We start from the raw sequence: 57,671 nt of genomic DNA, 5'->3' as shown, positions 1-57,671 counted from the left end.
CATAGAAGAGAGCTGCGGACCCAGGTCATGATAATGCAAAAATGCATCTTTTTCATAACCAACGTCTACAAATGCAGCGTTTAGACCAGTAACAGGTTTTCTAACTTTAGCAATAAATATATCGCCAACAGAAAAATTGTTATTGTCCTCTTCTTTGTGAAGTTCTATTAGTTTTCCGTCCTTAGTTAAGGCAAAATCGACAGCGTTAGAACCAGATCTTACGATTAATTCTTTATTCACCTGAATCAATTTTTATCTATCTCAACTTATAAATAAGAGAGATAAATGGATTAAACAATAGTTGTGCGGGTAAAAATTACCCGCTGAAATTCTTTCGTTAAGAATCTCTATGTCAATGAACGTTTTTTAAAACGAAAAAGTAGTTGTTAACAACTACTTTTTCTTGTGTCGGTTAGCTCTTCTACGCTTCTTGCGCTTATGGGTAGCTACCTTATGTCTCTTTCTTTTCTTACCACTAGGCATAAAATCTACTTTTTAATTAATATTAATATTTTATTTTACTTGTACGTTGCTCTTAACGCCTTCTACAAAGACCTTTGCAGGCTTAAATGCAGGGATGTTATGAGCTGGTATTTTTATGGTAGTATTTTTAGAAATATTTCTACCAGTCTTTTCTGCTCTTGTTTTAATAATAAAACTACCAAAACCTCTAAGGTAAACATTATCTCCATTTTCTAATGAAGTTTTAACCTCTTCCATAAAAGTTTCAACAGTAGCCTGTACATCTCCTTTTTCAATCCCCAGTTTATCTGAGATTTTCGATACGATATCTGCTTTCGTCATTGTCAGTATATATTATGTCCTTGTTTTTTCGGGTTGCAAATATATAAATTAAATTTATTCTTTTACGTTAATAGACTTAATTTTAAGTATATAAACCTGTACTTTTGTTTATTATTATTTATTTGATGACTTTTTCCCAAAAAATACTAGATTGGTATGCCTTAAATAAACGCTCTTTGCCGTGGAGAAACACTGTGAATCCCTATAAAATATGGCTTTCAGAAATTATGCTCCAACAAACAAGAGTTGCTCAAGGTACGTCTTATTATTTAAGTTTTGAAAAACATTTTCCTACTATTTTTGATCTAGCTAATGCTTCAGAAGAGAAAGTTTTAAAATTATGGCAAGGTTTAGGGTATTATTCCCGCGCTAGAAATCTTCATTTTACCGCAAAGCATATAGTAACTAATTTAAATGGGGAGTTTCCTAATACATATAAAGAACTTGTTAAATTGAAAGGAGTGGGCGATTATACTGCTAGTGCAATTGCATCTATCTCTTTTAATGAGCAGCAAGCAGTGGTAGATGGTAATGTGTATAGAGTTTTGGCTAGGTATTACGGTGTAGATCTACCTATTAATAGCGCAGAAGGTATAAAGTACTTTAAAACTTTAGCAACAGAAGTAATGCATTCTTCAGATATAAGAGATTATAATCAAGGTATTATGGAGTTTGGTGCTCTGCAATGTGCTCCAAAAAATCCGGATTGTACTATTTGTCCTTTAAATGATAGCTGTGTAGCCTTGCAAAAGAATTTAGTAGGCAAACTGCCTGTTAAATTAAAAAAGATAAAAGTAAAGAAACGTAATTTTAATTACTTGGTTGTTGTAGATGGTAATGGTAATACTTTGTTACAACAAAGAACAGGAAAAGGAATATGGCAAAATTTATATCAGTTTCCTTTGTTAGAGGAGGAGGCAGATGCTAAAACGATTTACGACCTATATAATAAGGTGTTGCCAACCGTAAAAGCAAAAGATATACGCTTATTTAATAAGGATGCTATTGTACATAAATTATCGCATCAGCATTTATTTACTCATTTTTGGATACTTAAAGTTGATGAAGTTCTTGAAGATGGAATAGCTTTTTCTGACTTAGAAAAATATCCTGTGCCTGTTTTAATTGCAGACTTCATAAAAACGTTTTAAATTTTTGTATTTTTGATTTTAAGATAACAAAATTATGAGTGGTACGTTAAACAAGGTAATGCTAATTGGGCATTTAGGAGATGCAGTAAAAATGCACTATTTTGAAGGTGGAAATTGTATTGGGAGGTTTCCTATTGCAACTAATGAAAGCTATACAAACAAGCAAACAGGTGAACGAGTTACTAATACAGATTGGCATAATGTTGTAGTGCGTAATAAGGCAGCAGAAATATGCGAAAAGTATTTAAGTAAAGGCGATAAAATATATGTAGAAGGTAGGTTAAAAAACCGTCAATGGCAGGCAGAAGATGGCACTACGCGTTATGCAACAGAGGTGCATGTTCAAGATTTTACTTTTTTGTCTACAAAACAAGAAAGTATGACAAATGCGCAGAACAATCCTGCTCAACCAGCACAGCAGCAGCAGTCGCCACAACAAAATGCTACTACTCAAAATACAGCTCCTAGTGAGCCAGAACAAGAAGACGATTTACCATTTTAATACAACTAAAATTTAATTATTGGACCCAGACCCCATTATTTTACTGCTAAATACAATTGTTTTTGATGGCGCATTAATTACAAAATTTATTGTGCTTATTGTACTATTGTTCTTATCTGCTTTAATTTCAGGAGCAGAAGTGGCCTTTTTTGGCCTATCTGCAACAGATGTAAACAGTATAGGAGAAGAAAAAACAGCAAAAGGAGAATCTGTTTTAAAGTTATTACAAAAACCTAAAAAATTATTAGCAACTATACTTATTGCAAACAATGCAATTAATATTGGTATTGTGCTATTATTTAGTTCAATTGGGGATGTTGTTTTTTCTGATATTACATATCAAATTTTTGATATAATATCTGTTCGTTTTTTATTAGAAGTAATATTAGCCACTTTTTTAATCTTAATGTTTGGTGAAATTATGCCTAAGATTTATGCAAACAGAAATAATGTTCAGTTTGCTTATTTTATGGCGTATCCATTACGCTTTTTAGATGTTGTTTTTACGCCTTTAAGTGGGCCTATGCGTTCTGTAACATTGTATTTGCACGCTAAATTAGGTAAGCAAAAATCTAGCTTAAGTGTAGATCATTTATCCCAGGCTTTAGAAATGACATCTGAAGATGATACAACTAAAGAGGAGCAAAAAATATTACAGGGTATAGTATCTTTTGGTAATACGGATACAAAACAAGTAATGAGGCCAAGAATAGATATTTTTGCACTGGATGCTGAGTTAAAATTCTTAGAAGTTGTAACGGAGATAAAAGATAAAGGTTATTCTAGGATTCCTGTTTTTGAAGAAAATGTAGACAATGTTAAGGGTGTTCTTTATGTAAAAGATTTATTGCCGTACATAGATCGTAAAACATTTAATTGGGTAAGCTTGTTAAGGGAGCCTTATTTTGTGCCGGAAAATAAGAAGTTAGACGATTTGTTAAAGGAGTTTCAGGAAAAGAAAAACCATTTAGCCGTTGTTGTAGATGAGTATGGTGGTACTTCTGGTATAGTAACCTTAGAAGATATTATAGAAGAAATTGTAGGTGATATAAGTGATGAGTTTGATGATGAAGATTTAGTTTTTTCTAAGATTGATGATTTAACCTATGTTTTTGATGGTAAAACAACATTAAAAGAATTTTACCGTGTAGCTCGTATTACTGAAGACGAAGATGCTTTTGAGGAGCAAAAAGGAGAATCTGAAACTATAGCGGGTTTTGTTTTAGAGATTGCTGGTAGTTTTCCTAAGAGAGGAGAGAAGATTGTTTTTAAAAACTATCAGTTTATTGTAGAGAGTTTAGATAAAAAAAGATTAAAACAAATTAAAGTAATGCTGCCTAATGAAGCGTAAATATATTTTTTTAATATTAATTTTTAGTGCTTTGGTAATTAGTTGTAAAGAAGAAACTTTACCTAAGCCAAATGCTATGCTTAGGCTGGAGTATCCAGATACAACAGCGGTTGAGTTTGCAACGCCTAATTATTCTTTTAGTTATAGTAGTTTGGCTAAAATTGAAAACGAAAAAGGAGCTATTAAGGTTGCGTACCCCAGAATAAATGGATCTATATTTTTAAGTTATAAGCCTGTAGAGGATAATTTAAATCAGTTGTTGTCAGATGCTCAAAAGCTATCTTACGAGCACGCGGCAAAAGCAGATAATATAATAGAGCAGCCTTTTGTTAATGATACAGATAGTGTTTATGGTATGTTTTACGACGTAAAAGGAGATGCGGCTTCGCAATCGCAATTTTATGTTACAGATAGTACTAAGCACTTTTTAACAGGTTCACTTTATTTTGATGTTAAACCAAATTATGATTCTATTTTGCCAGCAGCGGTATATTTGCAAGAAGACATTAGAAAAATAATGGAAACATTACGTTGGAAAGAGTAGTGTTGTTATATAATGGAATAAATAAAAGGCCAATATCTAATAAGATATTGGCCTTTTATTTTTAAAGAAAGTTGTTATTCTCCTGCTTTCATATTTTCAACAGTATAGGTGTCTCCTGCAGCTGCCGATGTTACAGTGTTTGTTAAGTCTTCTGTAGTTACTGAATTTGTATCGTACTCTACAATAGCCAACTCTTTATCAAACGAAACTGTGGCAGATTTTACACCTTCCATTTTTGCTAGTTTCTTTTCTATTGTTGCTGCGCATCCTATTTGGCACGTCATTCCTTTAATTGTAAATTCAGCTTTGCTAAATTGAGCATTATCTGCAAATACTTTTGTTTTTTCTTTGGCAACCGTATTGTTTACAGTCACTACTTCTGGTTCTTGTTTGTTTTCTTTACAAGATGCAAATAATGTTAAGGAAGCAACAAGAAGTAAGCTAATGTTTTTTATAAGTTTCATACTAAATAGATGTTAGGTATGCTGCAAAAATACTAATTTTTAATTTTTTAGTTCTTAAAATTGAAGTAGTTAATCTAAATGAAATCATAAAAAAAAGTTGTCTAAATAACTTTGGACAGCTTTGTGGTTTGTGTTACTGAATATTTTTTGTAATTTTCTTTAGGATTAAAAGTAAATCTTAAAAGAGTATAGCTGTAAAATCTGGCTTAAGTGTAAAAAAAAATACAATGAAAAAATCAAGACCTAAAATATTAGTCTATTTTGAGATTATAGCTATGTTACTATTGTGTTATTTAAGTTATACTAAGATGATAGAGGAGTGGCAATTTTACTTTGTTGTAACAGGTTATATGATTATTGCTTATTTGCATTGGTTTTTAGTAGTATCTAAAAATAAAAAAGAACAAGAGGATTAAATATGCTTCTAGAAAGTGTTGCTATTCTGGGGTACTAAAAATAGTATAGTATTTTTTATTGTAATCTTTAAAAAAAATATAAAAGCTCCCTAAAAATTTAATTTTTAGGGAGCTTTTTTTTGTTCTTACTTTAATTCTAAACTATTTATTTAAAATCGGCATCAGATACACCTTCATTAGTTTTTATTTCTGTAACATTAAAATCGAACTTTTGTGGTCCCATTGTTTGTTTCCAAAGAAAAGGAAATTGTATGCCAGAAACCTCTTTATAGTCACTGTAGTTAATAGTGGCGTTACCTTGTGGGGTTGTAGTAATGTCAACTACTTTTAGTCCAGTTTTTACGTCGTAAGCTGCAGACTTTGTGTCGTTAAACTTAATAACATATGCTTTGGTTCCATCAAAATCTTCAATGCCTTTTAATGTAACTTCGCTATTTATGTAGTTAAGTTCAGGAAAAGGAGCAGATTCAGCTTTAATAGCAGTTATTTGTGCTTCTTGTAAGTCCATTTTGCGACCTTGAATTACCATAAAACCAGCATCGCCATCTAATACTTGTTTGCTCATAGAGTTACCCATCATACTAACATCTTGCATGAACTGATCTTTAGTAGTCTTTTTAATCTCTAAAAGCAATTCTTGGCCTTGTATTTCTGCTTTAGCTTTTATGTAGTAAGATGTAATGCTTTCTAATTTGTCTTTACCGCCAATAGCCTCGATATAGTTAGCTAATACTTTTTTAGCGTCTACACCTTCTGGAATAGCAACATCGTACTTAGGTTTTTCTGCTGGGTTCCCTTGTTTATCAAAATACTTAACAGGGACAGATTGACCTTTAAACGTAACTTTTTCTAGGTTGTCTAAAACATCACTTCCTTTACCTGTTACAACAATACGTGCGTTAGAAGATTTAAAATATTTTTTTGCTGCATTTTCTACATCTGCAACAGTAATAGCATTTATTTTTTCTAAATAAGTTTTGTAGTAGTCTTTAGGTAAGCCTTCAGTCTCTATGTTTAATGCGTAACCGGCCATAGTGCTAGGTTTTTCTAGAGCCATAATAAAGTTTCCAATGTAAGCGGCTTTAGCGTCACTCAATTCTTTCTCAGAAACTGGAGTAGTGGCTATTTTATCAATCTCTGATAATAATTCTACAACCGCACTATCTGTAACTGCATTACGTACACTTGCGTAAGCTCTAAATCTAGATAAAGAGTTTTTGTCGTTTCCAATACTAGAGTAGGCGCCATAGGTGTATGCTTTGTCTTCTCTTAAGTTTAAAAATAAACGAGCAGAACCACCGCCACCTAAAATACGGTTTGCCATTAAAGCAGGTAAGTAATCTGGATCACTTTTTTTAAGAGATACTAAATTTTCTACAGCAACTTCAGATTGTACTGCGTTTGGCATATCTACAAAGTTAATTTGTGTGTATTGTACATCTTTAGGTGTTGGTAAAGAGAAAGACGGTGGTGTTGCTTTTGTCCAGCTAACAAAGTTGTTTTTCACTAATTTTTTCACCTCTTTAAAATCTACATCACCAATAATAACCATATAAGAATTAGCAGGTACAAAGTAGTCACTGTAAAACTGCTGAACGTCTTTTAATGTAATGTTGTTAATTGTTTCTTTTGTAACTAACTCTCCGTAAGGGTGGTTTTTACCGTAAGCTAAAGCGCTTTGTACGTCTCTGGCAATACTAGCTACATTTTTTTCATCAGCTTTTAAGCTAGTCAGAATCTTTTCTTTTTCTTTGTCAAATTCTTCCTGTGTAAAATTAGGGTTAATTGCAGCATCTGCCATTAGCTCCATAATTCTAGGAAAGTATTTAGATAGTGAAGACGCAGAAGCGCTTTCAGATCCAAAAGACATTCTAGCTCCCATAAAATCTAATTCTTCATTAAAGTCGTCTTTAGAAATGGTTTTAGAGCCATTGCCTAAAAGACTAGAAACAAAAGAGCTTACGCCTGCTTTGTTACCTTCTGCAACAGGTGGGTTGTCTATAATTAGTTGTACAGAAACACGTGGTAATTTGTGGTTTTCTACAACTAAAACTTTCAATCCGTTTTTTAATTCAAAACGTTGTGGTTCAGATAAATTAATTTGTGGTAGTGGACCTGCCTCTGGCATTTTACTACGATCTACTTGTGCTTGTAGGTTAAAAGCAAGTAATGCTATAACCAGTAAAGAATATATTTTTTTCATTTTATTAGTTTTCAGGTTTTGCAACAGGTAAGTACTCTAATTCTACGCGTTGGTTAGGCTTAAGGTATTTGTTGGCAATAGCTTTAATATCTTCTCTAGTTATAGATCTGTAGATATTTATTTCTGTGTTTATTAAATCTGTATTACCATATAACATATAGTACCTAGCTAGCGAGTTAGCAATACCTTCTACGCCACTATTTGAGTTAACAAAATTATTCTCAAAATTATTTTGTAGCTTTTGGTAATCTTTTTCAGAAATTAATTCTGTTTGTAATTTTGCAATTTCTTTATCAAATTCAACAATTAAATCGTTTAAAGATGTTTCTCCTAAAGGTAAAGCTCCAATAATATAAGATCCATAATCTTCCTGAGAATTATTAAAAGCAAAAACCTGTAGCGCCATTTTTTTATCGTCTACTAAACTTTTGTATAGCTTAGAACTTTTTCCGCTAGTTAAGTAAGTAGATATCATATCTAAAATGTAAGCATCCTTTTCTGTATTAGCAGGTGTTCTATATGCTGTAAAAATAGCAGGTATTTGTATGTTAGGATCGTTATAACTTGCTTTAATGGTCTGCGTAATAGGCTCTTCTTGATATTTGTTTCTTTTGATTTCTTTTCCTTTAGGAATAGGACCAAAATAATCTTGAATCATTTTTTTAGTACTATTAACTTCAAAATCTCCAGCAACTACTAATACAGCGTTATTTGGTACGTAGTAAATTTTGTTAAATGCCTGAAAATCTTCTAAAGTAGCGTTAGCTAAATGTTCTAAAGATCCAATTGTTTGCCATTTGTAAGGGTGATTCTTAAATAGATTGATGCCTATTTGCTCTTGAAATTTACCGTAAGGTGAGTTATCTACACGCATACGTTTTTCTTCTTGCACCACTTCTTTTTGTGTGTCTACACCTATTTGGTTAATAATAGGGTGCATTAGCCTTTCTGACTCTAACCATAAACCTAATTCTAGTTTGTTAGAAGGGAAAACCTCGTAGTAATACGTGCGGTCTTGTGTTGTGTTTGCGTTGTTGGTACCTCCGTTAGATGCAACAATCTCGAACCATTTGCCTCGCTCTATGTTTTTAGTTCCTTCAAAAAGTAAATGTTCAAAAAAGTGAGCAAATCCTGTTTTGTCTGGGTTTTCATCTTTTGCGCCTACGTGGTACATAACAGATGTTGTAACAATTGGTGCAGTATTGTCTTGATGCAAGATAACGTGCATACCGTTATCAAGATCGTACTCTTCGTAAGCAACCTGCTGTGCTTGCATTGTTAATGCGGCACAAAAAAAGGAAGCCGATAGAAATAAGTTTCTTTTCATTTTTAATAGTGTTTTATTTAGTTAACTTATAAGTGTAAAAATACTTTTTTTGTTACATAATATTTTGATAAATTTTAAAATAGTTAAGAAAAATCCTTCTTTATCGGGTGTTTTGGCTCTCTTTTTTGCATTTATGGTTAGGAATTAAATTGAAAAAAAGGGTCTGTATTATATTGATAAAAAAGACCTTACTTTTTTTTAGAAGAATAGCTTGTATGTTAAGGAATTAGCAGTATATTTGCATCCGCTTATTTAGGTAGGCAAGTTCTTTAAAATTAAACATAATTAATTAATACACAAGCTATGTATGCAATTGTAGAGATAGCAGGGCAGCAATTTAAAGTTGCGAAAGATCAAAAAGTGTATGTTCACCGTTTGCAAACGGAAGAAGGTCAAAAGGTAACTTTTGATAACGTTCTTTTGTTAGAAGATGGTAAGAACATTACTATTGGCGCCCCAGCTATAGACGGAGCCGCTGTTGAGGCGAAAGTCGTGAAGCACCTTAAAGGTGACAAAGTTATTGTCTTTAAAAAGAAAAGACGTAAAGGGTATAAAGTGAAAAATGGTCACCGTCAGTATTTAACGGAGATTGTTATTGAAAACATTTTATCCTCAGGAGCAAAGAAATCTGCTCCAAAAAAAGAAGCTGCTCCTAAAGCAGAAGCTAAGAAAGCTGCACCAAAGAAATCTGCAAAAGCAGATGATTTGAAAAAGGTTGAAGGAATTGGACCTAAAATTGCAGAAACTTTAGCTGCGGCAGGAATATCAACTTTCGCTGAATTAGCAAAAGCTGATGCTTCAAAAATTTCTGAAATCATCGCTGACGTTCGTGGTAACCACGTAACTGATACATGGCCAGCACAAGCTAAATTAGCTGCTGAAGGTAAATGGGATGAGTTAAAGAAATGGCAAGATGAATTAGACGGTGGTAAAGCATAATTGTTAACCATTTAAGTATAACAAAATAAAACCTAAAAATTATGGCACATAAGAAAGGTGTTGGTAGTTCGAAAAACGGTAGAGAGTCAGAATCGAAACGTTTAGGAGTTAAAATTTTTGGTGGACAAGCAGCTATCGCAGGAAACATATTAGTAAGACAGCGTGGTACTAGACATAATCCAGGAGATAATGTTTATGCTGGTAAAGACCATACATTACACGCCAAAGTAGATGGCGTTGTAAAATTCCAGAAGAAAGCAGGAGGGAAATCTTTTGTATCTGTAGAGCCTTTTGAGGCTTAAGAATTTTGCTTAAAATTTATAATTAGCTCTTCCTTTTTAAAGGAAGGGCTTTTTGTGTTTAAAATCTTTACTATAACATAACAACTTCTTAATTACTGAAACAAGTTTAGAAATTATCTTTCAGGTTTGTTTTGGATGTTATGGTGTTAAGGTTTTTATTTCTTTTTCTTGTTTTACTTTATTCTGCGAAAGTAAATTCTCAACTGTTAACGGATGAGTTAGCTAGGTTAAATAATTTAGGAGCTGTTTTTGATGATTTAAATAATGATTTAAAGCAAGCTAAAAAAACAAAGAGCATTAGCCAAACTACAATGGCTCATTACAATCTTGCTATTTTCTGTAGTAATCATAGAGTATATACAGAGGCTCTTCATCAATACAACAATACTATAAATTTATTAGAAGAAAAGAAGAATGATACTTTGTATGCTAAAGTGTTAAATCAAGTTGGTTCTATTCATTTAGAACTAAGAAATTATAATTATGCTAAGGATTACTTTATAAGGTCTGAGAAAGCAGCGGAATTAATTAGAGATTCTGTGTTATTGGCTCTGGCTACTAGTAATTTAGGAAGTTGTTTTGAGAAGCAAAAGAAGTATAAAGAAGCGTTAGAATATCAAAACAAAAGCTTACAGATATTTTACAAATTAAATAATGATAGTGGTTTAGCAATTGTTAACGAAAGCATTGGTAGTATTTATGAGGATTTAGAAAACTATAAGCTTGCAGAGTTGTATTTTAAAAAAGCTTTAAAATATAATAAAAATGAAAAAAATTCTAGACTAGCTAGTATTTATAATAATTTAGGTGATACTTATAGAAAAACGAACAGATTAAATATAGGATTAGACTATACTAACAAAGCTTTAAGTACTGCTGTAGAAATTAAAAACACATTAGAAGTTGCTAGTGCTTATAAGGATATATCTAAGAGCTATAACTTAATAGGAGATTACAAAAATGCTTATACTTTTTTACAATCTTTTTTAAAGGTAGACACAGAAAATAAAAGACTTCAGAGTGCTAACCAGTCTAATGCATTGCAGCATATTTATAATTCAAAAGAAAAAGAATCTCAAATTCAGTATCTACTTCAGTTAAATAAGGCTAATAAATCGCAAAAACTAGTTTTGGTTGTGTTAGTTTTTATGGTAGTTGTTTTTGGTGTTGTGTGGTATTTGTACACTTTAAAAAAACGAAGGCATATTAGTAAAGAGTTAGATTTTAAGCAACGGATATTAAAAATTGAATTAGATAAAAAGCAGGCAGAGGAGAAAAATCTACAGAAACAGTTACATATAAAAACAGCTTCTTTGTCTAGATATAGTTTGCATTTATCTCAAAAGAATAAAATGTTATCTAATTTGTCACTTACATTAAAAAATAGTTTGCAACGCAATAATGTGGATCTAAAAAGAAAGCTTACCGAACTAATAAAAGAGATAGATTTTAATTTGGCGCAAGAAAAAGAATGGGATGAGTTTATGGCTTTTTTTAAAGAGATACACCCAAACTTTATAAATAAAATATCTAATGCAGTCACAAGTAAATTGTCTCCGGCAGAATTAAGATTATGTATTTTACTTAAATTAAATCTTTCATCAAAAGAAATTGCTTCTATTTTAAGACTTACACCAGATAGTGTTAGGGTTGCAAGGTATAGGTTAAGGAAAAAATTACCTATAGATTCTAAAGAAGAATTATCTCTTTATTTAATGTCTTTTTAGTGTTAAAAATGTACTGTTTAATGTTTTTGTTATGTGTATGTAAATTAATCTTTATTGTTGCCTTGTTGTTTCCTTTATAATGTATACTTGTTGCTTATTTGTTTCCTTTAAGAAAATATGTTATGTGGTTGATATCCATATTTTTGACCTCATAAAAATCAACTAAAATGAAAATAACTAAGTATTTAAAATTTAATTTTCTGCTCTTAATTGTTGCTTTGTGTAGCGCAAATGTAACAGCGCAAAAAGGGAATGTAGAGGGTGTAATTTCTGATGAAAACGGAATATATGTTCCTGGTGCAACAGTATTAATTCCTTCTTTAAAAAAAGGTTCTGTATCAGACTTTAATGGTCACTTTTCTTTAGTGGATATTCCAGAGGGATCTTATGTCTTAAAAATTACATATTTGGGTTATGCAGATGTAGAGCAAAATGTAACAGTTGTTAGTGGCAAAACAGCATCTGTATCAATTTATATAGAGCCAAAAAGTTTTGAGTTAGATGGTGTAGAAGTTATAAGTTACGGTTTGGGTAGTCAGGCAAAAGCATTAAATACACAAAAAAATAATATAAATATTACTAGTGTAGTTTCTACGGATCAGATTGGGAAGTTTCCGGATGCTAACATTGGTGATGCGGTAAAGCGTATTCCTGGTATAACAATGCAGGTAGATCAGGGAGAGGCAAGAAATATTATTGTAAGAGGATTGTCTCCGCAACTAAATTCTGTAACATTAAACGGTAGTCGTATACCATCTGCAGAGGGTGATAATAGAAATGTTCAGATGGATTTAATTCCTGCTGATATGATACAGTCTATAGAGGTAAGTAAAGCAATTACTCCAGATATGGATGCAGATGCTTTGGGTGGAGCTGTAAACCTTATAACAAGAACATCTCCACAGGGTTTTAGGTTGTCTTCTACATTGGGTTCTGGGATTAACTTTATCACGGATAAGGGTATTATTAACGGTTCGTTTTTAGTAGGAGATAGATCTAAGAATAAGAAATTTGGATATATGATTTCTGCGTCTTACAATAATAATGACTTTGGCTCTGATAATGTAGAGGCAGAGTGGGCAGACGAGTTTGAGTATTATACGGGTGTAGATGATTTAGATGGTGAGCCTATTTTGGAAAGCGTAGATGTAGAACCGTATGCAAAAGAATTTCAGCAAAGAAAGTATTTAGTGCAGCGTATTAGAAGAAGTTTTTCGGCTAATATGGACTATAAGTTTAATGCTAATAATACAGTATATCTAAAAACAATTTATAACTGGAGAGATGATAGAGAAAATAGATTTAGGTTAAAGAGTGAAATTTTAGATGCAGAAGACATAGAGCAGGGAGATTTTACAGTGTTAAATAGTAGGTTAACTCGTTTTCCGGCAGAACACGCTAGAGAAACAAAAGGCGGTACAAGCGAAGGTAGAAATAAGAATAGAAGACTAGAGGATCAAAGAATGCAAAATTATAGTCTAGGAGGTAAACACTTACTGGGTAGTCTAAAGTTAGATTGGATGGCTTCTTTTGCTAAGGCATCTGAAGAGAGATTAAATGAAAGATATGTTAGTTTTGAAAGTGAATATAGTGTTCTAAACGATAATTCCAATCCAAGATTTCCGTTATATATAGCAGAAGATATTGCAGACGCTGATATAGCTAACTTTGAATATAAAGAAATAACAGAGGAAAATCAGTTTACAAAGGAAGAAGATTTTAATGTGTTTGTAAACTTTGAGGTGCCATCGGATTTTTTCAATAATGGAGATGGTAGCGTAAAGTTTGGAGCAAGAGCAAGAATTAAATCTAAGTTAAGAGATAATAATTTTTTTGAATTTGATTTAGAAGATCAATATGCTACTTTAGATATCTTACCTACAAAAGATTTGTCAAATTCAGATTTCTTAGCAGGTAGTCAATATTTAATTGGGTCTTTTGCTGATGAAAAATGGCTAGCTAATTTAGATTTAGTAGATGGAGAATCTATTCCTGATGAATTTTTAAGAAAAAATTATAATGTAGACGAAAACGTTTTTGCAGGTTATGTAATGACTAATCAGAAATTATCAGAAAAACTAGACCTTCTTTTAGGGTTACGTCTAGAAACTACAAAAGTAACAGCTACCGGAAATCGTATTGCAGATGAAGAAGATTTAAAGGGGGAGATTACCAAAGAAAGCTCATACGCTAATCTTATGCCTGGTTTGCATTTAAAATATTCTGCCTCTGATGCTACAATTTTACGTTTTGCTTGGACAAATACTTTAGCAAGACCAAATTATGCAGACTTGGTACCTTCTGTAGATGTAGTTTCTGGAGATGAAGAAATAATTTTAGGTAACCCAGAATTAGAGGCAACAACTTCTGTGAATTTTGATCTTATGGCGGAGCATTATTTTAATAATGTAGGGCTGCTTTCTGGTGGTGCTTTTTATAAAAAAATAGATAATTTTATATACACGTTTATAGGTGAAACTACAGATGATACATATGGCTTAGGTACTAATGGTTATAATCTTTTTCAGCCTTTAAACGGTGAGGGAGCTAGTATATTTGGAGCAGAATTTGCTTTTCAGCGTCAATTAAACTTTTTACCTGGTTTTGCAAAAAACCTTAGTTTGTATTTAAATTATACTTTTATTACTTCTTCTGCGAGCGGAATTATGAATGAAGATGGTGATGAAAGAGAGAATGTAGACTTGCCAAATACTACTCCTAATACTTTTAATGCGTCTTTAGCTTACAACGATAAGAAATTCTCAGCTAGATTATCTGGTAATTTTAGCGATTCTTATGTTGATGAATTAGGGGGTAATGACTTTGAAGATAGGTATTATGACACGCAGTTTTTCTTAGATTTTAATGCAACATATAAGGTTAATGGTAACCTTAGTTTGTATGCAGATTTAAACAATATTACAGATCAGCCATTGCGTTATTTTCAAGGCGTAAAAAACAGAACACAACAAATAGAGTATTATGGCCAGCGATTAACGTTTGGTTTAAAATACGATTTATTTAAAAAATAATTTTATAAAAAAGTAGAATGAAAAAATATTTAATTTGTGCTCCTATATTGATGGCTTTTTTTTCTTGTAAGGTAGATAAACTGCCTGCAATAGAGCCAGATGTTATTACGGAAAAAACGATTAATGATACGGACGATCCTGCTATTTGGATAAATAAAGAGGATGCATCAAAAAGTATTGTTTTTGGAACAGATAAGGAAACCAATGGTGCTATTTATGCTTTTAATTTAGAAGGGAAAATATTAAAGGATAAAACTATTAGAGACATAAAAAGACCTAATAATGTTGATGTGGCTTATGATTTTGTTTTGAATGACTCTACCACAACAGATGTAATTGTTTTTACAGAACGAGAAAAAAAACAAATTAGATTATTTTCTGTGCCAGATATGAAACCATTAGATAATGGAGGCTTTAAAGTATTTGAAGATGAGGTTAATGAAGAGTTTAAGTTGCCAATGGGTATTGCTTTGTATAGTTCTCCTAATGATAAAAGTTTGTATGCTGTAGTTGGGCGTAAGTTAGGTCCTGAAAATGGATATTTATATCAATATAAAATAATGGCAGACACCTTGGGAGTTGTAAATACTAGTTTGGTGCGCAAATTTGGAGCTTTTAGTGGTAAAAAAGAGATAGAGGCAATTGCAGTAGATTCCGAACTAGGTTTTATTTATTATTCAGATGAACAGCATGGTATACGTAAATACTACGCAGATCCTGCAAAAGGAGATAAAGAGATAAGCTGTTTTGGGGGAGATTTTTTTGAATCTGACATAGAGGGCATAGCGATAGCTTCATACGAAGATGGAAGTGGATATGTTATTGTGTCTGATCAGCAAAAAGGACAGTTCAATATTTTTTCAAGAGAAACTAACGAATTTGTAAAAGCAGTAAATTTATCAACTCAAGAAACAGATGGTTGTGAGGTGGTAACAATACCTCTAAATTCTACCTTTAAGAATGGTTTATTTGTGGCAATGAACGATGCTAAAGATTTTTATTTTTATGATTTGTCTAAATTAGGTTTAGATAAGAAGTAAAATTATTAAGTATAAAAAATGGGGATCACTAATTAAATTAGTGATCCCCATTTTTTATTTTATGTATTTAGATTATTACCATTTCTGGTTTCTAAAGTTTTTAAGTTTGGCAAACTCTACAGTATTGGCTAAGTATTGCTCTAAATCGTACTTAGGTATAGGTAAAATGCTTTCTAGTACAGATGTGTCCCACTCGTATGGTTTAGATGTTAAGTATGGATTTAAATGCACGCCAATAGTCTCGTAGTAGAACTGCTCTAGTTTAGAATCGAACCCAGCTGTTTTTGTAATAATATCTTGGGTAACGTTGTATGTTTTAAAGCCAACAGTGTCTAGTATTTTAGAAATACCCTTTGTAATGTTAGTTGCCTTAGAGTGTACTATGTTAAGTTGTTTTACATCAGTATCAAAAACCTTAACAATAACTTTAGCAACATAATCTGTTGGTATAATGTTTAGACCGCTATCTGCATTTGCGGTAATTCTTATGTGGTCGCTAGATGGTGTGTTGTAGAAGAATTTAGCAAATAGGTAAAACACCATATATTTAGAAATAAAAAAGCTTGGGTTGTCTATTGCGTTTCCTCCTAATACACTTGGCCTTAATATTTGTAGCGGTATATTATTTTCTTTACTAGCTTCAGTTAAGAATTTTTCTGACGCGTGTTTAGATGCTTCATAGAAATTACGGTATGCTCCGCCTTCAATTTCTATATAATCATCACCAATTAGACCTCCTAAATCACCAATAGAAAAAGCAGTGCTTATGTAAACAAACTTTTTTAGGTAGCCCATGTAGGCTTCAAAAATGGATTTTGTAAAATGAAAATTCTCTTCAAAAATCTCATCTTTATTAGCAGGATCTACAGATAGATTAACGTATCCGGCAGAATGTATAAAGTAATACTGCTCGTTAGTATCTAAAAAAGATTCTGGCTCTAAAATATTATCGGCATTTATTACTTTAACCTTAGAGTTTATGGCGTCTAAATTATCTTTTACAAATTGCGGAGCATACTCACTCTCTAGCATATTTAGAACTCTTTCTTTAGGAGTAGATTGTCCTTTTTTACGCACTAAAAGGTAAACATTGCTTATCTCGTTATATTTAGTTTCAAAAAGGGTGTGTAATACTTTAGAACCCAAAGTGCCTGTTGCTCCTGTTAAAATAATATTCATTACTGCAATTGTCTAAGTAAGATTTACGTATAAAAAAAGCTCTTTTCCTGATGGGTTAAAATTAGGAAAAGAGCTAAGTCTTTTAGTTGTGCTATGTATTAATATCTGTAGTGTTCTGGCTTGTATGGGCCTTCAACAGTTACACCAATATAACTAGCTTGGTCCTCACGTAATTCTGTAAGTTCAACACCAATTTTAGCTAAGTGTAATTTAGCAACTTTTTCGTCTAATGCTTTTGGTAACATATATACATCGTTTCCGTATGCTTCTTTGTTTGTCCAAAGTTCAATTTGTGCTAAAGTTTGGTTTGTAAATGAGTTACTCATTACAAAACTAGGGTGACCAGTAGCGCAACCTAAGTTTACTAAACGACCTTCTGCAAGTAGAATTATGTCTTTTCCGTTTATGGTATATTTATCAACCTGTGGCTTAATAGTATTTTTAGTATCGCCAAAATTTCCATTTAACCAAGCAATATCAATCTCATTATCAAAGTGGCCAATATTACAAACTATGGTCTTGTCTTTCATAGCTTCAAAATGCTCTCCTCTAACAATATCTTTGTTTCCTGTGGTAGTGATTACAATATCAGCATTACCAACAACAGTTTCTAGTTTCTTAACTTCAAAACCATCCATTGCAGCTTGTAGTGCACAAATAGGATCTATTTCTGTAACAGTAACAATACTACCGGCACCTTTAAAAGAAGCAGCAGTACCCTTACCTACATCGCCATAACCACAAACAACAACACGTTTACCAGCTAACATAATATCTGTTGCACGACGTATAGCATCTACAGCACTTTCGCGACATCCGTACTTATTATCAAATTTAGATTTAGTAACAGAATCGTTTACGTTTATAGCGGGCATTGGTAAAGTTCCATTTTTTACACGCTCGTATAATCTGTGAACACCAGTTGTAGTTTCTTCAGATAAACCATTAATTCCAGAAGCTAATTCTGGATATTTATCTAAAACCATATTTGTTAAATCTCCACCATCATCCAAAATCATATTTAATGGTTTTCTGTCTTCGCCAAAAAATAAAGTTTGTTCAATACACCAGTCAAATTCTTCTTCTGTCATATCTTTCCAAGCATAGACTGCAGTTCCTGTTGCTGCAATGGCAGCTGCAGCTTGGTCTTGAGTAGAGAAAATATTACAAGAACTCCAAGTAACCTCTGCACCTAAAGCTTGTAAAGTTTCAATTAAAACAGCTGTTTGTATTGTCATATGTAAACAACCTGCAATTCTTGCTCCTTTTAGTGGCTGAGAATCGTTGTACTCTTCTCTTAAAGCCATTAGACCAGGCATTTCTGCCTCAGCAAGTTCAATTTCTTTTCTTCCCCAATCTGCTAGAGAAATATCTTTTACCTTATTTGGTACGTAAGCAACTTTATTTGAGCTCATTTTTTCTTTTTTTCGTATTTTTAATAAAAAGAAACACTTTGGTATAGCGTTTTAAATAGTTAAATTCGCTTACCAATACTATTTCATTTGCCTTAAGCAGTGCAAAGATACTAATATCTTAAATAATGCTATGCCTCTTTACAAAACTATAACAGTTAACAGTGCTACAACGCTCTATATTTGGAAAATAGAAGAGTCTGAAGCCAATTTGGCTGCATCTATAGAATTAACAGATCATTGCCAAAATAGATTTAATGGTATGAAATCTGAAATGCATAGAAAAGGATTTTTAAGCATTAGGCATTTGCTAAAAGAGGCTGGTTATACCGATTTTGATTTAAAGTATGATGAGCTTGGTAAGCCACATTTAAAAGATGGTAATTTTATTTCAATAACACATTCGCATCAATTTACAGGGATTATTGTTAGTAAAACAGATGAGGTTGGGATTGATATTGAAATGCAACGGGATAAAATTTTAAAAATAGCTCATAAATTTACTCCTATAGAAGAGTATAAGACTATTGCAAATGTATCTGCTTTAATGCAAAAGTTAACTATCGTTTGGGGAGCAAAAGAATCGCTTTACAAAATTTATGCTCAAAAAGGATTAAGTTTTCTGCATCATATAAATGTAAAAGATTTTACGTTTGCAGAAGAGCAAACAACAGCCGAAATATTGTATCAAGGGCATTCATCATTATATAGCGTTCAGTTTATAGAGTTTGAAGGATTTACTTGTGTGTACGCAATAAAAAAAGCATCACTTTAAAAGAAATAAACTATAGTTGTTGTAGGCAAAACAATTTGTTTTGTTTGTAATGGCTTTTCTAATAAATAAATAATGAATATTTCTGTAGAACTTACTTTTTCTCCGCTTCAGGATACTTTTGAGGAGCATATCATCATTTTTATAAAAAAATTACGTGCATCTGGATTAACAATTTTGGAAAACCCACTAAGTACACAGGTGTATGGTGATTATGATACTGTAATGGGTGTTTTAAATTCGGAAATTAAAGAAGCATTTGAGCTTATGGACAAAGGGCTGCTTTTTATGAAAATTGTAAAATCTGACAGAAGCGACTATGAGCCACATTTTTGATTGGATTTTTGCGCAATACAATGGAGTCTCTACACATTTAATAGTTTTAGAGTCTGTTGGTGTTTTGTTTGGCTTACTTAGTGTTATTTATTCTAAAAGAGAAAATATACTTGTGTTCCCAACAGGTATAATTAGTACTTCAATTTTTGTATACATTCTTTTAGTATATGGACTTTTAGGAGATATGATGATTAATGTCTACTATTTTTCTATGAGTGTATATGGGTGGTATTTGTGGACAAGAAAAGTAGATGCAACACATTTTATTCCTATAACTAGAACAACAGTAAAAGAGAAAAAATGGTCTATAGTATTGTTTGTTATTACTGTATTGTTTGTTGTGTTGGTATATGGTTTTTTTAATAAGTTTAATAATTGGACGGCTTATATAGATACGTTAACTACAGCTATTTTCTTTGTTGGAATGTGGTTAATGGCTAAAAAAAAGATAGAAAATTGGATATATTGGATTATTGGAGATATAATTTCCGTTCCTTTATATTTGTATAAGGGGCTTGTATTTACTGCTTTACAGTATTTTGTATTTACAGGAATAGCAATATTAGGTTATATAGCATGGAAAAAAAGTATAGGCAAGAGTCCACAGACATTATTAAAGTAGTTTTATTTGGACCAGAATCTACAGGAAAAACTACACTGTCTGAGCAATTAGCAAGGCATTACCATTCTGTTTGGGTGCCAGAGTATGCTAGAGAATATTTGCAAGATAAATGGAATAACGAGCGTAAAACTTGTGAGCCTAAAGATCTTTTGCCAATAGCAGAAGGTCAAATGAAAATAGAAAATGCATTGACTAAAAAGGCAACAGATGTTCTTATTTGTGATACAGATTTGTTAGAGACAAAAGTATACTCAGAGGCGTATTATATAGGTAGTTGCGATCCTGTTTTAGAAAAATATGCATTAGAAAACACATACGATTTATACTTTTTAACCTATATAGACGTTCCTTGGGAGGCAGATGATTTAAGAGATAAGCCCGGAGAGCGAGAAGAAATGTTTAAATTTTTTGAACAAACACTAGTAAAGTATAAAAGGAATTTTATTACTTTAAAGGGCGGTAAGGCAGAAAGGCTGGCAACAGCTATTGCAGCAATAGATAAAATTTTAAAAAAATAGATGAATTTTACAAGTCAAGATAAAGAGCAATTTATAGCAAAAGGAGTTACTAACGAAAAGGTTTTAGAACAAATAGAAACCTTTAAAGAAGGTATACCTTTTGTAAACTTGTCTAAGGCTGCTGTTGTAGGAGACGGCATACTTAAATTTTCTGATAAAGAAGAACAAGAACTTGTGTCTTATTTTGAAAAATACCGACTACAGAAAGACCTTTTAAAATTTACACCGGCTTCTGGTGCGGCAACACGTATGTTTAAGGCTTTATTTACTTTTTTAGAAGTGTATAACGCTAAAGAGCAATCTTTGGATGTGTATATTGAAAAAAATAACGATAAGGCTGTAGAGGCTTTTGTTAGGGAAATAAAAGATTTTCCTTTTTATAAAGATGTAAAGACGCGTATAGGAGATAATTTTTCTTCTGAAGGAGAAGAAGTTTATGCTTTTGTGCAAGAATTACTGTCTGAGGATAAATTAAATTATGGTTTTTTTCCAAAAGGGTTATTGCCCTTTCATAAATACAAAGACCAGATTGTAACGCCTTTTTACGAGCATTTAAGAGAGGCTGCTTTATATGCAAAAACAAATGATGTAGCAAAACTTCATTTTACAATTTCTGAGCAACACCAAGAAATGTTTTTAGAAAAAGAGAAACAGGTTGCAGAGAAAGTCAATAAAGAAACAGCAACTAGCTTTGTTGTAGATTATTCTTTTCAGAAAAAGGAAACAGACACCATTGCTGTAGATTTAGAAAACAAACCGTTTAGATTAAAAGATGGTAGTTTGTTATTTAGACCAGGAGGGCACGGTGCTTTAATAGAAAATTTAAATGATAAAAGTGCAGATATTATTTTTATTAAAAATATTGATAATGTTGTAGTGCAAGAGCATTTACAAGCTGTAGCGGATAGTAAAAAAATATTAGCTGGCTTTTTGTTAAAAGTGCAAAAGAAAGCTTTTGAATATGCATCAATTTTAGATAATGATAAGGTTGATGATGAACAAATGAATGAAATTAGATTGTTTTTAAAAGAAGAACTTAATGTTAGATTTAGAAACGGATTTATTCATTTGGGAAAAGAAGAACAACTTAGCTTGTTAAAAGAAAAAATAAACAGACCAATTAGAGTTTGTGGTATGGTTAAGAATCTTGGAGATCCAGGAGGAGGACCTTTTTGGATTAAAGATTATCAAGAGAATGTATCGCTTCAGATTGTAGAATCTGCACAGATAGATACATCTAATTTTAATCAGGCTAAAATATTACAAAATGCAACTCATTTTAACCCTGTAGATTTAGTTTGCGGAGTTAAAAATTATAAAGGAGAAAAATATAATTTATTAGACTTTGTTAATGATAAACAAGGTTTTATTACGGAGAAAACTAAAGAAGGTAGACAAGTAAAAGCATTAGAGCTTCCTGGTTTATGGAATGGTGCAATGGCTTTTTGGAATACTATTTTTGTAGAAGTTCCTACAATTACATTTAATCCTGTTAAAACTGTAAACGACTTATTAAAAACAGCTCATCAGCCAAAATAGTTATATGTGGTAGTCTAAGAGTATTGGGTTGTCATCGGGATCTATAATTATTATACTTGCGGGTCCTGTAGAGTTTTCGTATGCTTTTGTACTAGGTTCTAATCCAGAGATAATTAATTGTTTTTGTATGACTCTAATATCATAGTAATTTTCTAGTTTATTCGCATTTTGGTCCCAAGCAGAGTTAAATATTAGCATATTTTTGTCAAATATACCTTCAAACAAACGGCTACGGTACTTTCATTTTTTAGTATCAGGTACTTTTTATCAATATCACCAGCAAAAACAGTAAACCCTAGTTTTTCATAAAATTCTTTAGATGTTTTTATGTCTTTTACGTTTAAACTGATTAAAAATGCTCCTAATTTCATAATGTAGATTTAGTTGCCTGTGTTAATAAAGTTAGCTTTTTTTTATGAATAGTAGAAAGTGAGCACTACATTTGCCCTCATCTCAAAGGGGTGCTTATTAAAATAGGCTGAGATTATACCCAACGAACCTGGGCAGGTAATGCTGCCAAGGGAAGTATTAGTTAGTGTTTGCTAACTAGGTAATTAGGCTATGACATAAGAGTTTGCCACTCATAAATCTATATAATTTAACAAAAATAACGACCCCTTTTATTTGTAATACAATTACGAATGAAAACAAACTGTTTTAAATTTTATGTTACAGCACGTAAAAGTTGTAGTAACAATAGGCAATTTTACTTAAAAACATTAGGTACTACTTTTGCTGTTTTTGGTTTAGCTTTTTCTGGTATTGCGCAAGAAAAAGAAATAGACACTTTAGAGGGTAAAAAGGTAGTTTTAGACGAGGTCTTGGTGTCTGGTATACGTGTTACCAAAGAGTCTCCGGTTACATTTTCTAACTTAACTAAAGAGCAATTTAAGTCTCGTAACTTAGGTCAGGATATACCTATTTTAATGAACTTTTTGCCCTCTGTAGTAACAACGTCAGATGCTGGCGCAGGAGTTGGTTATACAGGTATAAGAGTGCGTGGTACAGATGCTACGCGTGTAAATGTTACCATAAATGGTATACCTTATAACGACTCTGAGTCCCACGGTACTTTTTGGGTAAATATGCCAGATTTTGCTTCTTCTACAGAAAACTTACAACTCCAAAGAGGTGTGGGTACATCTACAAACGGTTCTGGTGCCTTTGGTGCTAGTTTAAACATTTTAACAGATGCTGTTTCTACAGATGCATATGGGCAAGTTTCTACATCTATTGGTAGTTTTAATACACTAAAAAATAATATAAAATTTAGTACTGGTTTATTAAATAATCATATAGAAATTTCTGGTAGATTATCTAGAATAGCTTCAGATGGTTATGTAGATAGGGCATCTTCTAATTTAGATTCTTATTTTTTACAAGCCGCTTATGTAGATGATAATACTTTAATTAAGGCGTTGCTTTTTGGAGGTAAACAAGTAACATACCAATCTTGGGATGGTATAGATGGTGAAACATTAAAAGAAAATAGAACATATAACCCAGTTGGTGCTTACCAAGATGAAAATGATGTTACTCAGTTTTACGATAATGAAAATGATGATTACAAGCAAGATCATTTTCAATTATTGTGGAACGAGCAAATTTCTGATGTTTGGTCTACTAACCTAGCTGTACACTATACAAAAGGACGCGGTTTTTTTGAGCAGTATAAGGAAGATGAAGACCCTGCGGATTACAGTGGTATTGTAGCTGGTTTTAACGGAACAGATGTTACAGATTTAATTAGAAGAAGATGGTTAGATAATAATTTTTATGGAACAACTTTTTCTGCTAACTATAAAGGAAATAATGTAAACCTTATTGTAGGTGGTGGTTATAATAAATATGAGGGAGACCATTTTGGAGAAGTAATTTGGGCGCAACAATTTGCAGTAAACAGAAATTATGAAGACCGTTATTACAATGATAATTCTACTAAAACAGATTTTAATATCTACGCTAAATTAAATTATGTGTTAGATGCCAAGTGGAGTCTTTTTGGTGATATGCAATACAGAAATGTAGGTTATAAGGCTAATGGTGATGAGACTGGTTTAGTAGATGATACTTTTGACTTTTTAAATCCTAAAGCGGGTATAACTTTCGACTTAAATAAGAATAATAATTTTTATCTTTCTTATGCTGTAGCTAACAGAGAGCCCAATAGAAATGATTATGAAGGTGGTAATCCAAAACCAGAAAAGTTAAACGATTTTGAGTTGGGGTGGCGTTATGTGTCATCAGCAGTACAGGTAAATACAAACGTTTATTATATGGGCTATAAAGACCAATTAGTTTTAACAGGTGGTTTAAACGATGTTGGTGCTCCGCTTAGAGAAAATATTGGTGATAGTTACCGTTTTGGATTAGAGTTAGATGCAAACATTGTTTTTAATGATCAGTTTTCAACAAGGCCAAATGTGGCATTGAGTAGTAATAAAAACAAAGACTTTTTTACAGATAGAGATGGTGGTTTGCAAGATTTAGGTGATACAGATATTGCATATTCCCCTAGTGTTGTGGCGGGAAATATTTTTACATATTCGCCAAAAGAGAACATAAAATTATCTTTTTTATCTAAATTTGTAGGCGAACAATATTTAAGTAATACAGACACAGAGGAATCTAAGTTAGATAGCTATTTTGTAAACGATTTTAATGTTGCTTACGAGATAAAATGTGATAAGATTTTTAAATCTATTGTATTGTCTGGACTAGTAAATAATGTGTTTAATGAGAAATATGTGTCTAACGGATATACATATTTAAACTCTTGGTCAACTCCTGGCACTACTTTTGAAGTACAGGGTTATTACCCACAAGCAGGAACAAACTTCTTAGTGGGTGCAACATTTAATTTTTAAAGATTGAACACTAACCATGTTTATAAAGGGTGGGCCTTATTGCTAGGTTTGCCCTTTTTTTAATTTCTAACGGTTACTACATTTCCGTTTATAGAAGTACTATAAAAAAGCATATCGTGGTATTTAGTGTCGCCTTCTTCTGGTCTGTTTAAAAACTGACCCGTAAAAAGATTGTACTTATAATCTTCACAAGGACAAGTAACATTTTGTCTGTCATCATCTAATACCATTGTAGAGCAAGAACTTGGCTCGTGATTAGGGCAACTAGCTTCAAAAGCCATAAAATTGTCAAATCCAGTGTTTATAACAAATACACCTTTGGTGCCAACACCTTGGCTGCCAACATAAACCCCACTTCCTGTGTTTTTTAAAGCGCTGTAAGATGGTAAATTTAAGTTTAGATCTACTCTAAAACCTATGTCTTGTAAGTATGGGTTTCTATTGGTTCTACCGCTATCACAAGAAAATAATAGTAAAATAGCAAATAAGGAAAAAAGTGATTTCATAATATGTTTTCTTAGTACTAATACAACAACAAATGTGAACAAAAATTATGTATATTTGTATAAAATCCTCTAGAAATAAGAGGATTTTCTCATTTTTAAAATGATAATGTTATGAGTAACGTGTCTTATTATACCGTAGAAGGTTTAAAAAAGTTAAAGAGCGAGCTAAATCAGCTTAAGGATATAGAGCGCCCAAAGTCGTCACAAGCAATTGCAGAAGCTAGAGATAAAGGAGATTTATCTGAGAATGCTGAGTACGATGCAGCTAAAGAAGCACAAGGGTTGTTAGAACTTAAAATTTCTAAGTTAGAAGAAATTGTTTCTAATGCTAGAATTATAGATGAATCTCAGTTAGATACTTCTAAGGTATTGGTATTGTCTACTGTTAAGCTTAAGAACCAAGCTAATGGTATGGAGGTAAAATATACATTAGTAGCAGAAAGTGAAGCTGATTTAAAAACAGGGAAAATATCTGTAAACTCACCAATTGGTAAAGGTTTATTAGGTAAAAGTGTTGGCGATGAAGCCGAAATTGCTGTTCCTAATGGAAAAATTAAACTTACAATTTTAGAAATAACTAGAGCATAATGGCATCTGTATTTACTAAAATAATAAATGGCGAAATACCTTGTTACAAAGTAGCAGAGGATGCTAATTATTTTGCTTTTTTAGATATTAGTCCAAATGCAAAAGGGCATACACTTTGTGTGCCCAAAAAAGAGGTTGATAAAATTCTAGATTTAGATGAAGAGACCTATATGGGTTTAATGGCTTTTTCTAGAAAAGTAGGTAAAGCTATAGAAGGGGCTGTTCCTTGCAACCGTGTTGGGATCTCTGTAATAGGCTTAGAGGTGCCACACGTGCACGTGCATTTAATACCTTTAAATTCTATGGCAGATGCTTCTTTTAAGAAAAAAGAAGAATTAACTACAGAAGAGTTTAAGTCTATTGCAGCCGCAATTAGTGCTAAAATTAAATAATTTTTTGGGTAAATAAGTACACTGCTGTAGCGACTAAAGCTATAAGAACAAGTACAACTATATAGAACAAAGATGTAAATTTTACACTTGTTTTTTCTGGTACTGCTAATTTTTGGTAGTAGTTAAAAGAGCGTTCTATATCGTCTGTCCAATTAACAGGGTATATGATAGATTGGCATCTTTGGCATTTAATATCACTACTAACCTCGTTGGTTGTTTTGTGTATAAACTTGCCAAATTTTTGCTTTTGATAAAAAGTAACTGAAAGTTCGTTATGGAAACATTCTGGACAGTTATTTTTTATGTTAGCTTCTTTTAGTACAACTAATTTCTCCTTAGACATAGTTTAAACTTTTGTTTTTAGCGAAATCTGCATTACGGTGCCTTCTTTACTCGAAGATAACACTTTTACCTTTCCGTTATGGTATTCTTCTACAATTCTTTTAACTAGGGATAGCCCTAAACCCCAGCCACGCCTCTTAGATGTGTGCCCTGGATTAAAAATAGTAGCGTAATTTCCTTTAGGTATTCCGTGGCCTGTGTCAGATACTAAAATGTTTACAATATTTCCTGCTTGTACAATTTCTATAGCTATATGTCCTTTACCTCGCATAGCATCTATTCCGTTTTTCACCAAATTTTCAATGGTCCAATTGTATAAAGGCTTGTTTAGCATTACCGAGAGCGAATCAATCTTACTGTCAAAAGAAAATTGTATAAGCTTAGAGCTTCTTCGTTTTAAATAATCAAAAGCACTTTTAGTTTCTGCAACAATATCTTTTTCTTCTAGTTTGGGTAAAGAGCCAATATTAGAAAAACGATCTGTAATTGTTTGCAGTCTATCTATGTCTTTTTCTATTTCTACAGATATTTCAGGATTTATATTTTCGTCTTTTAATAGCTCGTTCCATCCCAGGAGAGATGTTAGGGGTGTGCCTATTTGGTGTGCTGTTTCCTTTGCCATACCAGCCCAAAGTTTACTTTGTTCAGATGCTTTATTCGTTTTAAAGAAAAAGAAAATTACAGCTCCAAATAAACAAATAATAAGCAGTAGTGCTAGAGGGTAATATTTTAAGTTGTTTAAAACTTCTGAGTTTCCGTAGTAAAGAGTAGCAATTAGCTCTCCTTTATGTGTCATTAAAACAGGAGTGTTTTCGGTTTTAAACTCTTCTATTTTTTCTTGAATAAAAGAGGTGTCTTTGGTTTTGTTATTTTCTATGTTTTTAGCGTTAAAACTACCGTTTTTATTCACCAAAATCATTGGTGTAGAGGTGTTGTTCTGAAAAATCATTAAATGCAAATCTCCCAAATCTTGCGTTTGCGAAGAATTAAGAAATTCTGACTGAGCAGTAGCCCAGATCTCCATTTTATGGCGTTCCTCCTTTTTAAATTGTTCAAAAAAACTATTGGTATTCCAAAGAATAAGGCTTACAATAAAGAAAGCGCTAACCATTAAAGAAATGTTTATAGTTTTATTTTTAGGATTAAAATTCATTTTACCAATTATAGGGTTTAAAGATAACGTAATTTAAAGCACATTTGGTATTTCTATATTGACTTGTTGTTTTAATTAGTGCGCAAATTATGTACCTTTGCATTCTATGAAAAAAACAATTTCTATAGTTCCAAACGAGGTAACTACTGCAAAATTGCACGGCTATCTTTTAGGGGCGGTTGGTCCTAGGCCAATAGCATTTGCAAGTACTGTAGATAAAGACGGTAATCCAAATTTATCTCCGTTTAGCTTTTTTAATGTATTTAGTGCAAATCCGCCAATTCTTATATTTTCTCCTGCGAGAAGAGTAAGAAATAATACTACGAAGCACACTTTGGAAAATGTGTTAGAAACTAAAGAGGTTGTTATTAATATTGTAAATTACTCAATAGTACAACAAATGTCTTTGTCTAGTACAGAGTATGCAGAGGGTATTAATGAGTTTGATAAGGCTGGTTTAACAATGCTAAAGTCTGATTTGGTTAAGCCATTTAGAGTAGCAGAGTCTCCAGTGCAGTTTGAGTGTAAGGTTACTAAGGTTGAAGCATTAGGCGAAGAAGGCGGAGCCGGAAACCTTATTTTTGCTGAGGTTGTAAAAGTACACGTAGATACTACTGTTTTAGATGAAAACGGAAGTATAGATCAGCATAAAATAGATTTGGTAGCTCGTATGGGGGGCAATTGGTATAGTAGAGCTAAGGAAGGTATGTTCGAGGTTCCAAAACCATTATCTACTCTAGGAATAGGTGTAGATAGTTTGCCGTTAAAAATAAGAAACAGTAAATTGTTGTCTGGTAATGACTTGGGTTTACTTGGTAATATAGAGCAATTACCATCTGCGGAGAGTGTAACGCAATTTGTAGAAGAAAATGTATCAATACGCAGTGTGTTAAGCACTAATGACGGAGTACAGTTGCAATTAAAAGCTAAAGAATACATTTTTAATGAAGATGTAACTTCTGCTTTAAAATTATTGATAGCTGGTATAGATTTGATAGAATAAGAACTGAATAGATAAACACGCATAAGAAACTAATTTAAGATGGAAGTACAAGGAAAAGTAAAAATGGTTGGGGAAACTCAAACTTTTGGAAGCAACGGATTTAGAAAAAGAGAACTAGTTGTTACAACAGAAGAGCAATATCCGCAACATATAATGGTAGAGTTTGTTCAAGACAAATGCGATTTATTAAACGGTTACAATGTTGGGCAAGCTGTAAAAGTTAGTATTAACTTAAGAGGTAGAGAATGGGTTAATCCACAAGGAGAAACTAAATACTTTAACTCTATACAGGGATGGAGAATAGAGAACTTACAAGCTGCTGCTCCAGACGCAAGTGCAGGAGGTGTGCCACCAGTTGCACCAGCACAAGCTTTTGAGCCTGCAGATAATTTAAATGAAGAAGATCACGACGATTTGCCTTTCTAGGTTAAATGGTTCATCCAATATATTATTTAACAGATAAGTTAGAGTTTCCTCCAGTACATACAGCTAATGAAGATGGTTTATTAGCGGCTGGAGGAGATTTATCTGTAGAACGATTACAACTTGCCTATAAAAGCGGAATTTTCCCTTGGTTTGATGATGATAGACTACTGCTTTGGTGGAGTCCAGACCCAAGAATGGTATTGTTTCCGCAAGAATTAAAAGTTTCTAAAAGTATGCGTAAGCTTTTACGCGATAAAGCTTTTACTGTTACAAAAAATAAAAATTTTGAAGAAGTAATTCACCGTTGTGCTACTGTACCTAGAGATGGGCAGCCAGGCACGTGGATTACCCAAAATATGCAAAACGCATATATAGAACTACATAAAAAAGGCTTTGCACACTCTTACGAGGTTTGGTTAGATAACCAATTGGTGGGTGGCTTGTATGGCATAGATTTGGGCACTGTGTTTTGCGGAGAAAGTATGTTTAGTGATGTTAGCAACGCCTCTAAATATGGTTTTATAACCATGGTACAAGAAATGGAAGCTAACAATTACAAACTTATAGATTGCCAAGTCTATACCCAGCACCTAGAGAGTTTAGGCGCCAGAGAAATAGATAGGGATGATTTTATAGGGTTTTTAAAATAGAATTTAACTCTACTTTAAACTACTTGCTGTATGTGGGTTACTTAACAACTCTTTAAAAACTGCCCAGCGTTTTTCTGGTTGGTCTACAGTACCTCCTTTTGCTTTTACATAGTCTGCAACTAGATCTTTACCTAAGTTGTAATTTATAACATAACTGCGGTACTGGTCTATAAAACGAGTGCGTTGCAATGCTCTATCTGGTGCGTAAAACAAATATTTTTCTAGCCATTTGGCAGCTTCTCCTCTAGAGATTTCTCCGTTTAAATAGTGCCTTGCAGCTTCATTACCTGCGTAATTTAGCTTACCTATTAATCCTAGAATTTTATAGTATTTATCGGCCTTGCTAGCATCTAAACCTGCAATAGGGAAAAGTACTTCTTTTTCAAAAGTAACACGCTCATCACCAGGGAAAGCTACGTCTATACCATAGTTTGCACTACCTTCTGCTATTAAAGATTGCGGAGAAAATAATGGATATACAGAAAATTCTTTCCATCCTTTGGCATCAACTAAATTTTGTTCTAATAGTGCATTAAATACGTGGTGACCAGGGTAGCCCTCGTGGCAAGCTAAGTCTATTGCACGTTGTATAAATATTGGAAAATCGGTATTTATCTGTATTAAACTTTTACTTTTTCCTTGGTAGTAATTGTAACCAGACCAACTTTTATCATTTACATATTCTAACACAAAATCTTCATTCTGCGGTAATTTAAAATGGTGATTAGTTCTTTTTCTTGCTTCTGTAATAGCAACTCTAAAAACAGTATCTAGCTTATCTTTTGGTATTATAAATTGTTTTTCAAAAGCAGTATATCTAGTAGCCAAATCTTCATCTCCTGGTAACTCTTCTTCTAAAGCAGCAATAAGTTTGTTAAAGTGCTCTTCTGTAAAATGCGGTGGTTCTGCATCATACAAAAGTTTGGCTTCTTCATCAAAAGAATACGTTTTTCCAGACAGCATCTCTAACTTGGTTTTTACAGCAGTTAGTTGCTTTTTAAACATCGTATGTCTTGCTTTTTCAATACTAGAAAAAGCAGTTGTATCTACCAAATGAGCGCTTTCTATTAATGTGTTGGCTCTGGCAATAAAATCTGAAGCCGGTATGGTATCTAATTTAGTAGATGTTGGTTTCCATTCTTCTGGACCGTAATAAGCATCAACAAAATCACTATTATATTGTCCTACTTCTAAAACCAGTTTTACGTAATCTTCTGCTAAAGCATTCATTTTCGGTTTTTCAGGTGGTTTACTACAAGATCCTAATGCTATTACAACAAATAAGGCTGCTATTTTATTTTTCATAGGTTTATTCTTTTGTTCTAATGTCTAAAAGACTTTCGTTAAATAAATTGAAAATACGAGTGTATTCATCTGTCCAACTACTAGGCTCTACAAAACCGTGACGCTCTACAGGATACACAGCCATTTCCCAATTCTTTTTTTCTAACTCTATTAAACGCTGAGATAAACGTACCATATCTTGAAAATGCACATTATCATCTACCATACCGTGTAGAATTAATAAATCTCCTTTTAAGCCATCTGCATAATAAATAGGGGAGCTTTTTCTGTAAGCAATGCTATCTGTGACCGGAGTATTTAAAATACGAGCAGTATAACCGTGGTTGTATGCAGCCCAATCGCCAACAGAGCGTATTGCGGCACCAGCTTTAAAAGTGTCTGGAGCATTAAACATTCCCATTAATGTTATAAATCCGCCGTAAGAACCACCGTAGATTCCAACTTTATTTTGGTCTATACCATATTTTTCTACTAATAATTTTGCACCATCAACTTGGTCAGATAAATCTTTACCTCCCATATGTCTGTAAATTCCGGTACGCCATTCGCTGCCGTAACCAGCACTACCTCTGTAATCTATGTCTAAAACAGTATAGCCATTATCTACTAGTATGTTATGAAACATATATTCTCTATTGTAAGAGCTCCACCATTTGTGCGCATTTTGTAGGTAGCCAGCTCCGTGAACAAAAATTACAGCAGCTTTATTTTTTGTTGCTGTTTTAGGTTGATATAAACGTGCGTATACATCGGCTCCGTCCTCAGCTTTAAAAGTAATAACCTCAGGATCTTTCCAGTTGTATTTTTTAAAGTTATCTGTAAGTGAATTTGTAATTTGTTTTGGAGCTGTTTTAGATCTGTTTTTTACAGGGTTAGGCTGTACGTACAATTCAGTTGGTTTGTTGCTGTACGAGTGTAAAATAGCCATTTGGCGCTCATCTGGAGATAAAGTAACCTCGTTATTACCAACCATTGTAGTTAACTGGTTTAATTTACCACCATTTAAAGGCATTGTGTAAAATTGTCTGTCTCCAGGATGATTTTTATTAGCCGTAAAATACCAACGCTTTTTATCTATAGAGATAGTTGGCTCGTAAATTTCAAAATTACCAGAGGTAAGTGCTTTTGTTTTTTTAGTTAACACATTAGTGGTGTACAAATGAGAATAGCCTGTTTTTTCAGACTGATACCAAATACTATTGTCATCTGGCATCCAACCTAAATTACCCCATCCAATTCCAGGGCCAGCAATCCAAGCTTTATCGTGTTGGTGGTCTAAATTGGTAACGGTACCATCAGCAAGATTTAAAAGAACTATCCAACGGTCTTTATAATCATTTGCACTAATATCTAAAACTGCTTTTTTACCATCTGCACTCCAAATAGGACCAGCGATGTAACCAATTCTGTTTTCGTTTTTATATTCTTTATCTGGGTAGTCTTTAGTGTATTCCGGAATATAATCTAAACCAGTTAAATTGTCTAAGGCAACTGGGTATGTTTTCTTGTTTTTTATATCGTAAACAAATAACTCGTAAGTAGATGGTGTGTCACCAACTTTAGAACGTGTGTTTTGGTTTTCTACATAACCAGATTCTGTTACAAAGTGTGGCATTGTAGTGCGCTTGTTGCTTGCGTATTTAGCAGTAATATAAGTTACATAATTGCCATCTGTACTAATGCTTTGTCCGCTTATAGATTTGCCGTCTGTATATATAGAAAACAACTCTTTTTCTTTGTAACGCTCCATCTGTTTTTTACGAGCATCTTCTTTGGCTTTGCGTTCTCTTAAAACATCAAACAATGCAAGTTGGTCGTTGCGTAACCATTCATCTTTATCGCTTAAACGTTCTTCTCTATCTTTTTTATTTGTAAAGTTTGTAATTTGAGTAGTTGCTCCTGTTGCTATATCCCAAGTAAAAATATCTTGTCCTTTTTGAAATGCTATTTTACTGTTGTTTTCTATAAACTTGGCGTTTCTTTCGCGATCTTCAGTTTGGGTAATTTGTATGGTTTTGTTGGTGGTAATATCGACTAAAAAAAGATCACCTCTTTTTTCGTATACTTTTTTTGTTCGTTTAGAATTAAAAGTGGAAGAAGAAGGTAGGTTGTATTCTTCTTCAAAATCTACTTTGTTAGTCTTTGTGTTATTAAGATTGTACACATATAAAGAGTCGCTAAAAGCATTTTCCGTATTCCAGTTAAAATAAATGTTTTTACTATCTGATGACCATTTTGGACTAGAAGGCAAGTGGCCAATAAAGGCATCACCTTGCATAATTTCTTTAATAGTTAAGGTTGATGTGTTGTTTTCTTGAGCAAAGACTGATAACGAGCAAAGCAGAATGCTTACGCTTAAAAGTAGATTTTTTTTCATTTTTCTCTTGTTCTTTTTTGATGCTTTTTAGACTAAGCTGGCATCTGCATTAGATTGATGCACTAAAGTTACTATTATTTCCAATCCCATAATAATATATTCCAAATATCTGTTTGGTCTGTAAAGGTGTGTATGGTTGTAAAGCCTATTTTTTGGTGAGCAAGCATAGAGCGTTGGTTGTTTGTAGAGACTTCCGTAATGCAAAAGTTGTACGTGTTTTTGTAGACTTCTTTGTGTTTTTGGTATAATTTTCTAAACAAGCCAAGACCTCTGTATGTTTTAGAAATGCAAATTTGTCCCATAACATAGTAGTTGTAGTTTTTTACAGGGATGTTATTGTAGGTTAAGCTGTTTAGTATTTTAAACATAGGTGCTAAAACAGGAATAAGAGAAGTTGTTTCAGGTAACATTACCAATGCGTAGCCAACAACATTAGTATTGTTTGTGGCAATAATTTGCGGAGTTTTGCTATTCATTTGTTCTAAAACGGACAGCGTGTGCTTTACGGTTACAAAGCCGTTGGTGTTTTTCTCTTCTTCGGTTAAATTTTTAACGTAGTTGAGATTTTGTAATGCTAATATTTGCTTTAACTCTGTTGTTTTTGTAGCACATTTTATGGTTGTAGAAGTCATAAAAGCTTGGTTTTTTAACTAAGGTAGCTAAAAGAAATAGCAAGCCTAAAATGTAGCGTAAAAAAAGGCTGGTGAAAACCAGCCTTTAGATTGTTGTTTTATTTTTAATATAATTCAAATTATATTTTTACATACGTAAACTCAATAGTTTGCTTGTTAGAGTCTTTGTCTGTGTACTCGTAGTTAAGCTTTATGGTAGAATCGTCCTCTACTAAAATTTTAACATTAGGACTGTTTTTAAATAGAACAGATTTTTCATCGGTAACAACGTATTCTACAGTGCTCTTTTTAATAAACTTACAATCTGCTTCTGTATCAAAAGTTACATTGTGTATGCCAGAGTTTACTACAATTTTAAATTGTTTTGGCATTGGGTAGCTAACATTTGCATTGTTTTTTAATAAGTCACTTCTATTAAAGTTTTTCTGGTGTTGTATAAATTCTAAAATAGAACCAGATGTAAACTCAATAGTGTTTTTTTGCAGGCAATCATCAGATGCGCCATCTATTTTCCATTTTCCTAAAAGTTTAGCTACAACAACAGAGCCATCATAAGTACTAGTGTTATCTGTAGTTTCATCTTCGGCTACTTCTACATCTTCAGGTTCTTCAGCAGTGTTAGGTTCTTCAAATTCATCATTATCAGATCTTACAAAAATATCAACTTGAGTTTGTGTTTTAGAATCTGCCCCTGTAATAACAGTTGTAATTTGTAAAGTATCGTTTATTAATTTAATTTCTGAAGTAGAGTTAAAAAAAGTTACATTATTTAAAGCAGTAACAGTATAGGTTCCAGATTGAGAGCTTGTTTCTGTGCATAAGCTAGATGTGCTAGGACCTCTTTTTTTAAAGTTTAACTTGTAGGTGTTATCGTCTTTAAATTCGGCTAAAGAATTTTTTAAACACTCAAAATCGGCAGAAGAAACATTTTCTTCGTCAATTTTACTGCTTACAAGTCTCCATTCTCCTGTAAGGCTTGCTTTTGTTTCTGTTACGTATTCGGGAGCTTCTTGGTTGTCTGCTTTGTTGTCATCATCAGAATTACAAGAGGTTGCAAATACCGTAATAAAAAGTAGTAGGTAATAAAATTTAGAGTTCATAATTTTCATATTAGTAATGTTTTTATCCTCTAACGCTAATATTGTACCAGGCGGTAATTTTGCTTTGTTAATTTTGTGTTAAAGGGTGTTTTTTAGGTCTAAAAAAAACGTCATCCTAATGATAAATAGAATGACGCTTGTGATATTTTCTTAGATCTAACTTTTAATTTACAACCAATACAAAATAGTTCTTTTTACCACGTTGTAATAAAACAAACTTGTTGTTAATTAGGTCTTTGCTGGTAATAATGTAATCTTCTTTTACTTTTTCTTTATTTACAGAAATAGAGTTTTGTTTTAGTTCTCTACGTGCAGCACCATTAGAATCTAAAAACTGAGTTTTAGCTGCCAATGCGCCAATCATATCCAAACCTTCTTCAATATCTGCAGCAGTAATTTCTGCTTGTGGTACACCTTCAAAAACATCTAAAAATGTTTTCTCGTTTAGTGTTTTTAAATCATCAGAAGTAGATTTTCCAAATAAGATGTTACTAGCTTTTATGGCGTTGTCTAAATCTTCTTTAGAGTGTACACTTATTGTAATTTCTTCGGCTAATTTTTTCTGTAAAGCACGCATATGTGGTGCTTCTTTATGTTCTGTAATTAAGGTGTCTATCTCTTCTTTAGTTAAAAAAGTAAAGATTTTTATAAATTTTTCTGCATCTTCATCAGATGTATTTAACCAGTATTGGTAAAATTTATAAGGAGATGTACGTTCTGCATCTAGCCAAATGTTACCACCTTCGGTTTTTCCAAATTTAGTGCCATCTGCTTTTGTAATTAATGGGCAAGTAAGTGCATAGCCTTTACCGCCACCAATTCTACGTATCATTTCTGTACCAGTAGTAATGTTTCCCCATTGGTCACTACCACCCATTTGTAATGTACAGCTGTGTTCTTTAAACAAGTGATAAAAATCGTACCCTTGCACCAATTGGTATGTAAACTCTGTAAAAGACATTCCTTCTTTGGCTTCAGAAGTTAAACGCTTTTTTACAGAATCTTTAGCCATCATATAGTTAACGGTAATGTGTTTACCTACATCACGTATAAAATCCAGAAAAGAGAAATCTTTCATCCAGTCGTAATTGTTAACTAAAATAGCTGCATTTTCTGCATCACTATTAAAGTCTAAAAAACGAGATAATTGATTTTTTATAGCGTTTTGGTTGTGTCTAAGTGTTTTTTCATCTAACAAATTACGCTCAGCAGATTTTCCAGAAGGATCTCCAATCATTCCGGTTGCACCACCAATAAGCGCATAAGGTTTGTGACCCGCTAATTGAAAATGACGTAACATCATTACACTAACCAAGTGGCCAATATGTAAAGAGTCTGCAGTAGGGTCTATACCCACATACGCAGCACGCATTTGTTCTAGTAAGTGTTCCTCTGTTTCGGGCATGACATCGTGTATCATTCCCCTCCATTTTAATTCTGCGACAAAGTTAGAAGCCATTGTGTTTTGTTTTTTGTAATAATAGATGCAAATATAAAAGAAATAGAGAGCTTAGGCAGTAGTCTATAGTAAATTAAATTCCTAAATTTGAACTATGATATTGGTAACAGGAGGCACAGGATTGGTAGGTGCGCATCTTTTATTGCAGCTACTAAAAAAAGAAGAAGCTGTAACGGCTATACATAGGGAGACTAGCGACTTAAAACAGGTTAAAAAAGTATTTTCTTATTATGTAGATAATGCAGGTGAGTTGTACGCAAAAATTAACTGGATTGTTGCAGATATAACTGATGTACCTTCTTTAGAAAATGCCTTTATTGGTATAACACACGTATACCATTGTGCAGCATTAATTTCTTTTGATCCTAACGATTATTTTAAGTTAAGACGAACAAATGCAACGGGTACAGCTAATATTGTAAATCTATGTTTGGCTTTAAATATAGAAAAATTGGCATATATAAGTTCTATTGCTACAATGGGTAAAAATGAAGCCTCGCCAAATGTTACGGAAGAAACAGAGTGGAATGATGCTAATGTAAATGTGTATGCGCTTACCAAGTATGCGGCAGAAATGGAAGTTTGGCGCGGTACACAAGAGGGCTTAGATGCTGTTATTGTAAATCCGGGTGTAATTTTAGGCCCAGGTTATTGGGACTCGGGTAGTGGTCAGTTTTTTAGTAAAACAGCAAAGGGGTTAACGTATTACCCTCCAAATGGTACTGGCTTTGTAAGTGTTAGTGATGTAGTAGATGCTTGCATTGATTTAATGAATTCTTCTATAAAAAACGAACGCTATATTGTTGTTGCTAAAAACGCAACGTTTAAAGAGGTGTTGGGTAAAATTGCTTCATTTCTGGGGAAATCTGCACCACACAAAGAACTTAAAATATGGCAACTACATATTTTATATAGATTAGATTGGCTGGCGCATTTAATAACTAGAAGAGGAAGAAAACTCTCTAAAATGCAAGTAAACGGATTAAAGAGTCAGGATATTTATGATAATAAAAAAATTACTAAAGCATTAGATTTTACTTATACTGATATAGATAACGTTTTAAAGTTTACTTCTGAGGTGCTTTTAAAGGAGCAGTCTTAGGTTTCTTTTTTTCTTTGCTTTTAGCAATACTATCTGCTTTTAAAAGATTTTTACTCTCGAATTGTTTTTTAATGGTGTCTAATTTGCTTTGTACTTCTTTATATAGGCCTTCGTAGCCAATTGGGTCAGCAGCATAATATGTGTTACTGTCTGCAAATTGCACACTGTCTATCTTATATTTTGTAAAAATATATGGCATTGTTCTTACGTTGTTCTCTACCAGTACATTTGAATTTGTTTGTTTAGCGGCATTTATAATAGCTAAATCATACAAAATATCAACCATTTTAGATTCAGGAATAAGATTCTCTGGCTCTTCTATTGTTTTTTCTGCACAAGAAGCTATAGTTGCAATCACTAAAAATAAACTAAAAAATCTTTTCATTTTTTTTATGTATTGATGCGTAAGCTGTTTAATTATCTATTAAACGTTAATCTATGTGCGTTTCTTTTTTCTGATACTTCATCATTTGCGTAAGCCAAATGACCATTTACAAATGTATGAGAAATTTTAGATTTAAACGTGTAGTCTTCAAACGGAGACCAACCACATTTGTATAAAATGTTAGACTTACTTACTTGCCAAGAGTTGTTTGTATCTACAATAACTAAATCTGCAAAATACCCTTCTTTTATATATCCTCTTTTTTCAATCTGAAATAGAATGGCTGGGTTGTGACACATTTTTTCTACCATACGTTCTATTGTAATAGTGCCATCTAAAACTTTTTCTAGCATAGCTGGTAAAACGTGCTGTACTAATGGTCCGCCCGATGGAGCTTTAGTGTAAACGTTATCTTTTTCTTCAAAAGTATGTGGTGCGTGGTCTGTAGCAATAACATCTATACGGTCGTCTAAAAGAGCATCCCAAAGCATAGATCTGTCTTCTGCAGTTTTAACCGCAGGGTTCCACTTTATAAGAGTGCCCTTTTCTTTGTAATCTTCATCAGAAAACCATAGGTGATGCACACAAACCTCTGCTGTAATTTTTTTATCTTTTAACGGAATATCGTTTCTAAAAAGGCTTGTTTCTTTTCCTGTGGATAAGTGAAAAACGTGTAGTCTAGCATCTGTTTTCTTAGCCAAGGCAATTGCCTTAGAAGAAGATAAATAACACGCCTCTGTACTTCTTATAATTGGGTGGTATTCTATAGGGATATCGTCTCCAAATTTTTCTTGGTACATAGCCATATTTCGGCGTATGGTAGTTTCATCTTCACAATGTGTAGATATTACCATTTCTGTATTTCTAAAAATTTTCTCTATAACCTCTTCGTTATCAACTAGCATATTCCCCGTAGAAGAACCTAAAAATAGTTTAACACCAGAACAGGCATTTTTGTCTAGTTTTTTTAGTTCCTCTAAGTTGTCATTAGTACCGCCAAATAAAAACGAATAGTTGGCATAAGAGCTATCTTTAGCTACAGCAAATTTTTCTTCTAACTTTTCTATTGTTGTAGTCTGCGGATTTGTATTTGGTTGCTCCATAAACGTAGTAACACCACCAGCAATGGCAGCTCTACTTTCTGTAGCAATATTACCTTTGTGGGTAAGGCCAGGTTCTCTAAAATGCACTTGGTCATCTATAACGCCAGGCAATACGTAATTGCCTTTAGCATCTATGATCGTAGCTGTAGAATCACTAATAGAACTACTTATTTTTTCAATATAATTACCGTTCAACAATATGTCGCACATTGTAATTGTACCTTCGTTTACAACTTTAGCGTTTTTTATTAGTGTCTTTTTCATTTTAAAATTTGTTTTTTTGAAACAAGCTTATGTATTTCATTTTTATCACTCCAAAAACAGCTTCTCCAATAATTGAGGAACTCATTTTAGATTTTCCGCGAACCCTATCTGTAAAAACAATAGGAACTTCTTTTATCTTAAAACCTTTAAGGTGGGCTCTAAATTTCATTTCTATTTGAAAAGCATAACCTATAAAACGAACTGTGTCTAGGCTAAGGTTTTCTAATACTTTTCTTTTGTAACATATAAAACCAGCTGTTGGGTCGTCTACATGCATACCGGTTATCATTTTTACGTAGAATGATGCTCCGTACGAAAGTAATATTCTAAACAGAGGCCAATTTACTACATTAATTCCCTTTACATATCTAGAGCCAATAGATAAATCGGCACCGTTAACACAGGCATTGTATAGATTAATTAAATCTTTAGGAGGATGAGAAAAATCTGCATCCATTTCAAAAATATAGTCGTATTTTTTTGCAATTGCCCATTTAAAACCGTGAATATATGCTGTGCCTAAACCAGCCTTTTCTTTACGTACTTCTAAAAATAATTTTTCAGGAAATTGCTCTTGTAGTTCTAGTACTTTTTGCGAAGTGCCGTCAGGTGAGTTATCATCTACAATTAGAACATGAAATTCTTTTTCTAATGCAAAAACAGCATTAATAATAGCCTCTATATTTTCTATCTCATTAAAAGTAGGAATTATAACTAAGCTATCTGTCATTCTTTTTTTAGTCTTGAATGCACAAAAGTACTATTTAAATTTAAGTCATAAAACCTAAAGAACGTTTTATGATTTATTTACAATAGTATTGCATCTTTTTTATTGTTTACCACGTATTAATTAATAAAGTTGGTCTAAGTATTAATTTGTAGTTTTGTAGCGCTTATAAGTATACAGAAGAGAGATGGAGTCTATTGCCAGAGTTTTTAATAATATAGATTGGATAACTGCCATATTCGTGGTTAGTCTTTTTGTGTTGGTTTTAAGCAAAACTTTTTTTTATAATAAGTTTATAAATTTTGTTGTGTTGCCATTTAATAACAAGTACATTTTTTTACATAGTAAAAAGCACATCTTGTTTAACTGGTTTAATGCGTTGTGGAGTGTTTTTCTATGGCTAAATGTAGCATTATTTCTTTATTATCTCTTAACAATATTTAACCTTGGAGAGAAACTTACACCTGTAAATTACCTTTTTATTTTTGGAGTTATAAGCTTATTTGTTATTGTAAAGTTATTATTACAGTTTATAAATGGTTCTATTTTTAATGCGGAAACTGCTATTGTTCATATCGTTTTCAATAAGATTTCTTATCAAAACTACAGTGGTTTAGTACTGTTTTTGGCTAATATTTTTCTTACATATATAACACCTAATTCTGAGCTAGTTGCTTATTTGGCGCTGGTTTTGTTTATCGTTGTAATGTGTATTGGCTGGGTTAATCTACTAAGAATTCATCGAAAATTCATAACAATCAATTTTTTCTATTTTATTTTGTACCTTTGCGCACTCGAAATTTCACCTTTTGTGATAATAGGTAGTTACCTAAAATATTGATGTCTATGAAGATAAAAACGATTTTGGTTTCTCAACCAGAACCTAAAATGGAGAACTCTCCCTATTCAAGACTTATTGAAAAGGAGAAGTTAAAAGTAGATTTTAGACCGTTTATACATGTAGAAGGAGTTGATGCAAAAACAGTGCGTCAGCAAAAAATAGATCTAAACAATTTTACAGCTATAGTGCTTACAAGTAGAAATTCTGTAGATCACTTTTTTAGAATTGCAGAAGAAATGCGTTTTAAAGTGCCAGATTCTATGAAGTACTTTTGCCAGTCAGAGGCAGTAGCTTACTATCTTCAGAAATATGTAGTTTACCGTAAGCGTAAAATATATGTTGGTAAAAGAATGTTTGCAGATTTAGTTCCTTTATTAAAAAAGTATAAAACAGAAAAGTTTCTTTTGCCTTCTTCAGATGTTTTAAAACCAATAGTTCCTGAAACGTTAGATGGACTTGGTTTAGACTGGAAAAGAGCAATTTTTTATAAAACTGTTATTAGTGATTTGTCTGACTTAAGAGATGTGTATTATGATATACTTGTTTTCTTTAGTCCGTCTGGTATAGAGTCTTTATTAAAGAACTTTCCAGATTTTGAGCAGAATGAAACTAGAATTGCTGTTTACGGAAACACAACAGTAAATGCAGCTACAGAAGCAGGTTTGCGTATAGATATTCTTGCGCCAACTCCAGAAACGCCATCTATGACAATGGCATTACAGAAGTATATTACTACTGCAAATAAAAAGTAAAAAGCAATGCTGCCTTGTGTAGCTAGTCTTGTATAAAATTATAAAAACCAGAGAAGCTCGCTTCTCTGGTTTTTTGTTTTTCCGTTAATAACTCTTCCTTAAAAGCCTTTATAAAGCAATAAGTTTTTGGTATTTTTATACACTGCTTTTTTAAGACCATAAACATTACACTATGTACTTAATTTTTGATACCGAAACTACCGGATTACCTAAGCGTTGGGATGTTCCTTATACAGACACAGACAACTGGCCTAGGTGTATCCAAATCGCATGGCAATTGCATGACGATATGGGTAACGTTATTGAACATCAAGATTACCTAGTTAAACCAGACGGATTTAATATCCCTTATGATGCTGAAAAAATTCACGGTATTTCTACTGCTTTGGCAGAACAAGACGGTATACCATTAGCAGAGGTTTTAGAAAAGTTTAATGAGGCGTTAGGAAAAACAAAATTTGTAGTAGGGCAAAATGTTGGGTTTGACCTTAACATAATGGGAGCCGAGTTTCATCGTCTTCAAGTAGATAACCAATTACAAGAATTACCTGTTTTAGATACGTGTACAGAGCATACAGCAACTCTATGTCAGATTCCAGGTGGTCGTGGAGGTAAATTTAAGTTGCCAACCTTAACAGAGTTACATCAGTTTTTATTTGGAGAACCTTTTGGAGAAGCACATAACGCAACTGCCGATGTAGAGGCAACCACGCGTTGTTTTTTAGAGCTTGTTCGTAAGCAACAGTATACTGTAGAACAGTTAGATGTTCAAGAAGATTATTTTAAAAACTTCTCAGAGGCAAATCCTAAGCCAATTGAACTTATTGGTTTAAAACACATCAACCTAAAAAAGGCTTCTAAAAAAATAGCAGATGCACTTTGGGCAAAAGATACTGGTGGTGTTAGTCAAGAAGAAATAAAAGAAAATTTAGCTACGTTAGAGTCGGCTCAGTTTTCGCATTTACACAACCACACGCAGTTTTCTATATTACAATCTACTATTAGTATTCCTGCTTTAATACAGGCAGCAGTTAAATATAATATGCCAGCTGTTGCAATGACAGATCATGCAAACATGATGGGAGCTTTCCATTTTGTTAACGGTGTTCTTAATCATAACAAAGGTGTAAAAACACGTAATGACGCTAATGAAATACGTTTTGAGGCTACTAAGGAGAATCGTTTAGAAGAAGGAGAAGAACCTTTGCATGAATTTGTTCCAGAACAGGAAATAACACCAATAATTGGGTGCGAGTTTCAGGTGTGTGAAGATCATACAAATAAATCTCAAAAAGATAACGGATACCAGGTAGTACTGCTTGCTAAAAATAAAAACGGTTACCATAACTTGGCAAAAATGTCATCTATTGCCTTTGTAGATGGTAAGTATTATGTACCGCGTATAGATAAAAAAGTAATAGAGCAGTACAAAGAAGATATTATAGTACTTACGGGTAACTTGTATGGTGAGGTGCCAAACTTAGTACTTAACGTAGGTGAAAAACAAGCAGAGGAAGCTTTACTTTGGTGGAAAGAGCAATTTGGAGATGATCTTTACATAGAGATTATGCGTCACGGTCAGGAAGATGAAGATCGTGTAAACCAGGTGTTACTTCAGTTTGCTAAAAAACACAGTGTTAAGTTGGTGGCAACTAACAACACATATTACGTAGATAAAGAAAATGCACATGCACATGATATATTACTCTGTGTAAAAGATGGTGAAAAACAAGCTACACCAATAGGTCGTGGGCGTGGTTACCGTTATGGTTTGCCAAATCAAGAATATTACTTTAAGTCTCCTGATGAAATGAAGGAACTTTTTAAAGATATTCCTGAAGCCATAACAAACATACAAGAGGTTGTAGATAAAATAGAAACGTTTACGCTTGCGCGTGATGTATTGTTACCTGCTTTTGATATTCCAGAAGAATTTGTTTTTGAGGAAGATAAGGTTGATAATGGTAAGCGAGGTGAGAATAAATTTTTAAGACACCTAACGTATGAAGGTGCTAAAAAGAGATATGGTGAAATTACACCAGAGATTGATGAGCGTTTAGACTTTGAGCTTAAAGTAATTGAAAAAACGGGTTATCCAGGGTATTTCCTAATTGTTGAAGATTTTATTAGGGCTGCCAGAGCAATGGATGTATCTGTAGGGCCAGGGCGTGGTTCTGCTGCGGGTTCTGCCGTTGCTTATTGTTTATGGATTACCAATTTGGATCCTATTAAGTACGATTTACTTTTTGAGCGTTTCCTAAATCCAGATCGTGTATCTATGCCAGATATTGATATAGATTTTGATGATGAAGGTCGTGGGCGTGTAATGGACTATGTAATTGATAAGTATGGTGCCAACCAAGTGGCGCAAATTATTACCTACGGTACCATGGCAGCAAAATCTTCTATTAGAGATACTGCACGTGCGCTAGATTTACCGTTGGGAGATGCAGACCGTATGGCAAAGCTTATACCCAACATGTCTAAGCTTAAAAAAATTATAGGAATAGATGAGAAGATTCTAAAAAGTAAATTTAATAGCGAAGAGCTTGCTAAGATAAATGAACTAATAGAAATCTCTGAAGGAGACGATTTAGAGTCCGAAACTCTAAACCAAGCATATATATTAGAAGGTTCTGTACGTAACACAGGTATACACGCCTGTGGTGTAATTATTACGCCAGACGATATTACAAAGTTCGTTCCTGTTGCCTTGGCAAAGGACTCGGAAATGTACTGTACCCAGTTTGATAACTCTGTTGTAGAGGATGCGGGCTTATTAAAAATGGATTTCTTGGGGTTAAAAACATTAACCTTAATTAAAGACACCGTAAAAATTGTAAAAGCAAAACACGGTGTAGAGTTAGATCCAGAGAATTTTCCGTTAGATGATGTAAAAACATACGAGCTTTTTCAGCGAGGAGAAACAGTTGGGGTTTTCCAATATGAATCTCCTGGGATGCAAAAACACATGCGGTCGCTAAAACCAACAGTATTCGCAGATTTAATTGCCATGAATGCCTTGTATCGTCCTGGGCCAATGGAATATATTCCAAGTTTTATTGCTCGTAAACACGGTACCGAAGAAATTATTTATGACCTTGAAGCAAATGAAGAATACTTAGCAGAAACATACGGAATTACAGTATACCAAGAGCAGGTAATGCTTTTGTCTCAGAAGCTAGCAGACTTTACAAAGGGTGAAGCCGATGTCTTGCGTAAGGCAATGGGTAAAAAGCAAAAGCACGTTCTAGATAAGATGAAGCCTAAGTTTATAGAACAGGCTTCGGCAAAAGGACATGCGGTAGATAGATTAGAGAAAATTTGGAAAGATTGGGAAGCCTTTGCAGCTTATGCCTTTAACAAATCTCACTCTACTTGTTATGCTTGGATTGCATACCAAACTGCATATTGTAAAGCACATTACCCGGCAGAATATATGGCTGCGGTACTGTCTAATAATATGAACGATATTAAAACGGTTACCTTTTTTATGGAAGAGTGTAAGCGTATGGGCTTAGAAGTTTTAGGTCCAGATGTAAACGAATCTTACTACAAGTTTGCGGTAAACGATGCCGGCGCTGTACGTTTTGGTATGGGTGCTGTAAAAGGTGTTGGTCGTGGCGCAGTAGAAACTATTGTAGAAAATAGAAAAGAAAACGGACCTTATAAATCTGTTTTTGATTTGGCAAAACGAATAGACCTACGTGCAGCAAATAAAAGAGCTTTTGAGAACTTAACTTTAGCGGGTGGTTTCGATTCTTTTGGAGATTCGCACAGAGCACAATATTTACACGATGAAGGAGACGGAATTACGTTTTTAGAAAAGGTGATGAGGTATGGTGCTAAGTATCAGGAAAGTCAAAACTCATCTCAAGTAAGTCTTTTTGGCGAAGCTAGTGATGTACAAATACCAGAGCCAGTTGTACCACCTTGTGAAGAGTGGGGAACAATGGAAAAATTGCGCAAAGAGAAAGAAGTGGTTGGTATTTATATTTCTGGTCACCCGTTAGACGATTTTAAATCAGAGATAAAATCGTTTTGTAACTCTGGTTTATCTGCAGTACACCATATGGAGCAGTATGTAAATAAAGAGTTATCTATTGCAGGGGTAATTACAGACGTGCAACATAGAGTGTCTAAAAATGGCAAGGGTTGGGCAATGTTTTCTATGGAAGACTATACAGATTCTTACGACTTCAGAATTTTTGGAGAAGAGTACTTAAAGTTTCGTCACTTTTTAATGATTAGCTCTTTTGTGTATGTAAAAATTTATATTAGAGAAGGGTGGACAAATAAAGATACGGGTAAAAAAGGAGACCCTAGACTACAGTTTAATAGCTTTATGTTGCTGCAAGATGTTATGGAGAATTATGCGAAAAAACTAACCATAAAACTAAATATAGATACCCTTAAAGAGGAAGATGTGCATAACTTAAAGCGAACACTTACTTCTGATGAAATAGAGGGAAAACACCCTTTAAAGTTTGAAGTTTATGAAATGGCAGAACAAATAAAAGTAGATTTAGCTAGTCGTAAGCAAAAAATAAATATAACCACTAAATTACTGGCAGAGTTAGAGGCGCAGGATATTATTTTTAAGTTGAATTAAAAATAGTATTTCTTGTAATAACTAAAGTTAAAAACAAGCTTTAAACAGCTTGTTTTTAACTTTAGTTTAGATACTTTTCTTTACGAGGCTTAGTATTTTTAAACTCTGATAAATTAATAGTGTAAAGGCTTGTTGCCGCTTTAGATTTATAGTTAAAGTATTTAGAGCCCCCAAGTATATATAACTTACCATTTAAATAATGCATATTAGCATATTTTAAAGGGATGTCTATTTTGTATTCTTTTAAAAGTTTTGTTTTGGTATTGTAAGTAAGTATTTTTTTTGAATCAAAAATATAGATGATGTTATTGTTAGATGCTAGAGCAGGCCTTTCAATTCCATCAAATAAGTTCCCTTGAGCTTTCCATTCTGCGGTTTCTAAATCGTACGCTTCAATATCTTTTAATGGTCCATTATGAAAACCACCAACTAAAAAAACTTTATTATTTACCAATACGCCATTGGTCTCTTTGCCCTTTAGCATTTTTGTTAATTGATACCAGTGGCCAGTACTGGTATTAAATAAGTAAGAGTTGTTACGATACAATTTTTTTCCGTTGTCTAATACCTTGGTAGAACCACCCATAATAATTATGTTATTTTTATAGGTTACAGCTGCAAAATTAACTGCTTGGTGCGGGTATGCATCATCAATAATAATAGCATTTGTAGTTGTATTAAAAACTTCAATTTTATTATTTAAATACTCTCTTTTTTTGTTTAGAGATATTGTTTTTCCTCCAAAAACATATAAACCCTCATTTACAGCAACTGTTTTATGGTAAGCTTTTTTATTCAGTTTTTGTTTTGAGACTTCCCAAGAGTTGTCTTTAAAATTATAAACCTGTATTTTATTACTGTAACTTACCCAAGAGCCATTAATTCGTAAATTGTTAATTAACTCTCCCATTGTTTCAGAGTTGTCTATAGCTCTTTTTTCATTTTCTTCAATAAAAGATAAATCTCCTGCGGTAACATATAGTTTATTGTTAATAATTGAAGACCCAAAGTTTGATACACCAAATGGCATTTCTGCCAATATTTGAAAACTAATATTTTTTTTTAATTTTTTGTTAGATGAAACAACAACCTCTTTTAATTTTTCTGCATTAGACTCTAAGTAAACAATATAATTTACATCTTTAATAGATTGCACTGTAGTAACTAAGGTTTTATACCCAAGACTAGAAAACTTTATTTTTGTTAATGGCGATAAACCAGAGGTATTCTTTAATTTAAAAATACCTCTTGCGTTGGTAAATGTGCCGTTACTGGTGTTAACGACAGAAATACTTGCGTTTTCAACTGGTTTATTGGTTTCTTTATTTAAAACAGTTCCTTTAATGGTTTGTGCAGTACTCGCTAAGGTTGTAAAAAAAATAAGTAGAGCCAAAATCATATTGTTACTTATTTTGGCACTTGAAGTTTGTGTGTTTTTTATAGACATTTTAGTTTCTTCTTGTCAATACTAAAAATAAAGTATCTAATGTGTTTCGTTTTTTCATTTACGTAAATATTTAATTTAATAATTCCAATATAGCAATTTATAAGAATCTACGCACGCAGTTGTGGCTGTATTAATTTTTGTTGAACTATTTAAATAGTATTTTTACTACTGGTTTCTTTTAAAATTTAGTTTTTAACATTTGTAGTAATATTAAGTTTAACAGGTTCTATTAAATCTGCTGTTGCTTCATGATTAGCAAATTTTGAATGGAACACAGCTGTAGATTTATATTCACCTACTGGTAAATCTTTTATCACTACCACGTTTATATCAGCACTTTCTTTAGGAGCAAGACCAATTGAAGTAAAATTTCTTCTTGCTGTAATAAAATCTATGTCAGAAGTAGGTATTTTATTTTCATAGGTAGTTGCCAAATTAAATTTTAAGATATGATTCCCAACATTTTTCCATGTAGTAATAGCTCTAAAAGAAGTTGAACTTGATGTTGTTGTTATGTCTGACGTAGTAATATCTGTATTTTCTATTTCCACAGGGTTTTTTACATCAACAAATACATTTACCCATTTTATAGTATTATTTACATCATCTCTTAATACAATAATAAATCTTTTTGGGTAAGCAAAATCAAAACTAGTTTCTGTAGTAGGGTATGCTGTATTTACATCTGTAATAGCAATAGAGGAGTCTTGTGTATAAAAGACTTCTTCGGCATCAAATGTTGCTGTTGGTGTTAAATTAGAAAAATCTGTGCCAGTAGGTACAAATAAATAAATTGTTTGGCTGTTTACATCATCTACTCGTTTTTCAATGGTGACATCGTTAGTTAATTGCGAATTTTTACTTGCTTCAAACTTAAAATCTGTTACTGTAAGGGTAGGTGGTGTTTGTATTACTTCTTGTTTAATATTTACAGTGTAATGTAACAATTCTTCTGATTCATCTAACACATTTACTACAGTGTATATGTGACTTTGTGTTTCATAATTTAGTGATGAGGTGTTACCAGGTAAAACATTAAATTTACTTAAGTTCAATTCATTTGAGGTAAAGGTAGCAGCAATTTTACTCAAAGAAACGTTGTTTGGTACTACAATATTAATTTCACCATATACTGTTTCTTTATTATCTATAATAGTAGGTTGTATTATATCTGTTGAAATTGGTGTAATACCAAATAATGGAAAATCGAATAATTTAGCATCTTCAATTTTAATTATATCTTCATTAGGTTCAGTATTGTTATTGTCACTCTTATTGCAGCCTAAAAAAGTTGTAATAATTACAGTAAAAATTAAAATAGTAGTTATGCTTTTTTTTATCATTTTTTTAGTTTAAATAATTGCTAAATATTTTGTTAGCAGTTGGTTGTGTATTAATTTGTTTTGATTTTTGATTAAATTATAAAGATTACGGTTAAGCATAAATTTTATTGTTTATACTTAACTGTAATCTAGTTTTATATCACCTTCTTTATCATTAGAACTCATACCAGAAGAATATGACAAAAAAGGTTAGTGTTAAAAGTATATCAGCTAATATTTGTAGCTTTTTTGTTGATTTTTTTTAAGATTACAATGTATTACTTTATAAGAATACACAGACTTATTTCTACTTGTTTTAGTTTTTATTTAACTATTTAAATAGTATTTTTTTACTAATAGTTTCTTTTCCTAATTTTCCTTTAAGAATAAAAATTCCTTTTAAACCATTAGAATTCCATTGCAATTCATTTTCTCCTGTAACTGTTTTATGAGTTACGTTTTTAATATGTTGTCCGTTTAAATCATACAAATCTAGTATAAGAGTTTTAGGCTTTTCTGTATTGTATTTAAATGTTAAAGTCCCATTTGTTGACGGATTTGGGTATACTACTAGAGGATCTAATACGGTAGTTTGTGCAAAAGATCTTGAGGCGCTTTTTTGATTGGCAGTTATGTTTATAGTAAATGTTTTGCTTTGTGCACCATCATAATCTCCAATTTTAATAAAACTTGGAGAAAAATTATAGTTAGGATGTTCAAAAAACAGCGCTCTATTGTCATTTGGTCTTGCCGGAAAAGAATAAAATAAATGCCATTTTGCTCTTACTCCATTATATGCTACATTTTTTACTTTTTGCCACTGGCCGTTTACAAGTTCTGCTAAGTATACATTTACATCTCTTATGTGTTTTGATGTGTTGCTGGGATCTGTAAATTTACCTCTTACCTCATTAAAAGTATTTACCTCATTAATTTGTGGTATGGTTCCGTTACCATTAGATAAACTATAATAATCTACAGCTATAGAAGGTCTATGTCCAAATTGAAACCAAGCAGTTACCGCTTTTTTATTTACATCTTTGTTGGCATCTTTAGATTTATTCTTGTCTGCATTATATGTTGGTGCATCTCCTGCAAAATGGTTTACGGTTAGTATTGTTTTGTGGTCTACACCTCTGTCAGCTTTAAATTTATTTGTATCCCATAATTGTGATACTTGGCTTGCTTGATAAGGGTTTTGTACAGTATGTGAAAACTCATATCTATAAAGGTTGCTGTTGTAGTTTGTCTCGGTAAAAAGAACTAGTCTTTTATTTTTAGTAACCATTTCTTGAATAGTAGGGTAGGTGTCCGAGCCAGAATTTACAGGTCTACTAGCGCTAACAAAAGTACTGTGGTTATATATATAGTTAGATATATTTTTGTAACCCGTTCTTCTGCCGTAAAAAATATCATCTAAACCACTTATTCCTAAATTAGCTCCAGTTTGTATGTGAAGTGTTATTATATCCAATGGATGATTTCTTAACCATTCTTCCATTATATTGTTAAAATCTTTAGCATCCATCATACACATATTAGGAGACCCATGTTTTAGTCTTAATTCTCCGTTTACTCTATGTATATCTACCATAAAACTTCTAACGCCACTTTGTAATTGAGCGTTAATTCCTTTGCTTTGGTTTCTTCCTCCTAAGCAACCAAAAAAACCTTGAGGAGCATCAGTATCATTATTGTTAGCATTGTGAGTAATAAGCCAAGAAACTTCATCGTATCTTCTTTGCTTATTTAGGTGATTGGCATCTTGTGCAAAAACAAATTGCAGGTTGCCTAAAACAATAATTAAAGTTATTGCTTTTAGTGTAAGTAGGTTTTTCATTTTAAAATTTGGTTTAAGTTATTAATAACTGTTACCAAAGGTAGAAGTAGAAAATGATTAGCAGATTAACTAATGGTTATTAGTGAATTAACAATTAGTATCTTACTTTTTAAGTTTTAATTGCTTGTAAATTAAATATCAATGAAACAATTAATTAAATGCGTTATTTGTACCCGTCTTTATGTTTCTTTTAATTAATTTGTTAATTCTTCTTTTGTTTTCTTGTTGTAGTAAAGAGGGGTATAAATTCATTAAAATATTAACTACCATTATTGCTAGTCCAACTAAATAACTTTTTGTGACGCTCGTATATATTGCGAAAAAAGTAACAAATATAAAGCCGATTAAATGACTAATTTCGGATAATGTCATTTCATTTCTTATCTCCGTTAAATCTGTTTTTTTATTTTCCACTTTTATTTTTTGATTGAAAAACTTAAAGAAAGTATTTTTTACAATCCACTTAAAATAATTAAGTCCGATGTATTTGTTAAAGGCTTTATTACTGATAAAATTAAGGTTAGATATTTTCTTATAAAATTTAGTTTTGGCAAGAATTGAATTAACAATCATTCCTATAATCCAAGAAATAAAGGATGTAGAAATACCAAGTATTAGTCCTGAAATTAAATATTTAAGAGTCATTTAGTTTAATTGTGGTAAGTGTTTTTATTAAAAGTGTTGAACTTTCAATTTAGATCTTTTTTAGTGGTTTTCAAATTATATTTAATAGCATTAAAAACCCCACACATTTTAGATAAAATATGTAGGGTTTAAAATATTTTTTCAATTCTTAGAAAGAGAAAATTAGTTTTTATAATCTTTCATATCAGAATCTACTAAAAAGTCTTTAATTCTGTACATTTTATTTATAATAGTACTGTTCTGTGAAACTGTTATCTCATCTTTTAATGGTTCAGTTACTTTATAGTGAATATTACCGTGTGGTATAACAACGTCTGTATAGACTTTAAAGTTTCCCGTGTATTTGTCTCCTGCTATTTCTACTTCTACAGGTTCTGGTAGCTTACTTGGAGTGTTAGGGCTAATTGAGTACTCTACAGCACACTCAATATATGTAGAGTTTGTACAGTTTATAAATGAAACTCCATTAATATCTATTTCTACCTCTTTGCCATCTGCTCCTTTAAATTTTTGCTTACCACTTGTGCCATCAGGAACTCTTTTTAATTCGCCAGGTGCTATATCGTATTTTTTTCCATCAATTTCAACCGAAATTGGTTCATCTGTTGGGTTGTCTAACCAAAGAAGTTCTCCTCCCGAACCACAAGAAGTAAATAAAAGGCTAATAAATACTGTGAATACTAGAATCTGTTTTTTCATAATTTTTTTTATATATAACTGTTAACTTTTGTTTTTTTTAATTATTGTTATCGTCCCGTATAAGAATAGGTTTCATTTAGCATCTAATTTATCAAGTAGATACAGTCGTAGTCTAATCTGCGGTAATTGCGTTTATACATAGTATTTTTTATCCCGCTACTTCGATTTTTTTAAATTTATAAGTGCAATTGGTTTCTATGTTATACGCCAATATAATTGATTGTTCAGAGGCGTGTATAACTTCGCCATCTTCATAAACCAACGAACAATTATTTATTTGAATGCTGAAGGTATTAGTATTTATATCAAAAATTAAAAATAATTCATCTTCACAATCGTCCTTAGCTATGTAATCTAAATCCCAATTTCTATGAAGTTTATAGGTTTTAGAATAAGCATCATCTTCAGACTTCACTAATTCAGCTATATTTATATTTTTCACAAAATCTTTGAGCTCTTTTTTAAATACACTGTAGGCACCTAAATAATTAAGAGCACCGTATTCAAATTCTAATGCTATTTTTTCTGCAATAGCTTCTCTACAGTCTAAATATTCTCCATAATAGTATTCTGGATAATTATCTTCTTCAAATTCTTTACCTATGTTATCTAAATAGTAGTAAAGTTGTTGATTAAATAAATCAGGAGTTATTACTTTTGTGTTATGAACTCCTCTTTTGGTGGTAGTATTAAAATTTTCTGGGTCTGAAATAGTTGATGCATTTGTAGTTACCTCGTAACTGCCTTTTATTAAGTCATATTTTTTAGCTGTATGTCCATACATAATTCGGTTGGATGAAGTATAAGTGGTTAATTGAAGATTTTTAATTTTTGGATTATACTTTAAATCAAAACTATATATAAAATGTCCAGAACCTTCATTAAGAATTTCCATTGTCAATATATCACCTTTTAACTCTATGTGTGGATGTGCACCATCAAATTCATCACCGCTTATTAATACTATTTTTTGATAATTTGATTTTGTGCTTAAATAAATTAAAATTAATTCACTGCTACCATCTTTATTTTTTACTGACTGAATAGTGTCTGCTATACCATCTTTATCAATATCACCTGTAACCTTAGCTATAGCTTCATATCCTTTAGGTATGTCAAAAGGCATTAGGTTGGCTTCGGCAATCTTAAAGGTTTCAATGTTCTTTTTTTCAATGGAATCTAAAACTATTTCTGCATCTTTATTGGGTTTATACCAATCTTTTTTCTGGAAGTAATTATTTAAAACAGAGTCTTTAAAAACATAACCTTTTTTTGCAAATATTTGGTTTCTTAAAAAACGTAGTTCTTCGTAGGTTTTGCCTTTTAATTCTTCTGGGGTATAAACTTTCTCAGATGATACTACATCCGTATTGTGGATTATGGAATTAACCTTTTTTTTATTTTCACAAGAAACTAAAAGAGAGAATATAAAATATATAATTAAAGTTTTTTTCATATTGTAGTTAAAGGTTCAGTCTATGTAAAGTTGCACTTAATGTAAACTTTTACTTTTTGGGTTTAGTACCAGTCAAATTTCTAATACTCCAAATATTAGAATTATTTAAACCTAATGTTACCACGAACCTATATTCGTTAGTTTTTAATCAATATTCAACATCAAAAAAAAGTTGGTTTATTTATAGATCTTCCTCCGTTTTGTAGAGCTAATTACTGTGAGCGGTTAGTATAAGAAACGTAGGGCAGTTGATAAGTGCTTTTGTTTCAATTTATTACTTAGTCAAATATAAAACCTTGGATTAAGACCCAGCCGTATTAATTATGGTTCTTCTTATAAGCCGTTTTTCTACGTTTTTATTTAGTTCAATAATTCATTTAACCCTTCTTTATCAAATAAAATTCGCCCTACTTTAATATCAGACCAACCCTTTTTTAGTTTGTAGGTAAATGTTGGTTTATCCTTTATAAGTTCGCAGTCTATGTAATAATTTGATATTTGGTCATTAGAAACATTTTTCAATTCTTGAATGTGAGTTGATATAAAGAAAAATGAACTTTTAAATTTACTCAGGCCATTTATTGTTGTTTTGCAAATCTCAAATGCATCTTCCACATTTGTACCGCTAAATAGCTCATCAAAAATAGCAAAACATTGTTTTCCATTTGAAGCCTTTTGAACAACACTTTTTAGATTCATAACTTCTGTCATAAAATGACTGTAACCATTTAATATATCATCACGTCTATTGATCTCTATTGAAAAGTTGTTACAAAACGGAATCTCTCCAAAAGACGCAGGTATTCCTATTCCTAAATGGCCAAAATATATGCAAAGTCCAATTGCTTTTAGAAAAGTTGATTTGCCAGACATATTTGGCCCGTTTAATAAAATTACATTACTCTGGGTCTCAAAATCGTTCTTTACAGGTTTATTAATTAAAGGATGATAAAAGTTTTTTAATTTAATGTGCTTCTTGTCAAAGTTTGGAAATGTGAAATTGTTTTTTTGAATCCCTAAATTGATGGATAAATAAGCCTCAAATAGAAATAAATTCTCCCAAAAAGGAATAATTTTACCTGTATCTTTAAGAGTGTTAATTTTCTCTGTTAGCTCTATAACGTCATTGTCCTTTAATCTTTTTTCTCGGATAATATACTCGTATTTAGAAAGTTCAAAATCTGATAAAAATTTTAAAATTGCTCTTATTTTTGAAGCATATTCTTCTGGGAACTGATTTAATTTTATCCTTGTAAAGTATCTTGACTCTAACCGATAAAAGAATAATACTAGTTGATTGAACTTACTTATATACCGATTTTTTTCTTGTTTAGAAGCAAATAATTTATACTTCAGTTTTTTTTGAGATAAATCCTCAATTTTTTCATCCTTTAAAAAATAATGAACTTCATTTAAATATAAAACGGTATATGAATAGTCTTTAAGAATTTGATTGTTGGCAATAAACCCTTTTAAAATATTCTGGCGTGCAACAATTTCGGTTATCGAGTCTAAAGGCGTTTTTAAAATATCAATAATTTTTTCCTTCGCGTACCTATTTAAAGAATAGTTAAATATTGGCAAGAGCTCTTTTTCGATCTTTAAGTCCTTCAGATTATTCATTCTAATTTTTAGCGAGATGTTTTCTTAAATGCCTAATTGTCTTGTGTATAAAATGTAGCGTGTAAAAAGATACTACATTTTTGGTTTATCACAGAGCCATTTTTATGTTTTCATTTTTTAGCCATATTAAATGACTTTTATTTTACTGTAGAATTACATGTTATTTGATATGTTTCCTTACCAACATAAAGAAACCAATAACAATAAGTATAACAGAAACATAATTCCGAATAATGTATAAGAGAGGGCTTCTTAAATCTAAAAAGACATTAAGGAAAATACACACAACAAATAATCCAAGACCAGTATTTAATAAAATGCTAGATAACGAACGCTTTGTTTTTACTAGTAAGTCTAAAGACAAGCCCCAAATAATAAGAACCATAATAAAATGAAATTTGGACATAATGAGTTTTACTTAACTAGAATTCGTTTTGCAATGAATGATAACGTGTTTGTATCAGATTAGTTGCGTGTTTTAAGCACCTAATTTAGTAAATAAAAACTAGATAAAATTTCAACGCTTCGAGATTTGTAAATAGGCTAGAACCAAGCAATAAATTATATACGGCTTAAGTTTTATTAAATTCTTATACTAAACAGAAAGAATAAAAGAAAGAGTTAATGTTACTATCTAAGGTATAGCTTTAGACTTCTACAACATTTATAATTGACTCTCCTTGCTACTAAGAATCAGGTTCAGCTCTGTTAGACCTAGATCGCAATTTTATATTGTTATGTTGCCATAGGTTTTACAAAACTAAGTTCCAGTCTATATTCCAATATCCAGAAATTTTTGGAAAATGTGTTTTTAATTTGTTTGATTCGCTTCTCTTTATTAAGAAATAATTTGAATTGTAATATGAGTCAATATCATTTTCTTTTTGAATAACCAGAGTAATTAATACAATAAAATCTTTATTAGACCATTTGTAAATCTCAGATTCATTTGCTTTAATTATCTCGGGGCTACCGTATTCTGTTTCTAATGCTTTTATCAATTCCTTAAAATTATTTTTATCGTCTTTGTATGAAAATGATACTGCTCTCAAGGATTGAAATTCATTTTCATTATTGGAGATCATATTTAATTGTTCAAATTTTATATTTCCAAAAGTTGCTAATGTGTCTTTAGTTTGCATTCCTTGCATTTCATAAAGCAATAAATATTCATTATCCTTAATATGTAAAGTGTCTATACTCTCAACACTTTTATAATTTTTTAATAATTCATTTGAATACGCTTCGTCTATTTTACCTTGACTGTATAATTCTAAAGATTTTTTATGTGTTTCTATTTGTTCTTTATAAAAGTAATGTACATCAATTTTTAAAGGGAATTTTTTTAAGTCTATCTTATTTTTTCCTAATTCTATGTTTTGAGAACAGGAAAATAGAAAACTAAAAAGTATACATAATAAAAGTATTTTTCTCATTTTTTAATTTATTACAGCGGTTTTTATAAGATTATTAAGGTATTAAAATACAATTGCTTATCTGATTAAGCTCGTAGCCAAAACTTAAACATAGAATCTTTGATTGTTAAAGTACTAACAGCAGAATTAATTATGGGTATTGTTTTATGTCTTAGGCCTTTTGTTATTAACTTTTAGGCACATTGGTTAAAATAAGCATATTGCTCGCCATCCCAGTATATTAGTCCACAACCACATGCTGTTCTCAAAAAAATTGATGAAGTTTCTAAAATTAATTCTCCATTTTCTCCATTTCCAGAATATTCTTCTAATCCAGGTTTATTAATTTTTTCTTTGTTAATATTCCAACTTTCAACCGAATTATCAGAGCAAATTGTTCCTCTGTTTTTTATTCCTTTTCCAGCTGAAATTATAAAGGCTTCGTTAGTATTTCCATG

54 protein-coding genes (2 of these 54 cut by a window edge) are annotated in these 57,671 nt (G+C 32.1%); 25 read left to right on the top strand and 29 right to left on the bottom strand.

Annotation, left to right across the window (positions count from 1 at the left end; translation table 11 throughout):
• Positions 1-240, bottom strand: partial view of an Rne/Rng family ribonuclease gene (locus tag BT107_RS14305; RefSeq protein WP_072304507.1) — the 5' portion only. 1,311 nt of this gene lie to the left of the window's left edge; 240 of the gene's 1,551 nt are visible here — the first part of the coding sequence; the start codon lies at positions 238-240; its stop codon lies beyond the left edge, outside the window.
• A gap of 273 nt (positions 241-513) precedes the next feature.
• Complete coding sequence (locus BT107_RS14300; protein ID WP_013620605.1) at positions 514-804, bottom strand: HU family DNA-binding protein; 291 nt, start codon at positions 802-804, stop codon at positions 514-516.
• A 125-nt stretch (positions 805-929) separates the two neighbouring features.
• On the opposite strand from BT107_RS14300, the gene mutY reads away from it, so the two are divergent.
• Genes mutY through gldD form a run of 4 tightly spaced genes read left to right on the top strand, consistent with a single transcriptional unit; the run spans position 930 to position 4,352 of the window.
• Positions 930-1,955, top strand: coding sequence for an A/G-specific adenine glycosylase (gene mutY / locus BT107_RS14295; protein ID WP_072304506.1), 1,026 nt, complete (start codon positions 930-932; stop codon positions 1,953-1,955).
• 34 nt (positions 1,956-1,989) lie between these two features.
• A complete protein-coding gene (locus tag BT107_RS14290) occupies positions 1,990-2,457 on the top strand; it encodes a single-stranded DNA-binding protein (RefSeq protein WP_072304505.1) in 468 nt (155 codons plus the stop codon).
• Positions 2,458-2,476: 19 nt separating this feature from the next.
• Complete coding sequence (locus BT107_RS14285; protein WP_072304504.1) at positions 2,477-3,808, top strand: gliding motility-associated protein GldE; 1,332 nt, start codon at positions 2,477-2,479, stop codon at positions 3,806-3,808.
• Positions 3,798-4,352, top strand: a complete 555-nt coding sequence (gene gldD, locus BT107_RS14280; protein ID WP_072304503.1) for a gliding motility lipoprotein GldD — start codon at positions 3,798-3,800, stop codon at positions 4,350-4,352. The genes BT107_RS14285 and gldD overlap by 11 nt, the downstream gene beginning before the upstream one ends.
• Positions 4,353-4,426: 74 nt before the next feature.
• Here the strand turns inward: gldD and BT107_RS14275 are convergent, their stop codons facing one another.
• A complete protein-coding gene (locus BT107_RS14275; protein ID WP_072304502.1) occupies positions 4,427-4,816 on the bottom strand; it encodes a heavy-metal-associated domain-containing protein in 390 nt (129 codons plus the stop codon).
• Positions 4,817-5,043: 227 nt separating this feature from the next.
• Here BT107_RS14275 and BT107_RS17430 point away from each other — a divergent pair, with 227 nt between their 5' ends.
• The gene (locus tag BT107_RS17430; RefSeq protein ID WP_139254329.1) at positions 5,044-5,232 is read left to right on the top strand and encodes a hypothetical protein; all 189 of its coding nucleotides are present in this window, start codon (positions 5,044-5,046) and stop codon (positions 5,230-5,232) included.
• A 145-nt stretch (positions 5,233-5,377) separates the two neighbouring features.
• Here the strand turns inward: BT107_RS17430 and BT107_RS14270 are convergent, their stop codons facing one another.
• Both BT107_RS14270 and BT107_RS14265 read right to left on the bottom strand, forming a co-directional pair.
• Positions 5,378-7,435 (bottom strand): M16 family metallopeptidase, encoded by a 2,058-nt coding sequence (locus BT107_RS14270; protein ID WP_072304501.1) that lies wholly within the window; start codon positions 7,433-7,435, stop codon positions 5,378-5,380.
• Positions 7,436-7,439: 4 nt separating this feature from the next.
• A complete protein-coding gene (locus tag BT107_RS14265; RefSeq protein WP_072304500.1) occupies positions 7,440-8,762 on the bottom strand; it encodes a M16 family metallopeptidase in 1,323 nt (440 codons plus the stop codon).
• A 303-nt stretch (positions 8,763-9,065) separates the two neighbouring features.
• Here BT107_RS14265 and rplU point away from each other — a divergent pair, with 303 nt between their 5' ends.
• From rplU to BT107_RS14240, 5 genes are all read left to right on the top strand, one after another.
• On the top strand, positions 9,066-9,701 hold the full coding sequence (gene rplU, locus BT107_RS14260) for a 50S ribosomal protein L21 (protein WP_072304498.1): 636 nt from the start codon (positions 9,066-9,068) through the stop codon (positions 9,699-9,701).
• Between the two features lie 41 nt (positions 9,702-9,742).
• Positions 9,743-10,003, top strand: a complete 261-nt coding sequence (gene rpmA / locus BT107_RS14255) for a 50S ribosomal protein L27 (RefSeq protein ID WP_072304497.1) — start codon at positions 9,743-9,745, stop codon at positions 10,001-10,003.
• A 140-nt stretch (positions 10,004-10,143) separates the two neighbouring features.
• The gene (locus BT107_RS14250) at positions 10,144-11,730 is read left to right on the top strand and encodes a tetratricopeptide repeat protein (protein ID WP_072304496.1); all 1,587 of its coding nucleotides are present in this window, start codon (positions 10,144-10,146) and stop codon (positions 11,728-11,730) included.
• A 167-nt stretch (positions 11,731-11,897) separates the two neighbouring features.
• Entirely contained in the window at positions 11,898-14,762 is a 2,865-nt protein-coding gene (locus BT107_RS14245) for a TonB-dependent receptor (RefSeq protein ID WP_084639241.1), read from the top strand.
• A gap of 17 nt (positions 14,763-14,779) precedes the next feature.
• Positions 14,780-15,802 carry a phytase gene (locus BT107_RS14240; RefSeq protein ID WP_072304495.1) on the top strand — a complete coding sequence of 341 codons (1,023 nt, stop codon included), beginning with the start codon at positions 14,780-14,782 and terminating at the stop codon, positions 15,800-15,802.
• 75 nt (positions 15,803-15,877) lie between these two features.
• Here BT107_RS14240 and BT107_RS14235 read toward each other — a convergent pair whose 3' ends face one another.
• Complete coding sequence (locus tag BT107_RS14235) at positions 15,878-16,981, bottom strand: SDR family oxidoreductase (RefSeq protein WP_072304494.1); 1,104 nt, start codon at positions 16,979-16,981, stop codon at positions 15,878-15,880.
• A gap of 98 nt (positions 16,982-17,079) precedes the next feature.
• On the bottom strand, positions 17,080-18,396 hold the full coding sequence (gene ahcY / locus BT107_RS14230; protein ID WP_072304493.1) for an adenosylhomocysteinase: 1,317 nt from the start codon (positions 18,394-18,396) through the stop codon (positions 17,080-17,082).
• Between the two features lie 130 nt (positions 18,397-18,526).
• On the opposite strand from ahcY, the gene BT107_RS14225 reads away from it, so the two are divergent.
• The 5 genes from BT107_RS14225 to BT107_RS14205 all read left to right on the top strand — a co-directional run bounded on the left by BT107_RS14225 (position 18,527) and on the right by BT107_RS14205 (position 22,180).
• Positions 18,527-19,168, top strand: a complete 642-nt coding sequence (locus tag BT107_RS14225) for a 4'-phosphopantetheinyl transferase family protein (RefSeq protein ID WP_072304492.1) — start codon at positions 18,527-18,529, stop codon at positions 19,166-19,168.
• Positions 19,169-19,240: 72 nt separating this feature from the next.
• Positions 19,241-19,501 (top strand): hypothetical protein, encoded by a 261-nt coding sequence (locus BT107_RS14220; protein ID WP_072304491.1) that lies wholly within the window; start codon positions 19,241-19,243, stop codon positions 19,499-19,501.
• Positions 19,485-20,123: a nicotinamide riboside transporter PnuC gene (pnuC, locus tag BT107_RS14215; protein WP_072304490.1), complete on the top strand. Its 639-nt coding sequence runs from the start codon at positions 19,485-19,487 to the stop codon at positions 20,121-20,123. The genes BT107_RS14220 and pnuC overlap by 17 nt, the downstream gene beginning before the upstream one ends.
• Entirely contained in the window at positions 20,078-20,641 is a 564-nt protein-coding gene (locus BT107_RS14210) for an AAA family ATPase (protein WP_072304489.1), read from the top strand. The genes pnuC and BT107_RS14210 overlap by 46 nt, the downstream gene beginning before the upstream one ends.
• Positions 20,642-22,180, top strand: a complete 1,539-nt coding sequence (locus BT107_RS14205; RefSeq protein WP_072304488.1) for a DUF4301 family protein — start codon at positions 20,642-20,644, stop codon at positions 22,178-22,180.
• On the opposite strand, the gene BT107_RS17750 is transcribed toward BT107_RS14205, so the two are convergent.
• Positions 22,181-22,378: a hypothetical protein gene (locus BT107_RS17750; RefSeq protein ID WP_342039458.1), complete on the bottom strand. Its 198-nt coding sequence runs from the start codon at positions 22,376-22,378 to the stop codon at positions 22,181-22,183.
• Positions 22,372-22,551, bottom strand: a complete 180-nt coding sequence (locus BT107_RS17745; protein WP_342039457.1) for a hypothetical protein — start codon at positions 22,549-22,551, stop codon at positions 22,372-22,374. The genes BT107_RS17750 and BT107_RS17745 overlap by 7 nt, the downstream gene beginning before the upstream one ends.
• 270 nt (positions 22,552-22,821) lie before the next feature.
• On the opposite strand from BT107_RS17745, the gene BT107_RS14195 reads away from it, so the two are divergent.
• Complete coding sequence (locus BT107_RS14195) at positions 22,822-25,047, top strand: TonB-dependent receptor (RefSeq protein ID WP_084639240.1); 2,226 nt, start codon at positions 22,822-22,824, stop codon at positions 25,045-25,047.
• 59 nt (positions 25,048-25,106) lie between these two features.
• Here BT107_RS14195 and BT107_RS14190 read toward each other — a convergent pair whose 3' ends face one another.
• Complete coding sequence (locus BT107_RS14190) at positions 25,107-25,553, bottom strand: Rieske (2Fe-2S) protein (protein ID WP_072304487.1); 447 nt, start codon at positions 25,551-25,553, stop codon at positions 25,107-25,109.
• 111 nt (positions 25,554-25,664) lie between these two features.
• Here BT107_RS14190 and greA point away from each other — a divergent pair, with 111 nt between their 5' ends.
• Both greA and BT107_RS14180 read left to right on the top strand, forming a co-directional pair.
• On the top strand, positions 25,665-26,141 hold the full coding sequence (gene greA / locus BT107_RS14185) for a transcription elongation factor GreA (protein WP_072304486.1): 477 nt from the start codon (positions 25,665-25,667) through the stop codon (positions 26,139-26,141).
• On the top strand, positions 26,141-26,533 hold the full coding sequence (locus tag BT107_RS14180) for an HIT family protein (RefSeq protein ID WP_072304485.1): 393 nt from the start codon (positions 26,141-26,143) through the stop codon (positions 26,531-26,533). The genes greA and BT107_RS14180 overlap by 1 nt, the downstream gene beginning before the upstream one ends.
• Here the strand turns inward: BT107_RS14180 and BT107_RS14175 are convergent.
• Both BT107_RS14175 and BT107_RS14170 read right to left on the bottom strand, forming a co-directional pair.
• Entirely contained in the window at positions 26,526-26,876 is a 351-nt protein-coding gene (locus BT107_RS14175; RefSeq protein ID WP_072304484.1) for a hypothetical protein, read from the bottom strand. The genes BT107_RS14180 and BT107_RS14175 overlap by 8 nt on opposite strands.
• Before the next feature lie 3 nt (positions 26,877-26,879).
• The gene (locus BT107_RS14170; RefSeq protein ID WP_072304482.1) at positions 26,880-28,028 is read right to left on the bottom strand and encodes a sensor histidine kinase; all 1,149 of its coding nucleotides are present in this window, start codon (positions 28,026-28,028) and stop codon (positions 26,880-26,882) included.
• A 106-nt stretch (positions 28,029-28,134) separates the two neighbouring features.
• On the opposite strand from BT107_RS14170, the gene BT107_RS14165 reads away from it, so the two are divergent.
• The 3 genes from BT107_RS14165 to aat are packed head-to-tail and all read left to right on the top strand — an operon-like array spanning position 28,135 to position 30,107.
• Entirely contained in the window at positions 28,135-29,031 is an 897-nt protein-coding gene (locus tag BT107_RS14165; protein ID WP_072304481.1) for a flavin reductase family protein, read from the top strand.
• Between the two features lie 39 nt (positions 29,032-29,070).
• On the top strand, positions 29,071-29,457 hold the full coding sequence (locus tag BT107_RS14160) for a DUF3127 domain-containing protein (protein ID WP_072304480.1): 387 nt from the start codon (positions 29,071-29,073) through the stop codon (positions 29,455-29,457).
• Positions 29,458-29,462: 5 nt separating this feature from the next.
• Positions 29,463-30,107: a leucyl/phenylalanyl-tRNA--protein transferase gene (gene aat, locus BT107_RS14155; protein WP_072304478.1), complete on the top strand. Its 645-nt coding sequence runs from the start codon at positions 29,463-29,465 to the stop codon at positions 30,105-30,107.
• A gap of 9 nt (positions 30,108-30,116) precedes the next feature.
• Here the strand turns inward: aat and BT107_RS14150 are convergent, their stop codons facing one another.
• From BT107_RS14150 to tyrS, 5 genes are all read right to left on the bottom strand, one after another.
• On the bottom strand, positions 30,117-31,412 hold the full coding sequence (locus BT107_RS14150) for a hypothetical protein (RefSeq protein WP_072304477.1): 1,296 nt from the start codon (positions 31,410-31,412) through the stop codon (positions 30,117-30,119).
• Between the two features lie 4 nt (positions 31,413-31,416).
• Positions 31,417-33,789 (bottom strand): S9 family peptidase, encoded by a 2,373-nt coding sequence (locus tag BT107_RS14145; RefSeq protein ID WP_072304476.1) that lies wholly within the window; start codon positions 33,787-33,789, stop codon positions 31,417-31,419.
• A 74-nt stretch (positions 33,790-33,863) separates the two neighbouring features.
• Positions 33,864-34,421, bottom strand: coding sequence for a GNAT family N-acetyltransferase (locus BT107_RS14140; RefSeq protein ID WP_072304475.1), 558 nt, complete (start codon positions 34,419-34,421; stop codon positions 33,864-33,866).
• A gap of 119 nt (positions 34,422-34,540) precedes the next feature.
• The gene (locus tag BT107_RS14135; RefSeq protein WP_072304474.1) at positions 34,541-35,530 is read right to left on the bottom strand and encodes a lipocalin family protein; all 990 of its coding nucleotides are present in this window, start codon (positions 35,528-35,530) and stop codon (positions 34,541-34,543) included.
• Between the two features lie 154 nt (positions 35,531-35,684).
• Entirely contained in the window at positions 35,685-36,980 is a 1,296-nt protein-coding gene (tyrS, locus tag BT107_RS14130) for a tyrosine--tRNA ligase (protein WP_072304473.1), read from the bottom strand.
• Positions 36,981-37,074: 94 nt separating this feature from the next.
• Between tyrS and BT107_RS14125 the strand changes: the two genes are divergently transcribed.
• Positions 37,075-38,082, top strand: coding sequence for an NAD-dependent epimerase/dehydratase family protein (locus BT107_RS14125; RefSeq protein WP_072304472.1), 1,008 nt, complete (start codon positions 37,075-37,077; stop codon positions 38,080-38,082).
• Here the strand turns inward: BT107_RS14125 and BT107_RS14120 are convergent.
• From BT107_RS14120 to BT107_RS14110, 3 genes are read right to left on the bottom strand one after another with little or no spacing between them, the layout of a single operon-like run.
• Positions 38,048-38,467, bottom strand: coding sequence for a DUF4296 domain-containing protein (locus BT107_RS14120; protein ID WP_072304471.1), 420 nt, complete (start codon positions 38,465-38,467; stop codon positions 38,048-38,050). The two genes, BT107_RS14125 and BT107_RS14120, sit on opposite strands and share 35 nt — an antisense overlap.
• 32 nt (positions 38,468-38,499) lie before the next feature.
• Entirely contained in the window at positions 38,500-39,834 is a 1,335-nt protein-coding gene (locus tag BT107_RS14115) for a dihydroorotase (RefSeq protein ID WP_072304470.1), read from the bottom strand.
• Position 39,835: 1 nt separating this feature from the next.
• A complete protein-coding gene (locus BT107_RS14110) occupies positions 39,836-40,564 on the bottom strand; it encodes a polyprenol monophosphomannose synthase (RefSeq protein WP_072304469.1) in 729 nt (242 codons plus the stop codon).
• A gap of 184 nt (positions 40,565-40,748) precedes the next feature.
• On the opposite strand from BT107_RS14110, the gene BT107_RS14105 reads away from it, so the two are divergent.
• From BT107_RS14105 to dnaE, 3 genes are all read left to right on the top strand, one after another.
• Positions 40,749-41,402: a DUF4271 domain-containing protein gene (locus BT107_RS14105; protein WP_072304468.1), complete on the top strand. Its 654-nt coding sequence runs from the start codon at positions 40,749-40,751 to the stop codon at positions 41,400-41,402.
• A gap of 5 nt (positions 41,403-41,407) precedes the next feature.
• Positions 41,408-42,154 (top strand): uroporphyrinogen-III synthase, encoded by a 747-nt coding sequence (locus tag BT107_RS14100; RefSeq protein ID WP_072304541.1) that lies wholly within the window; start codon positions 41,408-41,410, stop codon positions 42,152-42,154.
• A 172-nt stretch (positions 42,155-42,326) separates the two neighbouring features.
• A complete protein-coding gene (gene dnaE, locus BT107_RS14095) occupies positions 42,327-46,766 on the top strand; it encodes a DNA polymerase III subunit alpha (RefSeq protein ID WP_072304467.1) in 4,440 nt (1,479 codons plus the stop codon).
• Between the two features lie 61 nt (positions 46,767-46,827).
• Here the strand turns inward: dnaE and BT107_RS14090 are convergent, their stop codons facing one another.
• The 9 genes from BT107_RS14090 to BT107_RS14050 form a co-directional block, all read right to left on the bottom strand.
• Positions 46,828-48,159, bottom strand: a complete 1,332-nt coding sequence (locus BT107_RS14090) for a Kelch repeat-containing protein (RefSeq protein ID WP_170854744.1) — start codon at positions 48,157-48,159, stop codon at positions 46,828-46,830.
• A 239-nt stretch (positions 48,160-48,398) separates the two neighbouring features.
• Positions 48,399-49,556 carry a hypothetical protein gene (locus BT107_RS14085; protein ID WP_072304465.1) on the bottom strand — a complete coding sequence of 386 codons (1,158 nt, stop codon included), beginning with the start codon at positions 49,554-49,556 and terminating at the stop codon, positions 48,399-48,401.
• A 310-nt stretch (positions 49,557-49,866) separates the two neighbouring features.
• Complete coding sequence (locus BT107_RS14080; RefSeq protein ID WP_072304464.1) at positions 49,867-51,375, bottom strand: phosphoinositide-specific phospholipase C-related protein; 1,509 nt, start codon at positions 51,373-51,375, stop codon at positions 49,867-49,869.
• Positions 51,376-51,525: 150 nt separating this feature from the next.
• Positions 51,526-52,020: a glycosyl-4,4'-diaponeurosporenoate acyltransferase CrtO family protein gene (locus BT107_RS14075; RefSeq protein WP_072304463.1), complete on the bottom strand. Its 495-nt coding sequence runs from the start codon at positions 52,018-52,020 to the stop codon at positions 51,526-51,528.
• 162 nt (positions 52,021-52,182) lie between these two features.
• Positions 52,183-52,719 carry a hypothetical protein gene (locus BT107_RS14070; protein ID WP_072304462.1) on the bottom strand — a complete coding sequence of 179 codons (537 nt, stop codon included), beginning with the start codon at positions 52,717-52,719 and terminating at the stop codon, positions 52,183-52,185.
• Between the two features lie 148 nt (positions 52,720-52,867).
• Complete coding sequence (locus tag BT107_RS14065) at positions 52,868-54,175, bottom strand: YARHG domain-containing protein (protein WP_072304460.1); 1,308 nt, start codon at positions 54,173-54,175, stop codon at positions 52,868-52,870.
• Positions 54,176-54,535: 360 nt separating this feature from the next.
• Complete coding sequence (locus BT107_RS14060; protein ID WP_072304459.1) at positions 54,536-55,798, bottom strand: MutS-related protein; 1,263 nt, start codon at positions 55,796-55,798, stop codon at positions 54,536-54,538.
• A 752-nt stretch (positions 55,799-56,550) separates the two neighbouring features.
• Entirely contained in the window at positions 56,551-57,234 is a 684-nt protein-coding gene (locus tag BT107_RS14055) for a hypothetical protein (RefSeq protein WP_072304458.1), read from the bottom strand.
• A gap of 173 nt (positions 57,235-57,407) precedes the next feature.
• Positions 57,408-57,671 carry the 3' portion of a hypothetical protein gene (locus BT107_RS14050; RefSeq protein WP_072304457.1) on the bottom strand. The gene runs 402 nt beyond the window's last position, so 264 of the gene's 666 nt are visible here — the last part of the coding sequence; the start codon falls outside the window, past its right edge — the gene reads right to left on this strand; the stop codon is at positions 57,408-57,410.

Origin of the sequence: Cellulophaga fucicola (genome assembly GCF_900119145.1) — a bacterium.
GTDB classification, from domain to species: Bacteria; Bacteroidota; Bacteroidia; order Flavobacteriales; family Flavobacteriaceae; genus Cellulophaga; species Cellulophaga fucicola.
Note: the sequence above shows the minus strand (reverse complement) of the source record. Positions and strands in the feature narration are given on the sequence as shown.

Bases quoted from the DNA above. Each gene is read 5' to 3' on its own strand.
- BT107_RS14265 (WP_072304500.1), bottom strand. From the start codon at position 8,762: ATGAAAAGAAACTTATTTCTATCGGCTTCCTTTTTTTGTGCCGCATTA.
- BT107_RS14210 (WP_072304489.1), top strand. From the start codon at position 20,078: ATGGAAAAAAAGTATAGGCAAGAGTCCACAGACATTATTAAAGTAGTT.
- mutY (WP_072304506.1), top strand. From the start codon at position 930: ATGACTTTTTCCCAAAAAATACTAGATTGGTATGCCTTAAATAAACGC.
- BT107_RS17430 (WP_139254329.1), top strand. From the start codon at position 5,044: ATGAAAAAATCAAGACCTAAAATATTAGTCTATTTTGAGATTATAGCT.
- BT107_RS14245 (WP_084639241.1), top strand. From the start codon at position 11,898: ATGAAAATAACTAAGTATTTAAAATTTAATTTTCTGCTCTTAATTGTT.
- BT107_RS14205 (WP_072304488.1), top strand. From the start codon at position 20,642: ATGAATTTTACAAGTCAAGATAAAGAGCAATTTATAGCAAAAGGAGTT.
- BT107_RS14240 (WP_072304495.1), top strand. From the start codon at position 14,780: ATGAAAAAATATTTAATTTGTGCTCCTATATTGATGGCTTTTTTTTCT.
- BT107_RS14120 (WP_072304471.1), bottom strand. From the start codon at position 38,467: ATGAAAAGATTTTTTAGTTTATTTTTAGTGATTGCAACTATAGCTTCT.
- BT107_RS14140 (WP_072304475.1), bottom strand. From the start codon at position 34,421: ATGACTTCTACAACCATAAAATGTGCTACAAAAACAACAGAGTTAAAG.
- BT107_RS14220 (WP_072304491.1), top strand. From the start codon at position 19,241: ATGAATATTTCTGTAGAACTTACTTTTTCTCCGCTTCAGGATACTTTT.
- BT107_RS14175 (WP_072304484.1), bottom strand. From the start codon at position 26,876: ATGTCTAAGGAGAAATTAGTTGTACTAAAAGAAGCTAACATAAAAAAT.
- gldD (WP_072304503.1), top strand. From the start codon at position 3,798: ATGAAGCGTAAATATATTTTTTTAATATTAATTTTTAGTGCTTTGGTA.
- BT107_RS14250 (WP_072304496.1), top strand. From the start codon at position 10,144: ATGGTGTTAAGGTTTTTATTTCTTTTTCTTGTTTTACTTTATTCTGCG.
- BT107_RS14125 (WP_072304472.1), top strand. From the start codon at position 37,075: ATGATATTGGTAACAGGAGGCACAGGATTGGTAGGTGCGCATCTTTTA.
- pnuC (WP_072304490.1), top strand. From the start codon at position 19,485: ATGAGCCACATTTTTGATTGGATTTTTGCGCAATACAATGGAGTCTCT.
- BT107_RS14055 (WP_072304458.1), bottom strand. From the start codon at position 57,234: ATGAGAAAAATACTTTTATTATGTATACTTTTTAGTTTTCTATTTTCC.
- BT107_RS14085 (WP_072304465.1), bottom strand. From the start codon at position 49,556: ATGATAAAAAAAAGCATAACTACTATTTTAATTTTTACTGTAATTATT.
- BT107_RS14110 (WP_072304469.1), bottom strand. From the start codon at position 40,564: ATGACAGATAGCTTAGTTATAATTCCTACTTTTAATGAGATAGAAAAT.
- BT107_RS14195 (WP_084639240.1), top strand. From the start codon at position 22,822: ATGAAAACAAACTGTTTTAAATTTTATGTTACAGCACGTAAAAGTTGT.
- BT107_RS14275 (WP_072304502.1), bottom strand. From the start codon at position 4,816: ATGAAACTTATAAAAAACATTAGCTTACTTCTTGTTGCTTCCTTAACA.
- BT107_RS14100 (WP_072304541.1), top strand. From the start codon at position 41,408: ATGAAGATAAAAACGATTTTGGTTTCTCAACCAGAACCTAAAATGGAG.
- dnaE (WP_072304467.1), top strand. From the start codon at position 42,327: ATGTACTTAATTTTTGATACCGAAACTACCGGATTACCTAAGCGTTGG.
- rplU (WP_072304498.1), top strand. From the start codon at position 9,066: ATGTATGCAATTGTAGAGATAGCAGGGCAGCAATTTAAAGTTGCGAAA.
- BT107_RS14190 (WP_072304487.1), bottom strand. From the start codon at position 25,553: ATGAAATCACTTTTTTCCTTATTTGCTATTTTACTATTATTTTCTTGT.
- BT107_RS14135 (WP_072304474.1), bottom strand. From the start codon at position 35,530: ATGAAAATTATGAACTCTAAATTTTATTACCTACTACTTTTTATTACG.
- aat (WP_072304478.1), top strand. From the start codon at position 29,463: ATGGTTCATCCAATATATTATTTAACAGATAAGTTAGAGTTTCCTCCA.
- BT107_RS14270 (WP_072304501.1), bottom strand. From the start codon at position 7,435: ATGAAAAAAATATATTCTTTACTGGTTATAGCATTACTTGCTTTTAAC.
- BT107_RS14075 (WP_072304463.1), bottom strand. From the start codon at position 52,020: ATGACTCTTAAATATTTAATTTCAGGACTAATACTTGGTATTTCTACA.
- BT107_RS17750 (WP_342039458.1), bottom strand. From the start codon at position 22,378: ATGCTAATATTTAACTCTGCTTGGGACCAAAATGCGAATAAACTAGAA.
- BT107_RS14225 (WP_072304492.1), top strand. From the start codon at position 18,527: ATGCCTCTTTACAAAACTATAACAGTTAACAGTGCTACAACGCTCTAT.
- tyrS (WP_072304473.1), bottom strand. From the start codon at position 36,980: ATGGCTTCTAACTTTGTCGCAGAATTAAAATGGAGGGGAATGATACAC.
- BT107_RS14115 (WP_072304470.1), bottom strand. From the start codon at position 39,834: ATGAAAAAGACACTAATAAAAAACGCTAAAGTTGTAAACGAAGGTACA.
- BT107_RS14160 (WP_072304480.1), top strand. From the start codon at position 29,071: ATGGAAGTACAAGGAAAAGTAAAAATGGTTGGGGAAACTCAAACTTTT.
- BT107_RS14235 (WP_072304494.1), bottom strand. From the start codon at position 16,981: ATGAATATTATTTTAACAGGAGCAACAGGCACTTTGGGTTCTAAAGTA.
- ahcY (WP_072304493.1), bottom strand. From the start codon at position 18,396: ATGAGCTCAAATAAAGTTGCTTACGTACCAAATAAGGTAAAAGATATT.
- BT107_RS14105 (WP_072304468.1), top strand. From the start codon at position 40,749: ATGGAGTCTATTGCCAGAGTTTTTAATAATATAGATTGGATAACTGCC.
- BT107_RS14170 (WP_072304482.1), bottom strand. From the start codon at position 28,028: ATGAATTTTAATCCTAAAAATAAAACTATAAACATTTCTTTAATGGTT.
- BT107_RS14080 (WP_072304464.1), bottom strand. From the start codon at position 51,375: ATGAAAAACCTACTTACACTAAAAGCAATAACTTTAATTATTGTTTTA.
- BT107_RS14290 (WP_072304505.1), top strand. From the start codon at position 1,990: ATGAGTGGTACGTTAAACAAGGTAATGCTAATTGGGCATTTAGGAGAT.
- BT107_RS14300 (WP_013620605.1), bottom strand. From the start codon at position 804: ATGACGAAAGCAGATATCGTATCGAAAATCTCAGATAAACTGGGGATT.
- BT107_RS14065 (WP_072304460.1), bottom strand. From the start codon at position 54,175: ATGAAAAAAACTTTAATTATATATTTTATATTCTCTCTTTTAGTTTCT.
- BT107_RS14060 (WP_072304459.1), bottom strand. From the start codon at position 55,798: ATGAATAATCTGAAGGACTTAAAGATCGAAAAAGAGCTCTTGCCAATA.
- BT107_RS14150 (WP_072304477.1), bottom strand. From the start codon at position 31,412: ATGAAAAATAAAATAGCAGCCTTATTTGTTGTAATAGCATTAGGATCT.
- BT107_RS14180 (WP_072304485.1), top strand. From the start codon at position 26,141: ATGGCATCTGTATTTACTAAAATAATAAATGGCGAAATACCTTGTTAC.
- greA (WP_072304486.1), top strand. From the start codon at position 25,665: ATGAGTAACGTGTCTTATTATACCGTAGAAGGTTTAAAAAAGTTAAAG.
- BT107_RS17745 (WP_342039457.1), bottom strand. From the start codon at position 22,551: ATGAAATTAGGAGCATTTTTAATCAGTTTAAACGTAAAAGACATAAAA.
- BT107_RS14145 (WP_072304476.1), bottom strand. From the start codon at position 33,789: ATGAAAAAAAATCTACTTTTAAGCGTAAGCATTCTGCTTTGCTCGTTA.
- BT107_RS14165 (WP_072304481.1), top strand. From the start codon at position 28,135: ATGAAAAAAACAATTTCTATAGTTCCAAACGAGGTAACTACTGCAAAA.
- BT107_RS14070 (WP_072304462.1), bottom strand. From the start codon at position 52,719: ATGAAAAAACAGATTCTAGTATTCACAGTATTTATTAGCCTTTTATTT.
- rpmA (WP_072304497.1), top strand. From the start codon at position 9,743: ATGGCACATAAGAAAGGTGTTGGTAGTTCGAAAAACGGTAGAGAGTCA.